Annotated in this window: 41 protein-coding genes, 1 tRNA gene, 1 other RNA gene and 2 pseudogenes (1 of these 45 running past the window's edge); 23 read left to right on the top strand and 22 right to left on the bottom strand. The window is 37.6% G+C overall.

The window, feature by feature from the left end; all coding sequences use genetic code 11:
• The 3 genes from BGC7_RS17000 to BGC7_RS16990 form a co-directional block, all read left to right on the top strand.
• Nucleotides 1-1,373: the 3' portion of a sugar-binding domain-containing protein gene (locus tag BGC7_RS17000; protein WP_050702805.1), read on the top strand. It extends 1,360 nt beyond the left edge of the window; the window shows 1,373 of its 2,733 coding nt (coding positions 1,361-2,733); its start codon lies off the left edge, out of view; it ends in the stop codon at nt 1,371-1,373.
• A 72-nt stretch (nt 1,374-1,445) separates the two neighbouring features.
• On the top strand, nt 1,446-2,216 hold the full coding sequence (locus tag BGC7_RS16995; protein WP_050702804.1) for a hypothetical protein: 771 nt from the start codon (nt 1,446-1,448) through the stop codon (nt 2,214-2,216).
• Between the two features lie 40 nt (nt 2,217-2,256).
• Nucleotides 2,257-4,461, top strand: a complete 2,205-nt coding sequence (locus BGC7_RS16990) for a glycoside hydrolase family 3 N-terminal domain-containing protein (RefSeq protein ID WP_050702803.1) — start codon at nt 2,257-2,259, stop codon at nt 4,459-4,461.
• Nucleotides 4,462-4,638: 177 nt separating this feature from the next.
• On the opposite strand, the gene BGC7_RS16985 is transcribed toward BGC7_RS16990, so the two are convergent.
• Nucleotides 4,639-4,711: transfer RNA gene (locus BGC7_RS16985), tRNA-Lys, on the bottom strand.
• A gap of 143 nt (nt 4,712-4,854) precedes the next feature.
• Here BGC7_RS16985 and queC point away from each other — a divergent pair.
• Together queC and queF are read left to right on the top strand one after the other, a co-directional pair.
• Complete coding sequence (queC, locus tag BGC7_RS16980; protein ID WP_050702802.1) at nt 4,855-5,517, top strand: 7-cyano-7-deazaguanine synthase QueC; 663 nt, start codon at nt 4,855-4,857, stop codon at nt 5,515-5,517.
• A 1-nt stretch (nt 5,518) separates the two neighbouring features.
• The gene (queF, locus tag BGC7_RS16975; protein WP_050702801.1) at nt 5,519-5,986 is read left to right on the top strand and encodes a preQ(1) synthase; all 468 of its coding nucleotides are present in this window, start codon (nt 5,519-5,521) and stop codon (nt 5,984-5,986) included.
• A gap of 6 nt (nt 5,987-5,992) precedes the next feature.
• On the opposite strand, the gene BGC7_RS16970 is transcribed toward queF, so the two are convergent.
• Both BGC7_RS16970 and BGC7_RS16965 read right to left on the bottom strand, forming a co-directional pair.
• Nucleotides 5,993-7,366: an MATE family efflux transporter gene (locus BGC7_RS16970; protein ID WP_050702800.1), complete on the bottom strand. Its 1,374-nt coding sequence runs from the start codon at nt 7,364-7,366 to the stop codon at nt 5,993-5,995.
• A 21-nt stretch (nt 7,367-7,387) separates the two neighbouring features.
• On the bottom strand, nt 7,388-8,701 hold the full coding sequence (locus BGC7_RS16965) for a YihY/virulence factor BrkB family protein (protein WP_050702799.1): 1,314 nt from the start codon (nt 8,699-8,701) through the stop codon (nt 7,388-7,390).
• A 246-nt stretch (nt 8,702-8,947) separates the two neighbouring features.
• On the opposite strand from BGC7_RS16965, the gene BGC7_RS16960 reads away from it, so the two are divergent.
• Together BGC7_RS16960 and BGC7_RS18235 are read left to right on the top strand one after the other, a co-directional pair.
• The gene (locus BGC7_RS16960) at nt 8,948-9,511 is read left to right on the top strand and encodes a hypothetical protein (RefSeq protein ID WP_050702798.1); all 564 of its coding nucleotides are present in this window, start codon (nt 8,948-8,950) and stop codon (nt 9,509-9,511) included.
• Between the two features lie 65 nt (nt 9,512-9,576).
• Nucleotides 9,577-10,056: an energy transducer TonB gene (locus BGC7_RS18235; protein WP_255351487.1), complete on the top strand. Its 480-nt coding sequence runs from the start codon at nt 9,577-9,579 to the stop codon at nt 10,054-10,056.
• Here BGC7_RS18235 and rnpB read toward each other — a convergent pair.
• The 19 genes from rnpB to BGC7_RS16865 form a co-directional block, all read right to left on the bottom strand.
• An RNA gene (gene rnpB, locus BGC7_RS17090) (RNase P RNA component class A) lies at nt 10,057-10,412 on the bottom strand.
• A gap of 70 nt (nt 10,413-10,482) precedes the next feature.
• Complete coding sequence (locus BGC7_RS16950) at nt 10,483-11,019, bottom strand: GNAT family N-acetyltransferase (protein ID WP_050702796.1); 537 nt, start codon at nt 11,017-11,019, stop codon at nt 10,483-10,485.
• A 25-nt stretch (nt 11,020-11,044) separates the two neighbouring features.
• Entirely contained in the window at nt 11,045-11,479 is a 435-nt protein-coding gene (locus BGC7_RS16945) for an acyl-CoA thioesterase (RefSeq protein WP_050702795.1), read from the bottom strand.
• 1 nt (nt 11,480) lies between these two features.
• Entirely contained in the window at nt 11,481-11,774 is a 294-nt protein-coding gene (locus tag BGC7_RS16940) for a DciA family protein (RefSeq protein WP_050702794.1), read from the bottom strand.
• Nucleotides 11,771-12,877: a DNA replication/repair protein RecF gene (locus BGC7_RS16935; RefSeq protein ID WP_050702793.1), complete on the bottom strand. Its 1,107-nt coding sequence runs from the start codon at nt 12,875-12,877 to the stop codon at nt 11,771-11,773. Before BGC7_RS16935 ends, BGC7_RS16940 begins: the two co-directional genes overlap by 4 nt.
• Before the next feature lie 83 nt (nt 12,878-12,960).
• Nucleotides 12,961-14,307 carry a sensor histidine kinase gene (locus tag BGC7_RS16930; RefSeq protein ID WP_050702792.1) on the bottom strand — a complete coding sequence of 449 codons (1,347 nt, stop codon included), beginning with the start codon at nt 14,305-14,307 and terminating at the stop codon, nt 12,961-12,963.
• Nucleotides 14,308-14,411: 104 nt separating this feature from the next.
• The gene (locus BGC7_RS16925; RefSeq protein WP_050702791.1) at nt 14,412-15,095 is read right to left on the bottom strand and encodes a response regulator transcription factor; all 684 of its coding nucleotides are present in this window, start codon (nt 15,093-15,095) and stop codon (nt 14,412-14,414) included.
• A gap of 59 nt (nt 15,096-15,154) precedes the next feature.
• A complete protein-coding gene (locus BGC7_RS16920) occupies nt 15,155-18,250 on the bottom strand; it encodes an efflux RND transporter permease subunit (RefSeq protein ID WP_050702790.1) in 3,096 nt (1,031 codons plus the stop codon).
• Between the two features lie 3 nt (nt 18,251-18,253).
• A complete protein-coding gene (locus tag BGC7_RS16915) occupies nt 18,254-19,336 on the bottom strand; it encodes an efflux RND transporter periplasmic adaptor subunit (protein WP_050702789.1) in 1,083 nt (360 codons plus the stop codon).
• Between the two features lie 4 nt (nt 19,337-19,340).
• Nucleotides 19,341-20,636 carry a TolC family protein gene (locus BGC7_RS16910; protein ID WP_242034439.1) on the bottom strand — a complete coding sequence of 432 codons (1,296 nt, stop codon included), beginning with the start codon at nt 20,634-20,636 and terminating at the stop codon, nt 19,341-19,343.
• A 197-nt stretch (nt 20,637-20,833) separates the two neighbouring features.
• Nucleotides 20,834-22,618: a sugar-binding protein gene (locus tag BGC7_RS16905; protein ID WP_050702787.1), complete on the bottom strand. Its 1,785-nt coding sequence runs from the start codon at nt 22,616-22,618 to the stop codon at nt 20,834-20,836.
• A gap of 245 nt (nt 22,619-22,863) precedes the next feature.
• Nucleotides 22,864-24,003, bottom strand: a complete 1,140-nt coding sequence (locus tag BGC7_RS16900) for an Ig-like domain-containing protein (protein WP_050702786.1) — start codon at nt 24,001-24,003, stop codon at nt 22,864-22,866.
• Nucleotides 24,004-24,341: 338 nt separating this feature from the next.
• Nucleotides 24,342-26,180, bottom strand: a complete 1,839-nt coding sequence (locus BGC7_RS16895; protein ID WP_050702785.1) for a RagB/SusD family nutrient uptake outer membrane protein — start codon at nt 26,178-26,180, stop codon at nt 24,342-24,344.
• A gap of 11 nt (nt 26,181-26,191) precedes the next feature.
• Complete coding sequence (locus BGC7_RS16890; protein ID WP_050702784.1) at nt 26,192-29,623, bottom strand: TonB-dependent receptor; 3,432 nt, start codon at nt 29,621-29,623, stop codon at nt 26,192-26,194.
• Between the two features lie 291 nt (nt 29,624-29,914).
• Nucleotides 29,915-30,760, bottom strand: coding sequence for an SGNH/GDSL hydrolase family protein (locus BGC7_RS16885; RefSeq protein WP_050702783.1), 846 nt, complete (start codon nt 30,758-30,760; stop codon nt 29,915-29,917).
• A gap of 208 nt (nt 30,761-30,968) precedes the next feature.
• Entirely contained in the window at nt 30,969-32,189 is a 1,221-nt protein-coding gene (locus BGC7_RS16880; protein ID WP_050702782.1) for a glycoside hydrolase family 88/105 protein, read from the bottom strand.
• Between the two features lie 276 nt (nt 32,190-32,465).
• Nucleotides 32,466-33,665, bottom strand: a complete 1,200-nt coding sequence (locus BGC7_RS16875; protein ID WP_050702781.1) for a FecR family protein — start codon at nt 33,663-33,665, stop codon at nt 32,466-32,468.
• Between the two features lie 57 nt (nt 33,666-33,722).
• The gene (locus tag BGC7_RS16870; protein WP_050702780.1) at nt 33,723-34,283 is read right to left on the bottom strand and encodes an RNA polymerase sigma factor; all 561 of its coding nucleotides are present in this window, start codon (nt 34,281-34,283) and stop codon (nt 33,723-33,725) included.
• Nucleotides 34,284-34,347: 64 nt separating this feature from the next.
• Nucleotides 34,348-38,370: a hybrid sensor histidine kinase/response regulator transcription factor gene (locus BGC7_RS16865; RefSeq protein WP_050702779.1), complete on the bottom strand. Its 4,023-nt coding sequence runs from the start codon at nt 38,368-38,370 to the stop codon at nt 34,348-34,350.
• 244 nt (nt 38,371-38,614) lie between these two features.
• On the opposite strand from BGC7_RS16865, the gene BGC7_RS16860 reads away from it, so the two are divergent.
• From BGC7_RS16860 to BGC7_RS16785, 16 genes and pseudogenes are all read left to right on the top strand, one after another.
• Complete coding sequence (locus BGC7_RS16860) at nt 38,615-41,335, top strand: glycosyl hydrolase 2 galactose-binding domain-containing protein (RefSeq protein WP_050702778.1); 2,721 nt, start codon at nt 38,615-38,617, stop codon at nt 41,333-41,335.
• Between the two features lie 162 nt (nt 41,336-41,497).
• Nucleotides 41,498-42,916, top strand: coding sequence for a Gfo/Idh/MocA family oxidoreductase (locus BGC7_RS16855; RefSeq protein WP_050702777.1), 1,419 nt, complete (start codon nt 41,498-41,500; stop codon nt 42,914-42,916).
• A gap of 104 nt (nt 42,917-43,020) precedes the next feature.
• Nucleotides 43,021-43,662, top strand: a pseudogene (locus BGC7_RS16850) (DUF1080 domain-containing protein); the annotation flags it as partial.
• Between the two features lie 20 nt (nt 43,663-43,682).
• Nucleotides 43,683-45,542, top strand: coding sequence for an FAD-dependent oxidoreductase (locus BGC7_RS16845; protein WP_050702775.1), 1,860 nt, complete (start codon nt 43,683-43,685; stop codon nt 45,540-45,542).
• Nucleotides 45,543-45,582: 40 nt separating this feature from the next.
• Nucleotides 45,583-46,944, top strand: coding sequence for a family 43 glycosylhydrolase (locus tag BGC7_RS16840; RefSeq protein ID WP_050702774.1), 1,362 nt, complete (start codon nt 45,583-45,585; stop codon nt 46,942-46,944).
• Nucleotides 46,945-46,970: 26 nt separating this feature from the next.
• Nucleotides 46,971-47,945, top strand: coding sequence for a family 43 glycosylhydrolase (locus BGC7_RS16835; RefSeq protein ID WP_050702773.1), 975 nt, complete (start codon nt 46,971-46,973; stop codon nt 47,943-47,945).
• Nucleotides 47,946-47,972: 27 nt separating this feature from the next.
• Nucleotides 47,973-49,784, top strand: a complete 1,812-nt coding sequence (locus BGC7_RS16830) for a glycoside hydrolase family 2 protein (RefSeq protein ID WP_050702772.1) — start codon at nt 47,973-47,975, stop codon at nt 49,782-49,784.
• Between the two features lie 17 nt (nt 49,785-49,801).
• On the top strand, nt 49,802-50,914 hold the full coding sequence (locus BGC7_RS16825) for a glycoside hydrolase family 43 protein (protein WP_050702771.1): 1,113 nt from the start codon (nt 49,802-49,804) through the stop codon (nt 50,912-50,914).
• Nucleotides 50,915-51,331: 417 nt separating this feature from the next.
• Entirely contained in the window at nt 51,332-52,567 is a 1,236-nt protein-coding gene (locus BGC7_RS16820) for a site-specific integrase (RefSeq protein WP_050702770.1), read from the top strand.
• A gap of 51 nt (nt 52,568-52,618) precedes the next feature.
• Nucleotides 52,619-53,239: a DUF6088 family protein gene (locus BGC7_RS16815; protein ID WP_050702769.1), complete on the top strand. Its 621-nt coding sequence runs from the start codon at nt 52,619-52,621 to the stop codon at nt 53,237-53,239.
• A complete protein-coding gene (locus tag BGC7_RS16810) occupies nt 53,223-54,239 on the top strand; it encodes a nucleotidyl transferase AbiEii/AbiGii toxin family protein (RefSeq protein ID WP_185112993.1) in 1,017 nt (338 codons plus the stop codon). The genes BGC7_RS16815 and BGC7_RS16810 overlap by 17 nt, the downstream gene beginning before the upstream one ends.
• A gap of 11 nt (nt 54,240-54,250) precedes the next feature.
• Nucleotides 54,251-55,723, top strand: a complete 1,473-nt coding sequence (locus tag BGC7_RS16805; RefSeq protein WP_050702767.1) for a hypothetical protein — start codon at nt 54,251-54,253, stop codon at nt 55,721-55,723.
• A 241-nt stretch (nt 55,724-55,964) separates the two neighbouring features.
• A complete protein-coding gene (locus BGC7_RS16800) occupies nt 55,965-56,366 on the top strand; it encodes a helix-turn-helix domain-containing protein (RefSeq protein ID WP_050702766.1) in 402 nt (133 codons plus the stop codon).
• The gene (locus BGC7_RS16795) at nt 56,344-56,775 is read left to right on the top strand and encodes a DUF3408 domain-containing protein (protein WP_050702765.1); all 432 of its coding nucleotides are present in this window, start codon (nt 56,344-56,346) and stop codon (nt 56,773-56,775) included. The genes BGC7_RS16800 and BGC7_RS16795 overlap by 23 nt, the downstream gene beginning before the upstream one ends.
• Before the next feature lie 200 nt (nt 56,776-56,975).
• Nucleotides 56,976-57,356, top strand: coding sequence for a plasmid mobilization protein (gene mobC / locus BGC7_RS16790; protein ID WP_050702764.1), 381 nt, complete (start codon nt 56,976-56,978; stop codon nt 57,354-57,356).
• Nucleotides 57,322-57,654, top strand: a pseudogene (locus tag BGC7_RS16785) (relaxase/mobilization nuclease domain-containing protein); the annotation flags it as partial. The gene mobC and the pseudogene BGC7_RS16785, both read left to right, overlap by 35 nt.
• Nucleotides 57,655-57,671 lie beyond the last annotated feature (17 nt).

Raw genomic sequence — 57,671 nt, 5'->3', positions numbered from 1 at the left:
TTTTTAGTGGCTCTACTGCTCGTACCAGAGTTAAATCTGATCAATACTATGTATCTCAACAGACAAACAAAGGTCCTGTAAAAGTATATGAAGGGCTACCATATACCGATTGGGACAGAAATAAAGAATCTGATATAGATGTCCCAGTCATTTCTCACGAAGCAGGGCAACGCTGTATTTATCCTGATTTTCGCGAAATAGAGAAGTATGCAAACAGCCCGGTAGAGGCTCGCAACTTTGAAGTATTCCGAGAAATGCTCGATCAGAATGGAATGCTCGATCAGGCACACGACTTTTTCCGTGCATCGGGAGCACTCACTGTGTTAGAATACAAAGCCGTGACAGAAACCTTACTACGTTCATCTAAATCGGCAGGTTTTCAGCTATTGAGTATAAACGATTTTCCCGGGCAGGGATATGCTCCGGTTGGTATCCTCGATCCTTTCTGGGACTCGAAAGGACTGGTTACTCCGGAGAAATTCAGAGAATCATGTGCGCCCACAGTAGCTTTGCTTCGTTACGCAAAAAGCTCGTATTTTAACAATGAAACATTTACGGGAAAAGCAGAAGTATATAATTTCAGTTCGTCGGCACTAAAGAATGCTAAAATAAAATGGGCACTTACAGATAACACCGGAAAAATTCTTAGAAAAGGGAATCTGAAAACGCAGACAATCGGGAACGATGATGTATTTCCTGTTGGAGAATTTTCTTTCGATCTGAAAGGAATGTCTACACCTCAGATGCTGACAGTACATTTATCAATCAACGATAAAATAAAAAACAACTGGAATATATGGGTATATCCTAAAAATGAAACACTAATGGTTTCGACTGATGAAGTATTATATACAAACGTATATGACGATAAAGCAAAACAACAATTAGCCAAAGGAAAGAAGGTAGTCCTTTGCCCGATGCCTAACAATGTGAAAGGCCGTAAATCGAAATTCCACAACCACTTCTGGAATCCAATCATGTTTGCATGGGCACCAATGACTATAGGATGTCTTATCCACGACAAAGAGCCTGTATTCAACGATTTTGTAACTTCATACCATACCGACTGGCAATGGTGGGATATACTCGAAAATGCTAAAGTAATAGAAATGCAAGACACACCTAAGGAACTTAGACCATTTATTCAGGTGATAGACTCTTACGACAATAATCAGAAATTGGGCATAGGCTTCGAAGCAAATGTGAACGGTGGAAAATTATTAGTTTTATCTGTAGATACACAGAAGAAAATGGATGAACGTCCGGCAACAAGGCAACTACTAGAGAGCGTTGACAAATATGTAAAAAGTGACAAATTCAACCCTCAGATAAAAGTTGAAGAATCGTTCATTCAATCATTCTTGACAAAATAATACAAAAAGGTGACAATAGAAAACATTATAAAATCTGTAACTTTTGTCACCCTGTTTTAACATTTAAGAATTATGAAGAAAGTATATTTATTTTTAGCTGTATTTCTTTGTATCAACGTGGTAATATACGGACAAGAGATACAAATGACCGAAACAGCTTCTTTAGAACAGGTATATGAAGATATTACAGAATCAGAAACTCTGCTTCCGTTCAATGATCTCAATATAGAATTTGGCTATGTTCTTTATAAGGCGGAGATAAATATAGAAGAAGAAAATACAGAATTAGAAATAGAGAATGTACGAGACTATGCTGTCGTATTTCTTGAAGGAAAACTACAAGGCGTACTTACAGATAACAAAAAGAAAATAACTATAAACATAGCCCCGGGGAAATATGTACTTGAACTTTATGTCGAAAACATAGGACGCATAACTTACGGTCCCGAGATACTAGACAATTCAAAAGGTTTGTTCGGAAGTATAACTATAGATGGAGAAGATGTCTCCAACTGGGAAATAATTCCTTTAAACATAAAAGAGTGTGATATGAACAAGCTACAATTCACAACAGAACAAGCAGATGAAAGGCCTTCTTTTCATAAAGGATTCTTAGAAGTGACTAATCCTAAGGACACCTATCTAGACATATCAGGGTGGGGAATGGGCGAAGTTTGGATCAATGGCGTCTACTTAGGATCATATTGGGAAGAAGAAAAACAACAATCAATACAAGTCTCTGAAAGTATTTTGAAACAAGGAAGTAATGAAGTGATTGTATTCGAATTGAAAAATAATAAGCAACGATTGATGAAATTATCCAATCAACCCTTGTTTAAATAATCAAAGGAAATATCTTTGAAAGATAATCAACAATAAGAAAATGAGAAATAGAAAAATTATTTTAGGATTGCTACTAGCAGTCTCATGTATACTAGGTGCTCAAAATAAAAAAAGCATGCCTATTTACAAAGATGCAAAAAGATCTGTCGAAGAAAGAGTAAATGACCTTGTGTCGCAAATGACAGTGGAAGAAAAAGTTCTTCAGCTAAATCAATACACATTGGGCAGAAACGACAATGCAAATAATATGGCAGATCCGGTAAACGACATTCCGCCCGGAATAGGCTCACTTATTTACTTTAGCAGCAACCCTGAACTACGCAATAGAGTGCAAAAAAGAGCGATGAAAGAAACCCGTCTAGGCATACCAGTAATATTTGGTTATGACGTAATTCATGGCTACAGAACAGTTTATCCAATATCTTTAGCTCAAGCATGTTCATGGAATACTGACCTTGTAGAAAAAGCATGTGCTGTTGCCGCACAAGAGGCTCGTATGTCGGGTGTCGACTGGACTTTTTCTCCGATGATAGATGTAGCTCGTGATCCTCGTTGGGGCAGAGTAGCCGAAGGATATGGCGAAGACCCTTATACAAATGCTGTGTTTGGAGTAGCCTCAGTAAAAGGTTATCAGGGGAATGACCTTTCCAATCCTCAAAATGTGGCTGCCTGTCTGAAACATTATATTGGCTATGGTGCTTCTGAGGCCGGACGAGACTATGTATATACAGAAATATCCCAACAAACCCTATGGGATACCTATATGCACCCATACGAGGAGGGAGTAAAAGCCGGAGCTGCCACGCTAATGAGTTCTTTCAACGACATTAGTGGGACTCCCGGTTCAGCCAACCATTATACTCTCACTGAAATATTAAAAGAGCGTTGGGGACATGATGGTTTTGTTGTATCCGACTGGGGATCAATAGAACAGCTACGTCCTCAAGGAGTTGCCAAAGATAAAAAAGAAGCGGCACTAAAAGCATTCAATGCCGGAGTAGAAATGGACATGATGAACAGGTCTTACGACAATCACTTAGCAGAGCTTGTAAAAGAGGGAAAAGTATCTGAAGAAAAGCTGAACGATGCGGTAAAACGTGTTTTAAGGATAAAATTCAGATTAGGACTATTCGATAAGCCGTATACACCTAATGGTGCGGAGAAGGATCGTTTTCTATTACCCAAAAGTCTTGAGATTGCAGAGAAGCTAGCAGAAGAGTCTATTGTACTGCTAAAGAATGACAATAAGACTTTACCTCTTACTAATATCTCAAAGATAGCTGTTGTAGGACCAATGGCTAAAAGTAAATGGCACCTGTTAGGTTCATGGAGAGCACAAGGACAATCAGATGATGCTATCTCTCTATTTGAAGGGTTAGAAAATGAATTCAAAAATAAGGCTCAATTATCATATGCATCCGGTTGCGATTTTGAAGGAGATGATAAATCTGGTTTTGAAGAAGCAAAGTCCATAGCAAAAAATGCAGATGCAATCATTCTTTGTTTAGGAGAGAAAGCTCAATGGAGTGGCGAAAATGCATCCAGATCAACAATTACTCTACCTCAGATACAAGAAGAACTGGTAGCCGAACTAAAGAAGCTAGGGAAGCCTGTCATACTATTACTATCAAGCGGACGACCTTTGGAACTAAATAGATTAGATAAGCTTAGCAATGCGATGTTACAGATTTGGCAACCGGGTATTGCGGGAGCAAATCCTATTGCAGGCATTGTTTCGGGACGTATAAATCCATCAGGAAAACTGTCTATTACTTTCCCTTACTCGACAGGGCAAATACCAATCTATTACAACCACAGACAGAGTGCCCGTCCACATCAAGGCAAATATCAGGATATACCAAGCACTCCTCTCTACGAATTTGCGCATGGCCTGAGCTATACCTCCTATGAATATGGTGAATTACAACCATCAGCTCTTAAGATAAAAAAAGGAAACAAATTATCCGTGAGTATTGCTGTTACAAATACAGGAAATATGGATGGATTAGAGACTGTACATTGGTTTATTAGCGATCCGGTATCAACTATCTCCCGTCCGGTCAAAGAACTTAAGCACTTTGAAAAACAGATGATAGAAAAAGGTCAGACAAAAACCTTTACATTCAATATTGATCCGATCAGAGATTTAGGCTTCGTAAACGGAAAAGGAGAAAAATTTCTTGAGGCTGGTGAATATTACATCATTGTAAAGGATAAAAAGATAAAAGTAGAAGTTCAGGATTAGGAACTATTTAGAACAGATCTGTAATCGTAACGAAAAATACACAAAAGCCTCTTAATATTAATACATTAAGAGGCTTCTATATGCCCGTATTCATAAGCTCTACTACTTACGTGTACTCACATGAAAAAGAAAACGTTGCAATCGGTTTGATTACAACGTCTTACAAAAGCCTAAAAGTGACCCCGGAGGGGCTCGAACCCTCGACCCATTGATTAAGAGTCAATTGCTCTACCAGCTGAGCTACGGAGTCTTTTTTGATGATGCAAAAGTAAAACAATTATTCTTTTTAAGAAACTTTTTCGGCAATAAACTCTTAAAATAACTACATTTGTACCCGAAAGAAAAGCATCTTTCCGTGTATCTTAGAATTAACCACGTAAAAAACAAAGATTTATGAACAAAAAAGAATCCGCTTTAGTTTTGTTCTCCGGAGGACAAGACTCTACAACATGCCTATATTGGGCATTGAAAAACTTTTCATCGGTACGTACACTCTGTTTCACATACGGTCAGAGACATTCGAAGGAGGTAGAAATAGCACAGTCAATAGCACAAGAAGCGAATGTGCCGTTTCAACTATTGGATGCGTCTATCATCAGCCAGCTATCAGTCAACTCCCTTACCAGCGATATTGTAATGGACCAAGAGAAGCCCGCCGACTCATATCCCAACACCTTCGTTCCCGGACGCAACCTGCTGTTTCTTACTTTTGCTGCGGTCATAGCACGTTCGCATGGTATACGCCACATTGTAACCGGAGTATCGGAAGCAGACTATAGCGGCTATCCCGATTGCAGAGACACATTTATTCTGTCGGCAAATGCATCTATCAATCTGGCTATGGACGAGCATTTCCAGATCCATACACCACTAATGTGGAGAGATAAGACTGCTGTATGGCAGCTTGCGGATGAACTAGGAGTATTCGACATAGTACGAACACAAACCTTGACCTGCTACAATGGCATCATTGCCGATGGATGTGGACATTGCCCCGCATGTAAGCTACGTAATCAAGGCTTAGACAATTATCTATCAATAAAAGACAAAGACTAATATGACAATAGAAGGATTGAGCCACTTAGGTGGTAAAACAGAATACAAAGACGACTATGCACCCGAGGTACTGGAAGCTTTCGAAAACAAACATCAGGGAAATGACTATTGGGTAACATTCAATTGCCCCGAGTTTACCAGTCTATGCCCTATTACAGGACAGCCGGATTTTGCAACCATCCACATCAACTATCTGCCGGATGTAAAGATGGTAGAAAGCAAGGCCTTGAAATTGTATCTGTTCAGCTTTCGCAATCATGGAGCTTTCCACGAAGACTGTGTAAACATCATAATGAAAGACCTTATCAAACTCATGAATCCCAGATACATTGAGGTTGTCGGCATATTTACTCCCCGCGGAGGGATCAGCATTTACCCATTTTGCAACTATGGACGCAAGGGTACCGAATATGAAAGCATGGCAAAAGAAAGGTTATTAAGACATACTCCTCAACATACTTATAAATAAGGCTACCTACCCTATTTTAGGCTTTCTTCTTCTGATACGCCTATAAACTACTGCAAACCAAGTTGGCAGTATTATTCCCTTACAAATAGTGGATATTGCAATAGCCCACCATACTCCCGTTATTCCCATCTGCGAAGCTAGATAATACGCTAGTGGTATGCGCAGAGCATTGAATGTTATACTAATAACAGCAGGCTCAATAGTTCGCCCTATACCATTAAACATACCCTGAGTAGTTAGCTCAAACATCATAAATATCTGGACTAAGCCCATTACGAATAAATACTCGGCTCCAGCCCTCATCGCATTTTCTTCGGGTACAATAATACCGAATATTTGAGCTCCGAACAAGATAAAACAGATACTGACAGCCACACCCAAGGTAAGCATTACCCGTATAGTGTAGATATAAGCTTTCCTACCTCTTTCTATTTTATTCGCCGCATAGTTCTGAGCGACAAAGGCACTCAATGCTGTAGAAAACCCCTGAGAAGTATTCCACGTAACTGCCTCAATCTGCCCCCCTGTAGTTTGAGCCATCATCCCCAAATGTCCTCCGTGAATAGATGCCACGCGAGCCAGATTCATATTTATAATAGCATATAAGGAATTCATAACAGAAACGGGAGTTCCCAAAAAGAATATACGCTTGAGGTACATTAACTTCGGTTTTATAAAGAAAGGAAAATACCCTAATATCTTATTTCCATGCCGTATCTGATAATAAAACAAGGCAAAAACGAATAGTTGCGAAACTACAGTACCGATAGCAGCACCGTGTAGTCCCATTCCCATAGCAAACATGAGTATAGGATCAAGTATCATATTGAGTACCAGTCCTGCTGCATTGTTCCGGAAAGGGATTATACTTCGCCCTGCTCCGTTATATATACCTGTGAAATTATAGGACAGGAATTGGAATGGCAGGCTGATAGTCAAAATACGCAGATACAATACAGCATCGGCTGTAATATCGGCTTCCAACTTGAAAAATGAGAGTATTGGATAAGCAAATATAGCCAATAAGGAAACCCACAGAACACTCAACACAATAGAGGTTGTGGTAGAATGAGATGCGTATATAGCAGCTCGCTTCATTTTCTTTGCCCCTATAGATTGCCCAACAGCGACTTCCGAACCAATCATAGCCAGATATGCCACAGACGCCGTCAACCAAAGTAACATTCCTATTGCACCTATTGCAGCTTCCGACTTTGTTGCTATTTCGGGATGTGAAACAGTACCCAAACGACCTACCCACGACATTGCCATCAGAGTATATGCCATTTGCAGAAAACTCGTTCCCATAAGAGGCAAAGCCAAACGAATAAGGGTAGAAAAGATTTTCCCTTCTGTAAGATTTAAAATTCCTGATTTCATTTATACAACAAATTCATAGGATTATAAATCTTTCAACAGTCTGGTTTCGGACTGTGCCACTCCTTTTAACCGAAGAATAGCATTCCATTCGTTACAAAACTCAATGTCGGTATCAATGGCAAAATCTTCGGATCCATATACATCTATTTTCTCAAATAGCGATCCTACAGAAATATGATTTATATCCATAGCAGGGATATATGCGGGCACAAGATGATCATCGGAAGGAGTTTCTACAATCATTCCTATTTGTTGCAGATAAAACAAAGTATCTCCTGTCAGCCTTGTAGGAATCTTATAATGCTCCGACAGTTCGTCGGCAGTATATGGAGTAGATCCTTTTTCAAAACGCTTAACAATCAAAGTCATTATCAGAAGAATAATAAAATCCTTATAACGGCGACTAATGTTAGACGTTTCGTGTTCGAAGCTGTACTTATTTACATTCTGATAGGCAAAAGTTAGTTGCACACCAAACAGGACAAAGAACCAAGTTAGTTGCAACCACAGTAACAATAACGGCAATGCAGCAAAACTACCATAAATAGCGTTATATTTCGAAATCCATATCTGTCCGCTTATATAAAGAGTCTGAAACACTTGAAAACATATTCCGGTAAAGACACCTCCAAGCAAGGCACTTGTAAATTTAACCTTTGTATTTGGGATATATATATTAAGGATAACGAACAACAACATTGTTACCAGAAAAGGAAGTAATTTTATAAAAGGAGTAATTACCAATCCAATCACATGCTGTTCTTCGGCTGTCGTATTCAATATAAGAGTAAGCCCTGCATTACAGACAAGAAAAACAGGAGCTATAATAATCAGAGCCAAATAGTCCGTAAACATACGGAAGTAGGTACGACCTTTCTTTATTTGCCATATTTGATTGAAATTGTCTTCGATATTCGAAAGCAGATTTATAACTGTGTATAGTAATAATACAATACCTATACCAAGGAAAACCCCTCCCTGTGCATATTCTATCGACTTGTCGATAAAAGCAGTTGCTTTATTCAATATCTCCTCTTGCCCCGAAAAGTATGTAAACAGCTGGCTTTTAACAATATTCTGAAAACCAAAACCCCTTGCTATCGCAAACAAGACAGCAAGCATAGGCACAATAGACAATAGTGTACTGTAAGTCAAAGCTGAAGCACGGGTAAATAACTGTCCCCCGTCAATATTTCGAATAGCAAGAATAAAAGCTTTTATTATATCATAAAGACTGTTCTTTTTCGAAGAATGATCTTGTTTGTTTACTCGCCAGATACCATAGGAGAGAAAACGAATAAGCTTTGTCGCAAATTGTTTTATTTTCTCAATCATATATTTGAAACAAAATATTGGCAAAGATAGTTTGTTCTTTTATAGAAAACTCATTTTTATCACAATGTTTAATATTCATTTTAACTAAAACCTGACAAACTTGTATACATTTACGCTTGTTTTCATATATACAACTTTTCTGTCCTGGCATTCATTAGCATAGATAGTTCTGTATAGATAATTATTTATCTGACTATTTCATATACTGTTATTTTTATGTAAGTTTGAATAACAAATCAATATACTATGAAAGAATTCAAATTTTGGGCAATTCCCTATTCTCTCAAACAAATCATGCTGATTACTATGCCTGTGGGTATTATAATGGTATTATTTATTTTCTTCACTGATATTTCTTACATTACCTCTCATTTTATATATTTCTTTTTGGCTATCTTTATTTGGACATTATTTCTCTTTACTTTTTTTGTACGTAGAGTGAAAATCACCTTTAATCACGACAATGAAATATCCATTTTCTACTACGGAAAGGAAATATATAAAACAAAAGCAGAAGGTCTGGAATATCTAATTGGAGACGATATTATCGATTCTAAATGCCAATCAGATATCAAACTCTCTTTTTTTGATAAGAAATTCACATTTACCACCGGCCACACACGAGGTTTGCAGGCATCAAAAATAGATGAACCCATTGCTCTTCTACGTTATATGACTGCAACCTTCGAACTGAAGAAAGAACCTTTCCGAGACAGATTATTTTTAGATAAAGAATATATCTATAGAAACCCCTCTTTCAATCCGAGCCTGATAAAAGAACAGAAATCCTACATCAAAAATGAAAAATAACATCGAATATGGCATATATACAAAATACAGACTGATACGATAAAAATGAAAAGAAGGGGCTCTCGGTGCGTCCGATAGTCTATATCATACTATTGATTATAATCCCCAGTATTCTTTTATTATACTACAACTACAAAGACTTTATCTTTTCTTCTTCTGCACCTGAAAAAGAAAATATAGAAAAAGAAAATAGCAGAGAAAAAGCTATAATAAGCGAGGACAATGAAAAACCATTTATGACTGTAGAGCAAATGCCTTCATTTCCGGGAGGAGAGGCTGAAATGCATAAATATATTGCAAGTAACCTGAAATATCCGGAAAAAGCTAAGGAAGAAGGAATACAAGGCAGAGTGACAGTACGCTTTGTGGTATCGAAACAAGGAGATATAACCAATACGGTAATTCTAAGGGGAATAGATCCCGAGTGTGATAAAGAAGTAGTGCGTATGCTAAAATCAATGCCGAGATGGATACCCGGAAGCCAAGACGGAAAAACTGTTCCCGTATATTATACTATCCCCATCATATTTAAACTGAATAACTAAAAAAACAGTAAGCCTGTAAGCCGGGTTCTGTGTCCTGTAGAAACAGGTGTTTGTCATTTATCTACGCCAGCCGTCACCGACAGACTCTAGCAACCTACCCCCCGACATCGGGCGAGCAGCCCTACATACGCCGGTATACATGGTCTTACAACTCGCAAGTAGTACGGCTCTGTATATTGCTATACAGACCGGTGAGCTCTTACCTCACCTTTTCACCCTTACCCTAAGGCGGTCATTTTCTGTTACCTTAAACTCTGCCCTCACGAACAGCTTCCCATTAAGAAGTACGATGCTCTGTGTTGCCCGGACTTTCCTCTTTCTGCCTTACGGCAGCCAGCGACAAACCGGCCTACTGTTATTGGATTGCAAAGATAGAGATAAAAAAACAGATGTGACTTATAAGACTAAAAATTATACGGCTTAATCTCAATCGGCATTCATTACCACCTGTACCAGATCGGAGTAAAATCGATTATACATATTCTCACTCAATACCTCACTTAAACTAAGAACCAGCAATTCGTGGGAATCATAGCCCTGCCTGTATGCAGGATGGTGATGGTGATAAGGGTTTACTTTGTATCCTAGCTTCTTGTAGAAACAAAGCCTTCTTTTAGATACCTCATCGACCAATGGATCAATTTCGAGCAAGAGTATTTTACGATTATTTTGTGCGAACTTACTAAGAGTAAAACTTCCTATATTCTGTCCCCTCAGCTCAGAGTTCACGGCTAAATGCTCTATGTAGATATAGTCATCGAACTCCCAATAGGATATAAAAGAGGCTAGTTTATCGCCCTTTACCAATGCTACAAGGCAATAGCTATTATTTTTGAAAGCAGCCGATTGTTGTTCCTGACTTCGCTGCTCAAAAACAGGAAATGAGGACTTATATACAGAAAGAAACTGTTTATAATATTTGTCCTCTTCGCCTTTTATTCTACAGAAAGAGTAGCCTTCCATATATTAATAAAAACAATGTAGAATCTTAGAAATCTAAACCTTCGTATTCCGATATAACTACCCTCCATGAATCGGGTATAGGCATAGAAGACTGTGTATGAGCATTGAATGTTACAAAAACAGATTCGCAACGACACTTTATTTCTCCTGTCTTTATATTGCGTATCTGCTGTAAAAAAACACCACTCTTTTCGCCCAGTTTTATCACTTTTGTGTCTACGGCTATATTCTCCTTGTAATAAACAGGAGAAAGAAAATCGGTTTCGAGATGAGCCAATACAATAAGTCCATCAGTCCAACTAACGGCAGAAGGCTTTATTTTTTCAAAGTAGCTGGTTTTCCCCAAATCGAAATAACTAAAATATAGATTATTATTGATATGCCCCAAAGCATCTACATCACTAAATCGTATCTGAATAGGCAATGAAGCCCTAAAGGTCTCTGATTTTACTTCTTTCATTTTATCTGAATACAATATCGTTTACAACATGCATACCCGCATGTTCGTTCAATTTAGAAATAAGTCTGTCTTTAGCCATTTGCAATTCTGCCCGCAGAGCAGCCGAACTAAGAGAGACATATAATATATTATTTCGTAAATAAATATTTGTAGTATAAGAGCTGATCATAGAGCCCAACAATGTTTGCCAACCGGTAACAGCTCTGCTTTCAGCAATCTTTCTCCTAAAAAAAGGGTTTTCTTCGAAATATTGCCTCAAAGCCTCCCCCAGACTTTCCGTATTTCGCTTTCTCATAAATCGGGATTCTTTAAAACAACTTCACCCTGTTCAACTTCGTACAGAAGATAATTGCTGTTGGTATGCGACAGTATTTCATCCAGATGTTCACGATTGGTATCTGTGACAAATATCTGACCAAAATCTTTATCTAACACAAGTTTAATTATCTGTTCTACACGAGACGAATCCAATTTATCGAAAATATCGTCAAGTAACAAAATAGGTGTAGTGTCTGTAGCTTTGCGCAAAAAGTCGAATTGTGCGAGCTTTAGAGCAACTACATAGGTCTTATTTTGCCCTTGTGATCCGACACGCTTTATCGAATAACCATCCATACACATATCAAGATCGTCTTTATGGATTCCCACACTGGTATAACCTATTATACGATCACGTTCTTTTCTTTGTTTCAGCAACGCAAGAAAATCTCCTTTTTCGAAGTGCGAATCGTATGTGAGTTCTACCTTCTCATTCGACAGGCAAATGAAATCATAGAATTTTTGAAAAGTAGGAATAAATTTATCTATAAAGTCTTTTCTTTTTCTGTATATCACAGAACCTTCTTCTGCCAATTGCTGATCCCAAAGATCGAACAGGGTATCATCCGAAAAACCGTCTTGTTTCAAAAGTGCATTTCTTTGCTGTAAGGCTTTGTTGTAACGAATCAGAGCATGAAGGTATTCTTTATCGAACTGAGACAGGAATATATCCATAAACCGACGACGCTCGTCACTTCCTCCGCTTATAAGGCTTGTGTCTGATGGCGATACCATTATCAGGGGTAATACCCCGATATGGTCAGACAAGCGCTCATATTCCTTTTTGTTTTTCTTAAACTGCTTTTTCTGTTTTCGCCTAAAACTACAGAAAAATTCTTCCTGTTTATTATCGAACTGATACCAGCCCTGAATAACAGAAAACTCTGCTTGATGATTGATATTCTGAGAATCGACCGGATTATTATGGCTTTTGCAGAACGACAAATAAAAAATAGCATCCAAAAGATTGGTCTTTCCCATACCATTACTACCCAAGAAACAATTGATCTTAGGAGACAGGCTCAATTCGGCTTGTTCTATATTTTTATAATTCAGTATGGATAATCGCTCTAAAATCATGCTAGTATTATTGAAGATACAAAATTACATTTTTTTATGCAGTCATGGCTGTTTAATAATACTTATTTATCTGATGATACTTTTCATCCGAAGATCAAAGACACTTTTGTTCCCATATCGATCTTCGATTCTATACGATAGTTTATCTTATTTTTTTCTAAAATCCGTAAAGCTATAGATAAACCGATGCCATTACCTTGCATCTGTCCGGAATTGTCGGCACGAAAAAAAGGCTTACTTATGTTTTCCATCTGGTCGTTTGGTATACCAATTCCTCTATCGGTTATCGATAAACCTAACTTACCCGACTCTTTATAAATTTTTATATCCACAGTTTTTCCAAGAGAGTATTTAACGGCATTCTCAATCAAGTTAAACAAAGCCATCAGTAACTGTGTGCGATCTGTAGTCACCGACATAAGTTGCTCATCTTCGGGCAATATATCTACATCCACCAAGACCTTGGAGTTAGAGTAACGTACAGTTATTTTATTTATAATTTCCCAAATCAGATCGTCGAGCCTCATTTGCGAAACGGTATCTGTATCTTTTCGCAGATCGGAAATAATAATTAAGGTATTCAGTATTTCTTCCAGTTGATATATCTGCTGAATCAGCCTCTCTGATAGATCTTTATATTCTTCGGGGCTTCTGTCCTTTATAGAAAAAACTTCCAGATTTCCCAATATAGAAGCCAACGGAGTTTTAAATTCGTGAGAAACATAACTTACAAAATTCTTTTGGATGACAAATGTTTCTGAAATTTTGCCCAGAAGTTCATTGAAAGTAGCCGTAAGGTCTCGAAGTTCATCTTTGGTCGCAGGTAAGTCTATCTGTACATCAAGATTATTTGTCGATATATTCTTCACCTGCTCTATCACATTACTAAAGGGACGATAAGCTATATGCGATACCCATCGACTAAAAATAATAATAGCAAATAATCCGATAAAAAAGGAAGCAGTAAGAATACCTAGCAACAAATTGATCTGCTCTTCGAGCACACTTTTTTTCTCTTTTGCCACAACGACAAAATCACCCTGATTGTCCCGATAGAAAATACCATAACAAAAATATTCATTGACTGAAAATGAAAGATTTTCCTGCTTCCTTATTTTTTCCAGAATTTCGGGAGCAATCTCATCTCCCAGTGCACCATATGCAATGGTATTGTCTTCTGCATAAATCTGATAGCCGGAATCGGGGACAAGCTCTTTAAATTGTTTTTTTACTTTTTCAAATTCAGAAATATTCAGTTCATCTTCTTCGAGATAGAAAAAAGCGGAAATATAGGCAGTTTTTTCAAGTCCTTTATAAACAGACTTCTCAGTATTATTATAATACAAGCCATATATAAGCAAAGATATAATAGCAAAGATGACTCCAAAAACAAGAGAACAAAACAAACTTAAACGAGTCTGAACTTTCATACATAAACACTTTTTATAAAGAAATAGGAAGTATTTAGAAACATCTCTGATAAAGGAAATGACTTACCGTTTTTATACTTAACAAAACAGCAAAATATTATATCTCAGTCGTGAGTGCGGATCAGATAGCCCCGTCCTTTTACGGTATCTATAAGTTTCGCAGTCCCTTCTACATCTATTTTGTTACGAAGATAAGATATATATACATCTACCACATTGGTATTGGTATCATAATTTATACCCCAGACAGTGTCTAATATCTGAGTACGAGCCAAAACCCTGTTCTTATTTTCCATAAGAAGTTTGAGGAGCTTAAATTCCTGTAAAGTGAGTTTTATTTCTCTACCTCCTCTCTCCACTTTATGTTTATCTATATAAAGGACAAGATCTTCACATTTAAGAATATCGGAAGTATCGTCATATCTTAGTTTCGCCCTACGTGTCAAAGCATTGATACGGGCAATAAGTTCTTTGAAATGAAAAGGCTTAGACAGATAGTCATCTGCACCATAATCCAACGCTTTTACTTTATCGTCAGGCTCTCCTAATGCACTTATCACCAGAATAGGTGTATATATTTTCTTGAAACGGGCGTATTGTAACAATTCTATTCCGTCAATGTCGGGTAACATTATATCCAGCAAAATCAAGTCCCATTCTTTTTGTGCAATCCTGCTACGGGCATCGACGCCATTGTCGGAAAGAACGACAGAGTAGCCGTTCTCCTCCAACCCTTTGACTATAAATTCACTGATACGGGCATTGTCCTCTACCAATAGTAATTCCATAACGCATAAGTTTTAGAATTATAAAAGTAATCATTTTAGTTTCAAGTTAGTCGAAGCATCTATTCTTTTAGCCGTTTATCTCTTCTGTATGCAAAATAGAACACCTGAGGTAAAACGGTAAATGACAATATCATACATATAAGTATTCCCCCTACTATCATTATGGCCAAAGGTCTTTGTATCTCCGATCCCATCCCGGTAGACAGTGCCGCAGGAAACAGCCCCATCGACCCCATAAGAGCTATCATCAGTACCGGGCGAATACGGCTCGTGACAGCATCATTTATAGCAAGACGTAAGTTTCGGGTGTTTTGCATACGCTCCTTCATCAATACAATCAAGAGAATACTGTCTATTGCCGTTATTCCGAATAAAATAATGAACCCGATACCAGCAGAAATACCAAACACAGTACCTGTTGCCCACAATGAAATAAAGCCACCAATGAAAGCATATGGCATAGCACTAGCCGCAATAAGGGTATCTTTCACAGTTCCAAAATTGAGATACAAAAGGAACATTATGAGCAAGACGACTACCGGAATAATAATCATCAGGCGGGCTGTAGCACGTTGCTGACTTTCGAACTCTCCAGCCCACACCATTTTATTTTCTGTCTTCAACTCTACTCTTTCACTTACTCGTTTCTGAGCCTCAGCAATAGCGGAGCCCAAATCTCTGTCGCGGATGCTAAACCCTACCCCGACATAGCGACTACTACCTTCACGGTAAATAAAAGTGGGGCCGGTAATAAATGTTATATCGGCAATTTCTTTCAAAGGAACGTATTTACCATCCATTGTAGGGATTAGTATATTGCCAATTTTGTCTTCGTTATCCCTATATTCTTTCTGAAAACGCAGCTGAACATCGAAGGTACGTTCACCTTCATAAAACTTAGTTGCAGCCTTTCCTCCTATCGCCATCTCTACCACAGCCTGAGCATCTGCCATCGACACTGCATAGTTGGCCATCCTCGATTCTTCGAGTTTTATCTGTAGTTCGGGCAATCCAATGCTTCTGAATACATTCACATCTTCTATACCCTGTACATCTTTTATTGCCGCTGCTGTCTGATCGGCAAGAGTTTCCAGTTGGTGAAGGTCGTTCCCAAAAAGTTTTATAACAAGAGAACTTTTCACTCCGGCAACATATTCTTCTACATTATCCTGAATAGGTTGACTAAAGGCAAGAATTACTCCCGGATATATATCCAGCGAATCATTTATTTCTTTTATCAAATCGTCTTTTTTCAACTTTCGCGTCCATTCCTTTTCAGGTTTTAGCTGAGCATGAAACTCTATATTAAAGAATCCTGTGGCATCGGTACCGTCATTAGGGCGCCCTGTCTGCGACAGTATAAATTGGATTTCATCAAACTCACGTAGCTTTTGTTTCATCTGCTTTGTAATCTTCACCGACTCATCCAGATTGATACTATTTGGCAATGTTGCCCGAATATAGATTGCACCCTCATTCATACTTGGGATAAATTCTGTACCCCAAAAACAAAAGCGTACAACACAGATCAGCAAGAGCAGACAAAAAGCAAGAATTGTTCCTTTTCTGTATCGTGAACTAAACGAGAATATCTTATACAATCTTGTAGTAAAGAATCTACTGATAAAGTTAGTTTTCTCTTTGACCGGCTTTGTCAACAGCATCTTACACATTACAGGCACATAGGTAAGAGACAATATCAATGAGCCCAACAAAGCATATCCGAGTGTAAAAGCCAGAGGCGAAAACATTTTACCTTCTACTTTCTGAAAAGAAAAAATAGGAAAAAGCGCTACCACAAGGATAATCTGGGCAAAGAAAATATGAGAAGCCACACTACCCGCACTTTTCTTTATAAGCCCGCTTTTTGCGACCTGATTAAAACGAATACCGAGTTGCCCCGATCGCCGTTCCATAGCCACAAAAATAATTTCGACTATAACCAAAGTTCCTTCGAGCAGCAACCCAAAGTCCAAAGCTCCCATTGATATCAGATTAGCAGGCAACCCCTGAATCCGTAACATTATAATAGCAAACAAAAACGATAGTGGAATCACAGTGGCTACAATAAGAGTAGTACGCCAGTTGAAAAGAAAAATGAAAACGACAATGGAAACTAAAATAATTCCTTCCAGCAAATTCTTAATAACCGTATGCACTGTGGAGTCCACTAAGGTTGTGCGATCAAGGAATGGCTCTATTTTTACATCTTGAGGCAGTATTCGCTCATTGAGTTCTGTTATCTTCTCTTTGAGATGCCCTATTACTTCTCCGGGATTTTGCCCCCGAAGCATAATCACTATTCCCTGTACAATATCATCTTCATCATCGAGCCCAACCTGTCCCAGACGAGGCTTTGAAGAAACACTGACTGAGGCTACCTGCTTTACTCTTATCGGGGTTCCTCCTTTTACTTCTATAAGTATATTTTCAATATCCTCTACACTTTCCAACAACCCTATACCTCTGACAACGTATGCCTGACTTCCTTTTTGAATAATATCGCCTCCTACATTGATATTACTCTTTGATACAGCTTCATAGACTTCTAATGGAGACAGACTAAAATTGTTGAGTTCTGCCGGATTCACTTTTATCTCAAATATTTTTTCTTCGCCTCCAAAGCTGGCTATACTAGCAACTCCCGGAACAGAAAGCAGTTCTCTCTCGACAACCCATTCATTTATAGCAGCTACCTCTCTGATGGGTAAGTCACTCCTCAAAACATAACGATAAATCTCACCTGTAGCTCCCGAAGGCGGCTCGATAGAAGGATCTGCACCTTCTGGCAAATCAAGATCCTGCATCCTGTTTGAAGAATATTGCTGAGCAAAAAAATCATCTACTCCATCTTCGAAAATAACTGTAACAACAGAAAGCCCAAACAGCGAAGTAGACCGTACGTCTGTCTTTCGGGGAATGGTGTTCATTTCTCTCATAATAGGGAGAGTAACAAACTTCTCTACTTCCTCAGCACTTCGCCCCGACCATTGAGTTATTATTCGTACACGGGTATTAGTTACATCGGGATAGGCTTCGATAGGCGTATTGATGTAACAGGCAATACCCGCCACGAAAAGTAATATAGTAAGAAAAAGAACAAGTACATGATTGCGTAGTGCAAACGCTATTATTTTTTCTACAAACTTATGCATAGTTTAGTCCTCCTTAAGCCCTGAGAAAATTAACAACTGATTTTTCACCACTACATTATCCCCCTCTGCCAGACCCGAAGCTATGTATGTAACCTTCTTATTGTGTCCTACAAGGGCAACTTCTTTTACTTTAAATTGACTATCCTCGTTTTCTACTACAACAAAGTAACGATCGTCGTCGAAAATCAGAGCATCGGTAGGTATAGAGATAAATCTATTATGAACTTCATTTTTCAATTTTATGACCACAGACATCTCCGGCTTCAGTTTCAAGTCTTTATTAGATAGTACAATGCGAGCTTTTAGTACTTTTTCTTCCGGATCAAACACCTGAGACAACGTATTGACTTTACCTACAAACTCTTCGCCCGGATAGGAGAGAGAACTTATGGAGACATCCATTCCTTCTCTTACAAATAACAGGTTACTTGCATACACATTGGCTGTCACCCAAACTGTATTCAGATCGGCAACAGTAAATAGCGGCTCGCTATCTGTAGACACCGTGCTACCTGACGACACATTCTTATTTACAATATACCCACTCATAGGTGATTTTATAGAAAATCTGCCGTTACCTCTATTTGTTCCGTGCACACTTATATCGCTCTGAACTTTATCATATACAGCCTTTGCTTGATTCAGTTTCGCCTGTGATTCGAGCAAATCTTTTTCAGACAACAGGTTGTCTTCATACATTGACTGAGTTGTCAGGAGTTCACGCTGTGCGATTTTCACATCCGATTCTGCTGAAACAGCTTCCGCCTGAAGAGTACTAAGATCGGAACTCCTGAGATCAAGCAACACCTGCCCTTTTTGTACTTTATCACCCAAAGAGAAATATGTACGATCGGCAACACCGTTTACAAGTGATACATAATTGATTACTTTGTCGGGATCATATTCGACTTTCCCGGTAAGAACCAATTCCTCGTTATGGTTACTAATCTCAGCTTTCACCGTTTTTACGTTTTTCAGAAAAGCCTCATTTATATTATTTTTCTCAGAGACAGAAGCCTTATTATCACTGCCCGAACAGGACACCAGCAGGCCAATACAAGCCATATATAACAATTTGTTTATCATAATTCTATTTTATTTCTGTTCCTATTGTATATTGTAACTCTTCAAACAGAGTATAAATCTTTTTTTTAGCTGTAAGCATCGTTTGCTTATTTGTTTTGTATGCATCGAGAAAGTCAATGTATTCGAGCATACTTACATTTCTGCTTAATAAGTTTTTATAATACATTCCTAATATATTATCTAATTCGGGCAACAGGCTATCACCATTGAGTTTCTCATAAAATTTATAAGCAAAGGCATAATTACGATACGCAGCAGCCACCTCATGCTCAATAACATTTTGTTGTTGTTGAACTAAATATTGGCTTTGGTCGCGGCTGATTTTGGCAGCCTTAACATTTCCTTGATTCCGGTTAAAGAAAGGAAGATCCATGCTTACACCAAAACCTATAAAATTACCCCACACACCACCATGACGATCATAACTGGCACTAAATGTTAGGTCGGGAATTCGCAAAGACTTTTCATAAGCTAAAGACTTTTCATGAAATTGTGTTTGTAGTTTATAGGCTTTCATATCAGGACGTGATCTATTTGCGATTTCAAGCAAATGCACAAAAGATAAATCTTCGGGATTTTTAGTAGACAAAGGGCTTTCGTCTATCTCTATACGAATAAGAGGATCTGCATTTAATAGGACTTTTAAGGTTCTTTGTTCATCATTCAGATCGGTATAAGTATCGTTTATTTCACTTTCTAATTCCAGAAACGAAGATTGGAGTCTGAGCAATTCACTCTTTGCAACATTACCTTGTTCTACCGATTTTTTATACGAATTTATAACCTGTTCCATAGAAGAACTTTGGTTCTTCAAAATATTAAGATAAGATTGTAGATATTGTATTTCGAAAATAGATTTTCTCAATTCTGTTTTTAAACTTCGAAGGACATCTTCAAATTCCTGAGTAGCAATTTCTTTAGATACTTTCTCTCTATTAATTAGTTTACCCCTCTTGTTTGCGGTTTGCACCAGTTGACTGAGTTCGATACTAAACTCAGTATTTCTTGCAAAAGAACCAAACAACGGAGGTATGACCTCTTTTTCTCCTTCGCGCTGAGACCGTGTACTCCATAAATTTACATCTCCTATCGATAAAGAGGGATTGTCCCACAACCGGGCTTGCAGAATAGCAGCATCGGCGATATCAATATTGAACCGAGAAGCAATCAGTTCTAAATTGTTCTTCAGAAATAAAGCCTCTATCTGCTCCGCATTTAATCTGAGTACTTGTTCTTCCTGAGCTCTTGTATCTAAATAACTTAATAATATTAACAGCAAAAACACATATTTTTTCATCATATCAGGATCAAAATATTTTGCTGCAAATATATTTTCTAAAGATTAAAAGCCTCTTTGAGCAAGATTAGATGAAGATTAGAGAAAGATTAGAAATACATTAGAAAGCTACTCCTTAAGCTAAAAGAAAAAGCCGGAGGCTCAAAAAAATGAGATCGTCCGGCCTATCAGTTCAGATACAGAATTAACACATCGTAGTTTTACAATCCATTAATTGGTATCCAATTCACTGTACTTGCCACAGAAGTATCGCTGACAGCATCTTCACCTCCCTGGCTATCGAATATGGAAAAGTTGACAAGAATTTCTCCCGACTTAACGTTAAGTTTCGAACGGGGGATAGCTATTTCGACAATATACCCATAGTCTTCATCATAGCTATTAAAAACAGTACCTTGAAATGCAGCACCTACAGAGAGATTAAGATTAGCTCCTGTCCAGCTTCCACTATAGACATCAGAGCTTCTTAGTCCATCATGTGATACTCTTATCCGGCAAGCTTCATTAGTCAGTTTACCGTTTTCAGTAACAGGGCTTATATATATGGTTGCATAGTCGTCTTTTGATATCGATTTATCAAGGACTTCGACAAGAAAATATACATTGTCATTATCAAACGTACATCTAAGAGTCCCTTGTGCCTGCGATTTGTCTCCGACAAAAAGTGCATGGTCAGTATTATTCCATTCAGAGTTGTCGCCATCTACCTTAATGTTCCGGCGTGCAGCCGTTATACGATGATTGAGTATAAATGGTGCCAACATAATTATCCCATCGGCAGTATTAGGCATTGCTCCCAAAAGCTGATGTTCATCTATACGTTCCAACGTTCCCCAAAAGCCTTTCCCCGGGAAAGGAGCATAAGACTTATCTGCGAAATTACGTGATTTTGCATCTCCCATCTTCATATAATAAGTAGATGATTTATTGTACGAAACAACTGTTTCACCGGAAGGAAATTGTACTAAATATGGAGCACTACCTTCGAAAGCCGAATCATGACGATCTATCGGCCCTTCTTCATTTACCTTAAGATACTCCCATTCTCCATCTTCGCCCGAATAAGCAAACGATATATTGTAAGAACCAATATTAGCTTCCAAAGCCGCAGCCAATTCGTTACTGCCATTGAGTTTTATAACAGATGGCATTTGATTATTAAAATATGTATTTCCGTTTTTCACATGTTTTGTACGTATCACATAGAAAGGAACACTTCCAAAGCCGGGAGTCCACGTTTTACCATTATCTTTGGAAACTATCATTGCTGTTCCCGTATCGGTACCTTCAATATTGGTACGGCTACTATCTGTAAAATAGCAGTGTATTTCACCCGAAGGTAATTGCAGCAAGTATGGCTCCCAGTTCACTCCCTGATATATAGAAATCGGCGTACTCCATCTGGCGCCATTATCGGTGCTACGGCTCATTACCAGTCCGGCATCAAGAGGCAAATCTTTATATCCTTCATTAGCCCGATATGAAGCTACGACCAGAATATCTCCATTAGAAAGCACTAACCCATCGCTATTAGAAAAACGACGTTCGTTAGCATTGCCTTTACTATCGGTAATACTATAGTTAGAAAATATCTTGCCCTTAGCACTCCACAGCTTAAGATCTTGGCTATATGCATAGTAGCAGCTAGCTCCAATCTGATTATTGTGGAAGAACATTATATAATTACCATTAGCCATTTTTTTAATCCGTGGATAATGAGGTTTATCCACCCCCAAAGCACTTTTACCCAGACTAATATAGCTTCTATAATTCATCTTTAATGACGAACGGGATGTAACATCGGCATGCGAATTGAGTGTCGTTGTACCCTGATTGAGTTTGTCGATAGGTGTAATTTTGAGAGTTGGCTGTTCGGGATTTCCATTATCACCACCTCCGGCACCGTCTTCATCTTTGTCTCCGCAAGCCATAAGACTACAACATATTATAGTCAACAGAGCTGTTGTCCTGAAAAAACTCTTCATAAAATTCTATTTTTTATACGGTTATTCATACGTGTATTTAAAGTTATTTCTGCAGTGTTTTATTACCCCTCTCCTCTTACAATCAAAATACTATCAGCAACAGATCGACAATCTATGTTACAAATTACTAGAATTATCTTCTCTCATAATAACTCGTGATGCATCTTACTTTATTTTACAATAAAACCAAACAATCGACTTTCATGCACCACGAGCTATAATTAAGTAATCAACCCACCGACTTACTATTTTTTCAAGCCAATATAGATTTCCGCGAACTGAACTGAACCTCTGGTACCTGCCGAATTGAAGCAAGCATCTTTTGAACAGAAGAATTTCAGGTATCTATACTTCGTCTTAGGAATAGATAGATTAGGAGTTTCCATAACCTCAGCCTTGGCGGCATCAGGTATAACAACATTAGTAGCAATAGGCGTAAAGTTGATACCATCATCACTACCCGATATCTCCTCGATCATATAATATCTAAGAAGGACATCTGTTCCATTTCTATGGTAAATTCTAAAATAATTGACATCACGAGACTCTTTCATGTCTACAATGAAGTAAATATTACCTCCCTGAGCAGCAGGTGGAACGGTTATAGTAGTGTGTGTCTTACCCGGTTTTACAAGCCCCATCCATGTAGCTAAATCGCCATCTAAAGGGCTGGTAAGAGAATTAGGAGATTCATTGAAAAGTGGATTTTGAGAAGCTGTTAATGTCCATCCCTCTCGAGGATAATCGCCTTCAAATTCTTTTACTGTTATATTAAACTCTCCTTTAATAGTCGGCACATCGTTGGAAGAAACGGTTACTTTCGTTGTTCCTATTTTAAGAGCTTTAATGATTCCTTTTTCATCGACCTGTACAGTCGCAGGATCAGCTGAAGTATAAGACAGGCTTTTGTCTACTGCATTATCAGGTAATACAGTCACTTCAATAGAAAGATCTCTCTTAACTCCGGCCATTATTTCAATATCAGGAGCTGCAATCTGGATTTCAGTTACTTCTATAACTGCTTTTTCTGTAACAGTTAAAGTAAATTCATCCGACTTTCCATCCACAGTTACTGTAATAGTTGTAGTACCTACCGAATTAGTTTTTACTAAGCCTCTGGCATCAACTATTGCAACTTCTGAATCTGACGAGGAAAATGTCTGCATCTTATCAGTTGCATTTTCCGGGAAAACAGTTAATCGGTCTGCAACTTTCAACAACTCGTAGCCAATCTCTATCTCCACCCCCATTTTAAGGTCTTCGTTCCATTCTACTCTCTCTACTTTAACATTATCATATTTAGGTATATTATCATCGCATCCCGTAAACAATGTTCCAATAAATAAGGATACTATAAAGAGGAATATTAGTCTATTTTTTTTCATAATATTATAATCAAATTTTATGGAATTAAAACTATTGATGTAAATCAGTAATTCGAGTAATACAATATTATTTTGCCAGAGAATATCTCATTAGCAGTATGTAGTCGGTAGATAAAGACCCAGAACAAGCCTTACATCTTGCTCACGTGCTTACTTGTAAAATCTTATAGAATAACAAGAAAGCTCTAGTCTTCACATTTTACCCCTGTTCAAAAAACTTTGTCTTTTTCCATCTACCAACTACAAACAAACTAATGAATTAAAAAAACAGTATAAATAAGTATTTTATTACCGATTTGCATCATTTAGTAAATCAAGTCTAATTTAAATCGCCTTATTTACCATCCGGGATTCTGAACCAGAAGTTTACTTTTTTGTATTGCCATATATGGTATAGGATCAAAATAATTTTTCCTTCTAAAGCTACGAGTCTGAATCTTAGTTCTTGTATGAAAAGTTGTTTTATTTCCATCCATATTCATACCGGTAAAGTCTCCTCCCTGCCCTCCTTGTCCGGGACTATTCTCTGCAATCATCCATCTTCTTACATCAAAATAGCGCTGTCCTTCTGTAGCCAGCTCAATTCGTCTTTCTCTGCGAATGGCTTCTCTTTGCATTTGTTGATTGCCTTTTATTGCAGGATTAAGATCTTCCAGTTTAGCCAACCCCGCACGTTCTCGTATACGGTTCACATATTCCAATACATTTGCGTCTGATGGATCTACTTCGTTCAAAGCTTCCGCATATAACAGATAGAGATCTGCCAAACGGAAAATAATAGAAGGTCTGAATTTAGTTTTTACTCCCGGAGAATTCATATGTACAGTCCTGTTTACTCTCTTATACAACAAGTAACCTGTTTTAGGAGATCCTTCTACCCGATTGTCGGCATTACCTCCTTTATAAAACTGAACCTCATTATTACTTACATGCCACTTCTTGCCCGAAAAAGTCACTGTGCTATAAAATCTTGGCTCACGATCAACGTACATTTTAGAGACTTCTAAACCATTATAAGCAGCAAAACCTGTCTCACTATACAGAGTCGATTTAGGGAGAAAGGAAGTACTTTTTATAGGCAAACCATCCTTCATATAAAAATCGTCGACAAGTTCTTGCACAAGAGCGATATCGCCTAATCCTTTGCTCTCACTACGTGGTGTAGTAAAAGTATCGTAATTATTTCCATCTGCACCTCCCCACGAGGTTACAGAACTTGCCCAGATCATTTCTTTATTATAAATCTGGAAAACCTCATAAATAGACAAATCGGGATCAATTGTTCCATCTTTCTTCAGAGCCTTATAAAGCTCATACCTATTACCTTCTTCTGCATAATCGATAAAAGCCTTGCAAGCATCAAGTGCTTTTTGCTTCTTACTATCATCTTTAGCCGGAAATAAATGTTTGCCATCTTTATTTTGCAATTGTAAGGCTTCTGTATATTCTCCATTGTAAAGAGGACTAGCAGCATACATCCACAGTTTTGCAAGAACAGCTAAAGCGACTCCCTTTGTAGGTACTGCTCTGAAATCTTCATTATCGTGATATGGTTCTTGCTCCATTCCTTGCATAGCTTCTCTTAATTCGCTATCGATGAAATTAATCACTTCATCCAAAGAGCCACGAGGAATATCCAAATCGTCCTCTAGTGTGAGAGATCTGGTAACGATAGGTATAGGGCCATTTAATTCCATCAGGTAGAAATGATATAATGCTCTCATAAAACGCACATTAGCCTTGTAACGATCTACTTCGGCCTGAGTTAATACAGCTGCATTAGCTCCACCCTCTTTTTCTATAGCTTTAGCCTTTTCTAAGAATATATTTGCTTGTCTTATGCTCTCATATAGCTCAACCCATCTTTCCGAATTGTTATTAGAGGCATTCCAGTCGTTATATCTCCCTGTATTATTAGCCCATCTGTTATAAACCTCATCCGTATAGGCACTCCATATACCTCCCATACCATTTGGATGACAAAAACGAGAATAATCAGGTCGCTTGTTAAAAACATTCGCATACCATCTCTTGGTATAGTCTACATTTTCAAAGACCTGATTGATATCAGTGAGTCCTCCTGCCTGTTCGTCTGATACGTCTAAATAGTCCGAACAGGAATTTAAAGAACCGAAAAGCAAGCCTATTATCAATATTTTTATAAATTTGATTTTCATACTATTCTTTTTTAAAAGTTTATTTCAACACCAAATGTAAATGTGCGAGGTAGCGGATAACTATTACCTCCATTCGCGTTGCCAAGCTCAGGATCCCAATACTTCACATCATCCCATACACATATATTGTATCCTTGTACATATACTCTGGCTCCATCTATCAGTAGTTTTTTAGTATGTTTTTTGGGTATATCATATCCAAATTCAAGATTCTTGAAACGAAGGAAACGTCCATTTCTCAACCACCATGTACTCGGTTCCTTGTTCACATTATTGGCATAGCCAACATGTAGCCTTGGCATCAGTACATCCTGACGTGGATTGTCGGCGGTCCATCTATTCAAGAATTCTTTACGATAATTCGATTTTTCCACTCCCCAGTTGAAAGGCCAAAATGTATTATTACCACTAGCCAAAAGAATAGAGGAATTTCCTGTTCCCTGGAAAAAAGCACTTACATAGAAACCTTTGTATTCGACATTAAATCCAAATCCATAATTTATTTCCGGATTGTATGGGTATCCTACCCCTCTGACTTTATCGAAATTATCGATTGTTCCGTCATTATTCATATCTCGGTATTTGATATCTCCAGGTCCTATTTTTCCATCCAGAGTAACTTTTGGCATTCCAGGCTTCAACTCATAGATATATGTGCCATTATCCTTTTGTGTTTTTATGAAATCGTCTTCAGTATAAAGCCTTTCTGCAATATACAAATATTGATCACCAACCCTAGAACCGGTAGCTGCCATCCATGGGTATTCAGGAACTAATTCATCATACTCTATAATTTTATTACGTGCAAAAGTAAATGTACCTCTCATACTCACCTTTACAGGACCAAAATCTCTACGAACATTCAGACTTGCATCAGTACCCCAATTATCTACAATTCCATAGTTTGCCCATGGATTGGAATGGAAGCCGGCTACACCGGGGATAGTGTTTCTTTGCATCAAGATATTCTCTCTTCGGTTGTTGAAATAGTCTGCTGTCAACTCAATCTTGTTGTTAAAGAAACCCAAATCAACTCCGACATTCCTCTTTTGCTCTATTTCCCACTGAATATTATTATTGACAAATCTTACATCTTTTATCCCTTTACCAAGTCCATTAGTACCACCATTGGAGCCTATTCCCTGATCGAATCCGTCAGCGCCTTCATTAAATGTAGCTCTATATAAGAAACGATCGGAGCTGCCTATATCATCATTTCCGGCTTTTCCGTACGAAGCCCGTATTTTCACTTTATCCATAACTTTGCTCAATGCTGTGGGATAAAATGATTCGTTTGATATGTAATAGCTTAATCCTACAGCAGGGAAGAATCCGAATTTTTTTCCACTTGCAAAAATTTCACTTCCTGTATATCCAAAGCTACCTTCTATAAAATATTTATTGTCATACGAATATGTTGCACGCCCTACAGCACTTTGTTTTCTGTATGGCAGAACAGTACCGCTCACTTGTCTTTCTTTCTGCATATACAAAAACATACCTCCTACAGTGTGCTTTTCATTGAATGTGCGGAGATAGTTGAAAGCACCTTCTATATATATTTTACGTATAGACTCATTGCCTGTTTCTGCGGCATTTTGCAGTTCAGGTGATCCGGACACAGAAGTCTGAAATATTAGATTCCCTTCTTCATCTCGTCCGGTAGCAAAAAACAGGCTTGGCCAGAAATCTCTCAATGTAGAATAATTTCCATCATAGTCTAATCCGACTTTTCCATTAAACTTGAGGCCTGGAGTAATGAAGCTAAGATCCTGATTGACCCCGACATTCGATTGTATCATTGTTCCCCATTCTTTCCTATACCCTTGATTCATTAGCATATTATATGGATTTCGGTTGTTACTATCGCTCTGCGTGAGATAAGTAGCAAGAGTACCATCACTATATATAGCAGGAAAAAGGTGAGGCGGAGTATGGAGCATAAATCTGAAAATATCGCCGGGAGAACGATTTGAAGTAGTACGACTTACATATTGTCCACTCAAGTCGATATTCAGAGTAGTAGATTTACTCACTCTCAGATCGATGTTACTTCTCAGATTATAACGTTCAAATCCAAAGTTTCCTTTATATTTATTCATTGGATTTTGTTTGAAGATACCATCTTGTTGAAAATAAGCCATCGACACAAAATATTTTGCGTTTTCGGCACCTCCTCTAAAGTTCAGAGTATATCGTTGGTTGTGAGTATTCTTTGCCAACAGTTCATCCATCCATTTGCTATTCGGATACAGATCGTTATCTACTCTGTTACGGTATTTTTCTATTTCTTCCGGATATTTGTAAGGACTCTCACCATCGTTAAAATTTGCCTCATTTACCAGCTCCAGATAGTCCCATGAATCAACAAAGTCCGGCAACCGGGTAGGTTTAGATACCGAATATTCTCCACGAAAAGATATCTTTGGTTTAGATATGTTACCACGCTTAGAGGTTATTAGGATAACGCCGTTAGCGCCTTCGGCCCCGTATACGGCTGTAGCCGCAGCATCCTTGAGCAGGGAGAAAGTCTCTATTTCGTCCGGTTCAATATTGCTTATAGCCCGTGGTATTCCATCAACTAAGACCAATGGCTTTGTTCCTCCTTTGAATGTACTGATACCACGTATCCAAAATTCGGCATCATCCCGTCCGGGTTCCCCCGAACGCTGAATACTTATCAATCCGGCAAGTTGTCCACCCAAATTATTGGTGAGGTTACTGGTAGGGGCTGACAATTCTTTGGAAGTAACTGTACTTACAGAACTTACTACACTTGCCTTATTCTGTTGTCCGTAGCCAACAATAACAACCTCTTCAAGCATTTGTTCGTCCTCTTGGAGGGTTATGTTTATTACACCTTTGTTTCCTACCCGAACTTCCTGTTTAAGAAACCCCACATAATTAAATACAAGCTCATCAGTTTCGAGAGCATCAATAACGTACAACCCTTCGATATTGGAAACAGTACCATTAGTGGTATTCTTAACAGATACCGTAACGCCAATCAATGGATCGCCATTTGAGTCACTAACCGTACCCGTTATGCGTTTCTTCTTATTTTGTTTTACTTCTTCAGGTGCTTTTTTTGAGATATACACCTGTCTGTCTTTTATAAGGTAACCAGTATCCGTCGCTGTAAAAATCTGGTCGAGAACCTCATTCACTTTCTTTCCTTTGACATTTACTGAAACCTTCCTATTCAGGTCGACATCTTTATCAAAATAGAAAAAAACGAATTCGCTGTTCCTTTCGATTTCTTTGAAAACCTCTTTTATGGTCTTATCTCTGAGGTTTAGCGTAAGGTTAGTACTTTGCGAATAGCTACTAACCGCCTGACAGACTCCAATACAGGTAAATAATAATATGGCCGTTATTTTCATAATACGTAATAAACGAATATTGATGGTGTCTTTGACACCATAATTCTCAAATTTTCTCATACATTTGTAAATGGTTTTTAATGAGTTAAAAATATCGGTTAACTTTCTGAAACCAGACTGGACGGCATGTAGGAGTATCGTCCAGTCGTGTTTTAGTCTCTCTTTACTATTGTTTATGAGTTATTCATAGGCTGATTATTTTTGTTATAATTATTACTCATGTTATCGTTTTATGTTACTTGTATAAGTTAAATTATTCTCTTTAAAATATTAATAATGAACTAGTTATCAGTTTCTCTACCAAAGCATTTTGTATATTTCCATCATAAACAGAAACGTGAATGGGCGTGTCTACTCTTTATTGGCCTCTTTCAGTTTCTTTATTATATAAGTTCCATGCACGACCTTTCCTGCTTCGTTAGGATGTAGCCCATCACGAAGAAATCGCTCTTGGTTTTCCTGTGTAATTTCGCATTCTGCATAACAATTAAAATAAGGTACCGACATTCCTTCACAGATCGTCCTTATTACTTCTATTTTTTTCAAGTTGTCGGTATTTTTTCCATCACTTTTGGCCTGTATAGGAAACGAAATATATAGTTTAGCCTTAGGAAACTTTACCTGCAATGTACCTATACTCCATTTTATGGCTCCTGCCATTGTATACAGATCAAGATTGTCTAAATTCGTTTCTTGCAACGCCAATTCGGCATTTCCCATTACAGCTACGCTGCTCAGGTCATTTGTTCCATAGGATAGAATTATAAAGTCCGGTGTCAAGGATTTTTTTTCACTCAAATATTTTTGGATATGCACTATGGCGCAATTATTGATGCGTTTCTGATATTCCAAATCATCCGGATTTGCAGTATTACTATTGCTTATTCCTGCAAAATCAGGATCGTTGTAGTTTTGCGTTCTTATTGTATTACCATTGCTATTTCTTCTTTCCCGTTTGCTCCAGATAGCACCGCCTACAGCTCCATTGTACAAATTACCAAATTGCAATCTACTATAGGCCTGATAAGCCCAGCTATTTTCGGCAGCTGTTATACTATTCCCAAAGGTTACCAGATTTTTATCCTTGAAAACAGACTTTACCGACCCCTCTTTTTTCAAATCTTCTTTAGTTTCATCACTAGAACATGTGAGAAGAAGAAATGCAGGAAAGAATAAGAAGAAGAATATATTTTTCATAATACGTTGATTTAGGAATATGATATTGAGAATTAGAATTAGATTTAAAGAAAGAAGAATACAATAAGAACCGAAAGAAACGGATTGGGCAGACTTGAGAGACATCCTCCCAATCCGTTCTTAGAATCCAACACATTATTCGACAGATAAATATATCTTTAGAATTATTATTCTCTTTACTACTTTACTCGTATAATACAATATTACTTTATTTTCTTTTTACCTCATCGGTAGCTAAAGCATAAGCACACCACATAAGAGCAGCTTGCCCATGCAGATCGCCAACCAATCTTTTACGATTAATGTAATGGTTATAATCGTTTTTAGTCCCTGTACCTTCACATACATTTCTTAGATTGTAATCTTCATTCAGATATGTTAAGAGAGCTAACCATGCTTTGCGTGCAGCAGCACCATATGTTTTTTTGTCGAGCCAGCCATTCTTCACTCCAACAATCATGGCATATGTAAACATAGCTGTCGCAGATGTTTCTCGCCACGAATTAGGATCGTCAATAAGTTGTCCCCACATTCCATCTCGTCCCTGATAACGCAACAAGGTCTTCATCATCTTCTTATAGGCCTCTTCTATCTTTGCTCTATTTGGGTTATCTTTAGGTATTATCCTCAGATTCTGAGCCATCCCTACAGCCATCCAACCATCTCCTCTTCCCCAAAAGAAAGGTGCGTCAGGAGCATGATAAAACAATCCGTTATCTCTTTGTATTTCATTCAGATACATCACCATCTCACGAGACGACCTGTCGATATATTTTCTATCGCCTGTGATTAGATATGCCTGATCCTGAAGAGCAGTTATCATAAACATATCATCGATCCAAAGGCGGGTTTGCCATGAATAGTCCTGGTCTTGCCATTTCTTTTCCGTTGCGCTAGCATTAGCCGGTAATGTCCATTGACCATCGGCATACTTCATACCTAAGTCGAGATATTTTTGTTCTTTTCTTTTTTTGTATATTTCCAATAGCACTGCTCCAAACACATAAAAATCAACCACATTACCTACATTGGGGCGCATGCTTGGTTGCAAAATCTTGTCGGTAGTGAAAAGAGGCTCAAATCTGTCGACTAATCGGTTGTACAGATTTTCTTCTTTTACAGATTGAGTAAACCACAAAGCTCCTAACCATGCACATACGTCCGGGTAGGTAACAAGGGTAACTTTTTTATCTGAACTAACATTTCCCCAAAATGAATGTGGGGTTTGCAGGTATCTTTCAGTTAATTTTATACCTATTTCCTTAGGATCGCATCCTTCTGGAAATTTTTTCAAATCATAATTTTCCTGTTCTGTTTTTGAAGTATTGTTCTCATCTAATGGATTCTCGGAAGAACATCCATATAAATCAGACACAATAAATAGAGAAAAAAGTGTTTGAGTAATTAATAATAAAATTCTTTTTTTCATAAACTAAAAATAATTTTTGATTTAATAAACATAATTTATATCATACAAGTAAGATCTCAGTTATGGAAAGGGACACAGCTTCGCCATCTGAATTAATATCGTAATTAATTAACACAGTCAGAATACTGATATAAAAAGGGTTATCTTTTAGATCTTGGAAAGGCTAAAATAGTGAAGAGAACTTCTCCTCCTTTTGTTACTTTACATTCATGCTATAGCCTTTATTGTATTTCTTTTCATAGTATTCTTCGATTAGGTTTGTTAATATTATTGAGGCTAATAAATTTGATAATTATTATTATCAGATGTATATTTCATGGAAGAAATCGTACTCAAATTATTCAAAATATCGTTCAAGCTTTCTTTTAAATCAAGCTTACCGGAACATTCCAGTTTACTAATTTCGGGACTACACTTTATTGACTTGCCATAATATTTGGAAAGACGCTTCATTATCACACCTAGTTGTTCATTTTCAAATATATACAATCCATTAATCCACGAAGTATAGTATTCTACATTGACTTGTTTTTTTATAGATTTGCCATTATCGAGCAGATACATTTCGTTCGGTTTTAAGAATACAGCCGGACTATTAGTATTGGATGATAATATTTTTACTGCTCCCGAAGCTAAAACAACATTATTTATTTCATTTTCGTATGTAGAAACATTAAATTTTGTGCCTAGAACCTGAATGTCGAATTTATCTGTCTTTACAATAAATGGACGGTCTGTATCTTTTTTTACGTCTAGATACGCTTCCCCATTAACATAAATTTCTCTCTTTCCTTTTTCTCCAAATTCTATAGGATAGGTAACCACTGTCCCCGCATTCACCCATATTTTAGTACCATCCGACAAAGTCAGCCTCGATCTTTTTCCATAAGGAACAATTAGCTGGTTAAACTCCGAAGATTCTTCTTTAGAGATCTCCTCTGTTGCCAGTTTTATATCATCAGAGTCATATGTAATAGCTGGTTCTGATTCTTCTGCTATAATCATTTTCTTATCCGAAATAATGAGTTTAACGGTAGTGTCTCTCAGATCGACTGTTTTATTTTTTTCTATATATGAAAGAATTTCTTCGTTGGCTATAGGTAACTGTTCGGCTCTTGGAAATAAAAGTATGGCAGCAACAACACATGCGGCGACACCTACAGCAGCTCCCATCCAATATTTCAGACTACTCTTTCTTCTCTGACGGGTTGCATGGTTTATAACCATTATATTATCTAAAAGCTGATCCATTTCCAGCTCGGACAACATCTTGTTTTGATCATCCTTTATGGCTAGGAGAATTTCCTTTGCCTGAATAAATTCATGTATATTCGCCGGATCACTTTCTGTAAAATCAAACCAGAAAATATCAGATTCTTCTGTTGGCTCTTTAATTGATTGTATAAAGAAAGAGTCCAAAAGAAAATCTTCTGCTGTATATGTTGAGTATTTCTCTCTATGATCTGAATTAAACATATTAAGCTGGTTTTATATATATAACTTCGGTTTATATTTTTAATACTCACTAAAAAATTATTTTTTTAGGTGTTCTCTAATTTTCTTCAGAGAACGGGATAGAATATTCTGCAACGATTGATAATTTAAATCCATCAAAGTGCATATTTCTTCGGTACTAAGACATTCTATATAACGATAACGGACAGCCTCCCTTTGTCTGTCGGTTAGTAGAGACATCACAAAGGTTACTTTATCCTCGGTGGCTATACTATCTTCTTTTTCGATAAGAATATCTTCTACATTTCTTTCAGAAAGGGTTTCTACATTTGTACATTCGGGCTGCATATCGGCATATACTTTTTCTTTAGCAGTAGCAGTCAGTAACTGGTTGCGCATCGAAGTCAACAGATAGTATTTTATATTGTCGGTATCTCCCAAATTGGAACGATATTTATATAGCTTGGTAAAAACATCCTGAATACAGTCCTTGATAATCTCTTTATTCTGAGTAAACTGAAGTCCCTGATAATATAAACTCTGGGTGTACTTCTTATAAATGAGAATATAAGCTTCGTCATTACCATTCCTGAAACTATTCCATAATAAAACGGGATCGTCAGCTTCATCTTTTTTCATAATAACTTATTTTACAAGTTCTCAAATTCATAATGTGTTATTCATATGTATAATTAATAAAAGATTATATACTATGATCTTCTCTATATTCTTTCGGAGATCGATCAAAGCGTTTTGTAAATTCTTTATAAAAGTGTGATCTTGTCGTAAAACCTGCACTAAACATTATTTCCTGAATAGTCAGAGTAGTGCTTAATATTAATTTAGCAGCATATACTATGCGCTGATCTTTTATAAAGTCTTTGGGAGAAAGTAATTCCAAATCCTTAAATTTACGGTAAAGAGTTCTGATACTTACCTGCAAACCATCGGCCAAGTCTTCGGGACTAAATTCTGCATTACTTATATTTTTCTCTACAATCTGCACCGCCTTCTGAATAAAATCACGGTCTTCTTTAGCCAATAACTGACCGTTAACTAAGTCGAACGCACTTGCTGAACTATTATAATAATCCTGTAGTTTTTTCTTTTTATCTATCAACTGCCTTATTTGTGCTTTCAGATAGAGAATATCAAAGGGCTTGGAGATATAAGCATCTGCACCGGAGTCTATTCCTTCTATTCTGCTGTCTATCGAAGATTTTGCTGAAAGGATAATAAGAGGTATGTGCATCGTGTACGGATTGCCTTTTATCAGCCTTGTGAGAGATACACCGTCTTGTTTTGGCATCATCACATCGGTTATCACAAGATCCGGCATCATATTCTGAAGCTTATTGTAACCTTCTTCTCCATCTCTTGCTATTTGTATATTATAGTCTTCGGAGAGAATATCCTCCAACAACCAAAGCACATCGTCATTATCATCAATAATCAATATAGTATGACGGCTACCCGAATTATGTAAAAGACTTTTCACCTCTTCTCTTTCCCTATCGGCAATGATTAGTTTATCTCTATCATTGGTTTCATTAGCAACATTAATATTATCTGACCCCATGAATGGAAGTTTTACTATAAATCTGGCGTATTCTCCCTCTTCACTTTCTACCTCTATGGTTCCTTGCAGTAAGTCTACCATCATTTTACAAATGGCTAAACCTAGCCCATTTCTTGACGAAAGGCCTTTCAGCGAGTTTGATTCTACATTGTCCAATACAGAGTATCGGTTAAAAATATATGGTATATCATCTTTTCTTATGCCTCTACCCGTATTGTATACCCTAAAGATCAATTCTTCATTCTCTACACTAACAGCGACACCTATTGTCCCATTTTCGACTGTATATTTGAAGGCATTGGAGATTAAGTTGTTTAGAATCTTAGTAATGCAACTCCTATCAGAATTCCAGACTGTTGCAGGAGGAATATTCAGGCTAAAATTAATATGATTTTCTTCTGCCAAATCAGTGAATGATTCTGCTATTTCTGTAAAAATATCGTTTATATCACAAGCCTCAATCTTACATATTTTATTTCCGCTCTCCATCCGGCGAAAATCGATTATTTCCTGAATGAGATCGTTTAGTCTTTCGGCATTAGTCTTAATAATCTGAGCATATCGTTTTATAAAAGAATCGCTCCCTGCATAGTTTAGCAAACGTTCGCTAGGTGTGTAGATCAATGTTAGAGGAGTACAAAACTCATGTGTTATATTGGTAAAGAAATGTAACTTTCCTTCATACATCTCTTCCTTATATTTCTGATCAAGTTGTTGTTCTATTTTAACTTTCTTTCTTTCATATTTCTTTTTCAGATATAGAAAAGATATTATTAATAGAAGTATGAATCCGATAGCATATATAATTTTAGCATATATACTTAAATACCAAGGGGGCACTATCACAATATTAAGGCTGGCAATCTGAACTTTTCCTCCCGACAAATCATCATATTTTACGATCAGGGTGTATTTTCCCGGTGGAATATTCGTAAACTGTGCTTCACGATTATTAGAATTCATCCAAACTTCATTAAAATAATCTAACTTGTAAGAATATTTACCACTGGCTCCATTGATAAAATCGTTTGCAACAAAGGAAATAGTAAAGAAGTTCTGATCATGTTTCAGTTTCAAGTACCTCTCGTCTGCTCCATGTTCGAGAAAATTATCAATATTATATTCCTCATTGAAGACACGAAGCTTTGAGAAATTTATCGAAAGAAAATTATCTTTCTTTATCTGCTCTTTGTAGTCTATCCATACAATTCCATCCACCCCACCAAAGAAATATCGGGACAACTGCTCATCTTTGTGATAGGCATTATCACTGAACTCCATCACTTTCAGTCCTGTTCGCTGATTGAAGCTACGAAAAGTCTCTTTAATTGGATCGAAAAGAACAATTCCGGCGTTGCTGCTTAACCACAATCTACCATCAGAATTTTCCAGTATTCCATGAATTGTATTGTTTGGCAAACCATCATTTACATTAAAATTCCTATAGTCGAATATTCCATCAGGCAGCACTTTCAGATCATTTATTCCATAGCTCGAGCCAAACCACCTGTTCCCTCTTTTGTCTATATATATACTTAACACATCATCCATTGGTGCAATACCATTCTTTTCGAATGTAATGAGCTTGTATTCTCCGCTATTACAATTCAATCTGATAGCTCCGTTACCCCGCATCGCCAACCACATTATAGAATCATTTTCGGGGCATATGGAATAAATTTGATTAAAGATCTGTTTGTTTTTTATATCAAATTCATACCTACGAATATTTCTTATTTCCAGTACATTTTTATTTCTAAAAATATTTACCTTAAACAGATAATTTAAAGAAGCAACCCAAAGAACAGAATCGGAAGTTTCCAATAAGCTATGTACCTCTGCAAAGCGAATAGCTCCTTGATTTTTCAGGATATGTATTTTCTTATCGTTATACGAATAATAGTTCAGATTGGGACCACTAGAGCCTATCCAAAGAATATCATTTCGACAACTCTTTTCGAAAGCAAAAACGGCATTATTGCTCAAGCCATTATCTATAGTAAGATGCTTAACATTTTGCCGATCATATTCTGTTGCGCTACCATAATTTTCTATTTTAATAATACCATTTCCTTTGGTTCCTAACCACAGAGAATTATCCTGATCGCTATAAATAGCGCGGACTGGTCTTTGTTTTTTTACAGGCAGTTCTTCCAGATTGATTCCCTTGAAGGTGAATTCCTGTTTTGTACAAGCGTACACACCTTGTCCATCAGTACCAACCCATAGTATATCTTGCACTTTATCTTTCAACAACGAAAAAACACCGCAATTTATGGGCATTTTCTCCATCTCATATTTTTTCTTGTAATCGAGTCTAATCAATCCATTTGTTCTGAATCCGATAAGAATATCATTGTCATCGAAAATAACAGAAGTAATATCGCCATATTCAGCAATAAGCGATTTTATATTTCTTATAAAAGTTTTCTTTCCGGACTCAATAAAAAATAAATCGCCGATTCTATCAACAATAAATAAATGATTATCATTATTAAAAATATAGCTGACAGATTCTGTATGATCAAGTTTTCCTATATTCACTAATTGAGGCTTTAAGCAGTCTGTCCAATCGAGACGATACTGCTTAATTACTCCATTATTGGTAATCAGTAGTTCATCCTTCGAATTAATAATAAGGCTTACCCAGCTTTTATATTCCTTAGATCCTGGAAAAAGAATTTCTTTAAACTGCTTTGCTTCAAAATCATAATAATAAAACAATCCGGACTGGGTAAGTACAAAAATATTACCATCGCTATCCGAAGCTATTACAGAGTCTTCTTTAAATTCATTGAAATAGGCTTCTACTTTGTCCTCTTTTTTCGAATACTTATTTAACCCCCATCTGGTCATAATCCATAAATAGCCGTCTTTCGATTCCACTATTCTTCTTATTACATTCCCTGAAAGGCTGTTCTTATCGTTAATGTCAGGTTTGTAGATTTTCAGATCAATCCCATTGTATTTGTTAAGACCATCATAAGTACCTATCCATAGATAACGCTCCTTATCCTCAAATAAACATATAACAGCACTGTTAGACAGCCCATCCCTGCTGCTAATTTGCCGGATATTATATGCTTTCAGATAAGATGAAACACTAACAAATAAAAACAGTAATAGAATTGGTCGGAGGTGCTTCATTTGCTACTTTGATTTAAAAGGCTTTTACAAAGATATATTTTTATTAAAGTAATAAAACCCTCGGGAAGCTAATTAATATGCGCTTCCAACCTACATATGTACTCATTTTTGCCAAAAATGTCCTCAATCCAGCAATCACACTCAAGAGACCTCATTTGGCAAAAATGAGGATAACGATTAACTCTTGTCAATCTAATTTTATTCCACAGAATAGAAACCAAATACGATATAACATGTCAATATTATGAAAAATTTATTATTTATCTTACTTTTTATTATTACTATTTTTTCTTCAGCACAAAATGTGCACAAAGAACGTCATTACAATCACACGTTAACTTCAACCGACGGACATAATGGAAAATTTGTCTGGAAAATGAAAAAGGCAAATGAATTGAACGTACGCAGCGAGGATATTTCTACAGACAAAATAGACGACTCGGATTGGATGCCCGCAGTTGTACCCGGTACAGTCTTAAATTCTCTTGTTTATAATAAAAAATACCCTGAACCATACTATGGTATAAATAATAAGTTGGAATCGGAACTAATACCCGACCTTTTTCATTCCGGCAGAGACTTTTACACCTATTGGTTTCGTACCGAATTTAATCTCGACAGAGAACAATTTAAAAACAAGAAGGTATGGCTACAAGTGGATGGCATCAACTACAGAGCCGAAGTATGGCTTAATGGGAGTATGGTTGGTAATATAGCAGGAATGTTTCAACAAAGACAAATAGACATCTCAGACAAGGTAGTCTTCGATAAAGAAAATATCCTGTCGGTAAAAGTTTATCCTATAGATGTGCCGGGAACCATCAAACCCAAAGGAGGGAAATCTTTCGGTGCAACCGGAGAGTTTCAAAATGGAGGAAATGGCGAAATCGGTAAAAATGTAACGCAGCTTATGACAGTAGGCTGGGATTTTACTTTTCTCGATGGTATCAGAGACAGGAATACAGGCATATGGAAAGACATCTCAATTTTCGCAACAGGAAGGACGAAACTGAATCATCCCTTCGTAAAATCAGAATTATCCAAACCCGGCTATAACTCTTCTCGTCAAACCATTTCGGTAGAAGTTGCATACCCGAACTACCTTCAGCAAAACCGTCGCCAAAAGGTAAAAGTAATTGGAGAAATAAAAAGTGAGGGAATCCTATTCGAAAAAGAAATATCCCTATTCAGAGAAGAAGTTCAAGAGGTTATCTTTACTCCCGAAGAGTTTCCTCAACTTGTAATAAACAATCCTCGCTTATGGTGGCCGGTAAATAAAGGAAGTCAAGAGTTGTACGATCTTGTCTTCAAAACTGAAATAAACGGAGAGATAACCGATTCTATATCTACCCGATTCGGAATAAGAGAAATAACCTCTTCTACAAATACACCTGACAAATCCCGCACATTTTACATCAATGGCAAACCAATTTTCATAAGAGGTACAAACTGGTTACCTGAAAACATGTTGCGAACTTCAGATGAGCGAACTTATGCCGAATTAAAATATTCTGCACAATCGGGAATAAATCTCATCCGATTTTGGGGCGGTGGCATTACTGAATCCGATTATTTTTTCCAACTATGCGATGAGCTGGGAATACTTGTATGGCAAGAATTTTGGATGACAGGGGATACAAAACATCCTGTAGATAGAGATATGTATCTTTCAAACTTAACATCAACCGTAAAACGAATACGCAATCATCCAAGTCTGGCATATTACGTTTCATCCAACGAGAGTTCTGAAATGCCTCACGCAAAAGAATTAATAAATAAACTTGACGGTACACGCGGCTACCAAATGGAATCGGAATGTGACGGTATACATGATGGCAGCCCTTACAAGCAAGTAAATATAATGACACATTATGAAAACACAGCATCGGATAGAGGAAGCCGTGTCGACGGCTTCAATCCGGAATACGGAGCGCCTTGCCTCCCGACAGTAGAATGTCTTCGTGAAATGATGGACGAAAAAGACCTGTGGCCAATAAACAAAGAAGTATGGGACTATTCGGATGGTAATGGTTTTCATCTGATGTCTACTATGTATACCGATATGACTAATGAATATGGAATATCTAATAGCATAGACGAATTTGCTGAAAAAGCTCAATTCGTAGGAGCGTTAAACTATAAAAGTATCTGGGAAGTTTGGAACTACAATAAGTTACATTATGGAGACCGCTATACCTCAGGTGTTCTCTATTGGTATCACAATTCTCCTATACGACAAGTCTGCGGGCGTATGTGGGATTGGTCTCTCGAGCCTACGGCTGCTCTATATGCCGCACAAAACGCTTGTGAACCGTTACATCCTCAGTTCGACTATTTGAAAAATACTGTATCTGTTGTAAATGACTATTATAAATCATTCAATAATTATAAAGTAACAGCCGATGTATACGACCTTAATATGAAAAAGATTTTCACGAAGGAAGCAATAGTTAACCTTCCCGAAGACGGTGTTATAAATGATGTATTCAATATTGATTTTTCTTCGGCGACAACTTCTATCCAATTTATAAAGCTCAGACTATTCGACAATAAGAATAAGCAGGTAGGAAGCAATTTTTATTGGCGATCGAACAATAAGTATGAAGGACGTAAAACAATTACCGGACCAGCAACAGCAGGTTTTCAGGATATTAAAGATCTGGCAAAAGCTAAAATCAATGTAAAATATACTACTTCTGTAGAAAATGGAAAACATATTATCAATCTCGATCTGAAAAATACAAGTAAGTCTCTCTCCTTTTTCACTCAAGTACAATGGCTTGATTATGAAGGAAAACCCATAAGACCTTCCTTTTACACAAACAATTTTTTATGCCTATTACCGAGTGAAGGTGAACATATAAAAATTGAGACCGACATAAAAAAACTCACAAAAAGTGAGTATAAACTTATAATTAGAGGGTTTAATATAGAAAAGCAGGAGTTCAAAGTTAAAATAAAATAAAGAATGGAAAATATCTAACACCTATTAATTAAATCTTTACCAGCATTTTGAGAATAAATCATTTCCATTTCCAGCTTTCTTAATCATTAAGATGTAAGGGGAAATACAACCATCCGAAACTACAACCATTAGTCAAATCGGAATTTAACAATTATAAAACATATGCAAACACGAAGGAATTTTCTAAAGACGGCAGCGTTAGCCTCCGCCGGTCTGGCCGTAAGCGGCGTCAATGCGATGTCCGGCCAAAGCTATAACAGAATTGTCGGTTCGTCACGAAAGATCAACATCGCCTATGTCGGCATCGGCAACAGAGGAGAACAGATCATCGGTGATTTTGAGAAAACAGGTATGGTAAATGTGGTAGCCCTGTGTGATATAGACATGGGAGCAAAACATACCCAAAAAGTAATGGCCAAATACCCGAAGGCAAAACAGTTTCAGGATTTCCGCCAAATGTTTGACAAAATGGGCAATCAGATAGAAGCTGTGGCCATAGCCACGCCCGACCATTCGCATTTCCCTATCTGTATGATGGCTATGGCTTATGGTAAGCACGTATTTGTAGAGAAACCGATGGCCCGTACTTTTCTCGAGGCCGACCTGATGATGCAGGCAGCCCGTAAATACTCCAAAGTAGTGACACAGGTGGGTAATCAGGGGCACTCCGAAGCCAACTACTTCCAGTTCAAGGCATGGCAGGATGCAGGTATCATCAAAGACATAACAGCCGTTGCTGCGCATATGAACAATCCCCGCCGCTGGCATACATGGGATGTGAACATGTATAAATATCCCGATGCAGAGCCTATACCTCCGACATTGGACTGGATCAACTGGAATTGTGCTGTTCCTTACCACGAATACAACAAAGTATATCATTACGGAGAATGGCGCAGTTGGTTCGACTATGGTATGGGAGCTATGGGAGACTGGGGTGCCCATATACTGGACACGGTACATGAATTTCTGGAACTGGGACTTCCATACGAAATCAACCCTGTGAAGCTGACAGGGCATAACGACTTTTTCTATCCGATGTCTTCGACCATCCTGTTCAAATTCGGTCCCAGAGGAGAGATGCCGGCTTGCGATGTGACATGGTACGATGGGGTGGACAACCTGCCTCCATTGCCGGAAGGTTACGGAGAGTCTGCCATAGATCCGAATATACCTGCATCGAGTGTGGGAGAGATAAAGAAACAAAAGATCAATCCCGGCAAGATCATCTATGGTAAGGAGCTGACCTTCAAAGGAGCTTCACATGGCAGTACACTGTCTATTATACCCGAATCGAAAGCGAAGGAAATGGCTTCCAGACTACCCGAAGTACCCAAAAGCCCGTCCAATCATTTTGAGAACTTCCTGCTGGCCTGTCAGGGACTAGAGAAGACACGTTCACCATTCGAGATACACGGGCCACTTAGTCAGGTATTTTCTCTTGGTGTTATAGCTCAGCGCCTGAACAGGAAGCTTTATTTCGACAGCCGTACAAACCAGATAACCAACGACAAGTTTGCCAATGCAATGCTCTCCGGGTTACCGCCAAGAAAAGGTTGGGAAGATTTCTATATAGTGTAATAATAAATCAAAATAAACAACAAATGAAAAAATATATATCAGTGCTCATCATATGCCTGTTTTCATTATCAATATATGCACAGGACAATACGCTAACAGAACAAGAGAAAAGAGAAGGCTGGCAACTCTTGTGGGATGGAAAAACCAGTAACGGGTGGCGTGGAGCTAAACTAAATTCTTTTCCTGCTAAAGGCTGGGTTATAAATAATGGAATACTTAAAGTAATGAAGAGCGGAGGAGGAGAATCTGCGAATGGAGGAGATATAGTAACTACCCGCAAATACAAGAATTTTATTATCAAAGTAGACTTCAAAATAACGGAAGGTGCTAATAGCGGAATTAAATACTTTGTAGACACGGAGACAAACAAAGGAGCCGGTTCTTCTATCGGATGCGAATTTCAGATATTGGATGACGATAAGCATCCCGATGCAAAACTAGGAGTGAAAGGTAACCGTAAGCTAGGCGCTTTATACGATCTGATACCTGCCCCGGACAACAAGCCTTTCAAAAAAGGTGAGTTTAATACGGCTATGGTTATTGTGAAAGATAATAAAGTAGAACACTGGCTCAACGGAGTAAAACTGATAGAATACGAACGCAACAATCAGATGTGGAATGCACTGGTTGCATACAGTAAATATCGCAACTGGGCAAACTTTGGTAATGTAACAGAAGGGAATATTCTTCTACAGGATCATGGTGATGAAGTATGGTTTAAGAATGTAAAAATCAAAGAACTGTAAAGACAAGTCTTTTACTATAGATGAAAAAGATTGTAATCTTACTTCTCCTTTTATCAGTTATCAGCCATAGTTCTTACGCATCCGATTATGATTTAGTGATAGTCGGAGGCAATCCGGCAGGTATTACTGCAGCTATAGCCGCAGCCAGAGAAGGCAAAAACTGTGTGATTCTGGAAAGAACAGAACATATTGGAGGCTTACCGGTCAACGGATTAGGAGCAACTGACATTGGAACACGAGGAGCAACTACCGGACTATTCGAACAGTTTGTTGCTTTAAATAAAGCATACTATATCGAAAAATATGGAGCACAGTCAGTACAGGTTCAGGATTGTAGCGATGGTTATCATTTCGAACCTCATGTGGCAGCCAAAACTTTCGAGAGAATGCTTCGTCAAACAAAGAGTGGTAAGATTACAATACTGAAACTACGTCAATTTGATTCTGAGCCTCGCTATGTAACTAAGCAAGGGAATCGAATACACTCTATACGCATATTGAATAGAGAAACAGGAGAAGAAGAATTTTACACAGGTAAAATATTTATAGATGCCACATACGAAGGTGATCTAGGTGCGGCGGCAGGTATCCCATTTAAACTTGGGCGAGAGGGAGCAGAAGAATACAGCGAGCCTTGTGCCGGAAAAATATACCGATGGTGGAAACATGGACCTGATGCAGAAGGTACAACCTATCAGGGAGACAATGCAATACAGGCATATAATTACCGTCTTTGCCTTACCAATGAGGCAAACATCCGCAAGCTGATTTCAAAACCTGACAATTATAATAGACTTGAGTATATTTCTCTCATTGATGATGTGTTTACTGGCCGCAATACAGATATCCGTTTTAAGGAGATGGATGAGGCAAAAATAGAGGAAAACAGAAAAAAAGTTTCAAGAGGAGAACGTTCCTCCGCCTTAGGAGATATATGGGGAATAGCAAAGTTAAGCAGTATGACTAAACTTCCGAATGGAAAAACAGATGCCAACAATCAACATCTCGCTCTTATATCAACAGACCTTCCAGAAGAAAACTGGCCGTGGCCTACTTCAGGATGGGAATGGAGAGATCGTTTTGCAGAGAGACTCAAATCGTACACTTTAGGACTACTATGGTTTGCACAAAATGATGATGCTTTACCGGCTCATTTCCGAGAAGCGTGTAAACAATGGGGATTGGCCAAAGATGAATACCCTGACAATGACGGATTTCCCCGACAAGTTTATGTACGCGAAGGCAGACGTCTGGAAGGAATACACTTTTTTACAGCCAATGATGCTCTACCTTCAGCAAAAGGAGGACGTCCTCCGATCCATCTATCATCCATTACCGCTAGTCATTATGCACTGGATTCTCATGCTGTACGCAAGCGTGAGCCGGAAAGAATACATCTCGATGGTTTTTTCAGTTATCCATCAGCAGTATATACTGTTCCATATGGAGTTATGGTTCCCCAAACAATAGATAATCTATTGTTTCCCGTAGCAGTTTCAGGTAGTCATGTCGGTTTTTCTACTCTACGTATGGAACCTTGTTGGATGGCACTGGGCGAAGCTGCCGGAATTGCCGCTTCAATCGCAATAGACAACTCCGGGAATGTTCGGAATATTTCTCCATTTAGTTTACAAGAAAAGCTTTTGTCCAATGGGGCAACACTTATATATTTCAAGGATCTGAAGAATACTGATCCGGATTTTTCTTTAGTGCAAAAATTAGCTTTAAAAGGATTCTTCCCAAACTGGGATGCTCGACTAGATAAACCATTAGACAATATAACTGCTGCATTGTGGAAAAAACTCTCAGGGAAAGAGATTGATAATATAGGAAAAACCCGACGAGAAGTTATTCACACTCTTTTCAAGAATCTTCGATAATATCTTTTAAACAATTATACATAACCATTAATTTAATAATATGAAACACTTACATTTAATTATTATTTTTCTCCTATGTTTAAGTTGTGGAGACAGCTCTGGTGAGACAGAAAATAAAGAAAAGCCGTATTTAAGTATAAATACACAAGAGAAATTAGTGGCTAATCCATCCGGATTTTTCAACCTTTATATCACGTCAAATACGTCTTGGAAAATAGAGACAAACGCTTCGTGGCTAAGACCTGAAAAGAAAGATGGTACAGGAAATGCTACTATAAAGATAGTATATGATGAAAACTCAACGAACAAGCGTACCGGCATTATAACATTAAGCAGCAATGGTTTAAAATCTGTAGAACTAACCATTACGCAAAGCGAACTTACCTTTACAAACCCAATAGCAGGAATACCCGATCCTTGGATCATTAAACACAAGGAATATTATTATATCTGTAAAGCCCAAGGAGATGGGATCAATATTTCCAGATCCGGTAAGCTTTCTGAAATAACAGCAACTAAAAGTGTATGGAAAGCTCCGGTAGACAAAGGAAACGAAAAGCCATGGAATGTTACACATGTTTGGGCTCCTGAGCTCCACCGTGTAGATGGGAGATGGTATATATATTATGCAGCAGGGCGTCCAAAGTCCGAGTTGGGATATTATCAACAGAGAAGCGGGGTGCTGAGAGCTAAGACTGACGACCCGATGGGTGAATGGGAAGATATGGGAATGCTATATACAGGAGATAATTATCAAGAAGGAACAAAACCTACTATAGCCAATACATATTATGCTATAGACCTTGGCGTATTCAACCTTAACAAGCAACTCTATGCTGTATGGTCTGGATATCCGGAAGGCACCTCCGAACAAATACTTTATATTGCAAAAATGTCTAATCCTTATACTATTAGCAGCAAAAGGCACATAATATCAAGAGCCGATCAATATTGGGAGCTAGTCGCTTCCTCAACAAAGATAAATGAAGGTCCGGCATTTCTAAAAAATAAAGAGAAGAATAAATTTTTTGTCGTATATTCATGCAATGGATCATGGACGAAGAACTATCGCTTAGGCTATGTAATGCTAAGTGATACCCTGAAAGATCCTACGGTAAGAACAAACTGGACTAAATCTTCGGCTTCGGTATTTACCCGATGCGACGAGACTTCTAGTGTAAATGGAGTTAATGGTGTAGGACATTGTAGTTTCACAAAATCGCCGGACGAGACAGAGGATTGGATTGTATACCATGTAAAAAATCGCAATGACGCAACTTATGAATCTGGAAGATCAACATTTATGCAAAGTTTCAAATGGAAGTCTGACGGCACTCCCGACTTCGGTACTCCTGTAGGCTGGGGAGAGAAAGTTGCGATACCCTCCGGAGAAAGTCATTAATTATAAAACATAATAATTACATATTAATGTCCAAATTTGTTTTCATTTATCTAATATCAATATTCAGTTTAGGAATGAGTGGCTGCCGAACTAAGGCAGTATATTCAAATCCGGTAATCAATTATAGTTTACCCGATCCTTCAATTATACAAGCTCCTGACGGTTACTTCTACTTATATGCCACAGAAGACATACCCAATATACCTATTCATAAATCGAAAAATCTAATCGACTGGGAACTGACAGGAACCGTCTTCTCTAAACAAACCCGCCCTACATTCGAACCTCGCGGAGGACTATGGGCGCCGGACATTAACATTATCAACGGCAAGTATATACTCTATTATTCTATGTCAGTTTGGGGTAAAGAGTGGACATGCGGTATAGGGGTAGCAGTAGCCGATACGCCTAGCGGACCTTTTACTGACAAAAGGATGTTATTCAGAAGTAATACCATAGGAGTACAGAATTCGATAGACCCTTTCTACATAGAGGATAATGGGAGAAAATATCTATTTTGGGGAAGTTTCAGAGGAATATACGGAATAGAATTAGAAGACGACGGGCTTGCACTCAAGAAAGGTAGTGAAAAAGTACAGATTGCAGGAACAGCGTATGAAGGAACATACATCCACAAACACGATGGTTTTTACTATCTGTTTGCCTCCATAGGTTCTTGTTGTGAGGGAGTAAATAGTACCTACACAACGGTTGTGGGACGTTCTAAAGATCTGTTTGGCCCTTATGTAAATAAAAAAGGTGAATCTATGATGAACAATCATCACGAAATACTTATTAGTGCAAACGAACGCTTTGTAGGCACAGGACATAATTCCGAAATTGTTCAAGATAAGAAAGGGCAAGACTGGCTTTTCTATCATGCGATTGATAAAGACAATCCTCATGGAAGAGTCTTGATGCTGAACAAAGTAAAATGGAAAAACGAGTGGCCTGTCGTAAACTATTCTTCACAGTCACGCATAGAAAAGCCTTATTTCTAAATTCTATATATTAAACATATATCAAAAATGGGACGATTATTTTTACTAATTACATTATGCCTGTTAACCATAACAGGGCATTCTCAGTGGTCTCCTGCCGGAGAAAAACTAAAAACGACATGGGCATCGACAATAGATGTAAACAATGTCTTGCCTGAATATCCCCGACCAATTATGGAACGCTCCGATTGGTTAAATCTGAACGGGTTATGGGATTATGCCATTGTTCCTATAGGCAAGTATCAACAGAACCAATCTGATGGAAAGATACTTGTGCCTTTTGCTGTAGAGTCTAGCTTATCCGGTGTTCAAAAAACATTGGGAAAAGATAATGAGTTATGGTATAGTCGCGAGTTTACTATCCCGACAGCATGGCACAATGGCAAAACATTGTTACATTTCGGAGCAGTAGACTGGAAGGCTGAAATTTGGGTAAATGATATTAAAGTAGGTAGCCACACAGGAGGGTATACCCCTTTCTCTTTCGATATTTCCGCAGCTTTGATGAAAAAAAGCAACAAACTCGTTGTAAAAGTGTGGGATCCGACCGATGCAGGGTATCAACCCAGAGGGAAACAGGTGAATAAGCCTCATGGGATTTGGTACACACCGGTTTCGGGTATATGGCAAACAGTATGGCTCGAGTCTGTTCCTAAACACTATATCACTAACCTAAAAACGATACCTGATATTGATAAAGGAATTATCAGTGTTTGGGCTGATACAGACAATAGTAGCTCTGCGGATATAATTGAAGTTTCGGTACTTGATAATGGAAAAGTTATAGCATCAGGAAAGTCTATAAGCGGTCAGGAGGTAGAAATAGCCATGAAAGACTATAAACTATGGTCACCCGATTCTCCTCACCTATACGATCTGAGAGTAATATTGTCCAGTGCAGGAAAGGTTATTGACGAAGTAAAAAGCTACACAGCCATGAGAAAGTATTCAACAAAACGAGATAAGAATGGCATTGTACGTCTCCAACTGAATAATAAAGACCTGTTTCAGTTCGGACCTTTAGATCAGGGCTGGTGGCCTGACGGGCTCTATACAGCCCCAACCGATGAAGCCTTGAAATATGATGTTGTCAAAACCAAAGATTTTGGCTACAACATGATTCGTAAACACGTGAAGGTTGAACCGGCACGCTGGTATACGCATTGCGACAAACTAGGCATTATCGTATGGCAGGATATGCCAAATGGAGACAGATCTCCCGAATGGCAAATGCGAAACTATTTTACAGGAGCAGAAATAACACGTTCTACAGAATCGGAAGCTAATTTCAGAGAAGAATGGAAAGAAATAATGGACTATCTGTATTCATATCCCTGTATTGGTGTTTGGGTACCTTTCAATGAAGCATGGGGGCAATTTAAAACACAGGACATAGTTGGCTGGACAAAAGCTTATGATCCCACACGCCTTGTCAATCCGGCTAGTGGAGGTAATCACTATACATGTGGAGATATGCTCGACCTACATAATTATCCGGGCCCCGACATGTTTCTTTACGATGCACAGCGGGCAACTGTACTGGGAGAATATGGAGGTATAGGATTGCCACTGAAAGATCATCTCTGGCAACCTGACAAAAACTGGGGATATGTACAGTTTAAAAACTCGAAAGAAGTTACGGACGAATATGTCAAATATGCCGAAGCTTTGAAAAAACTTATTACAGCCGGATTTTCAGCAGCCGTTTATACCCAGACCACAGATGTAGAAGTAGAGATTAACGGATTAATGACTTACGACAGAAAAGTTATCAAGTTGGATGAAGCTCGTCTGAAGCGGATCAATCAGGAGATATGTAATGCTTTAAATGAAAAATAAATACAACACATATTAAAATGAAGATCTTTTATCTGATAGTAATTACAGCCTTCTCTTTATTCTTGTCTTGTAGCGAAAACAAAAAGACTGAGAATAAATCGGCTATAGAAATTGAAAATCCTTTGCCCGTAGAGTTTGGAGATCCTTTTGTATTAAAAGCCTCTGACGGGAAATTTTACATGTATGGTACTTCCGAAAATATTAACGGATTTAAAGTATATTCATCCGATAATCTTAAAGATTGGACAGACAAGGGTATTGTATACGAAGGTGCAACGCCAGAATCGTGGGCGCTCAATTGCTTTTGGGCTCCTGAAGTGTACGAAAGGAATGGTAAATATTACATTTGGTATAGTGCCAATTGGAAGCATAATCCAACAAATGAAGGTGAAAACTTTCGTATAGGCGTAGCTGTAGCAGATAGCCCTACAGGGCCATTTGTAGAGATGAACGGAAAACCTATTTTTGATCCGGGGTATCCAATAATAGATGCCAACCTGTATTTCGATGACGAAACAGGTAAAGTGTATCTGTATTACTCTCGTTGTTGTTACAAAAATCCGGTAGAAAGTGAAGTTGCCGATTGGGCAAAAAAGCAAGGATGGTACAACGAGATAGAAGAAAGTTGGATTTATGGTATAGAAATAAAGCCTGACTTTACAGACATTATTGGCGAACCAATACTGTTATTACGCCCACCTCTCAAAATGAGTGATAAACAAGCAGAATGGGAAAGTCGTTCTGTAACATCGCACGAAGTGAATCGTCGCTGGACAGAAGGCTCATATATTTTCAAAAAAGGAGATACATTTTATATGATGTACTCTGCCAATTTCTTTGGAGGAGCAAATTATGCAGTAGGCTACGCAACTTCCAAGAACCCATTAGGGCCATTTGTTAAGGCTGAAAATAATCCTGTGCTTGAAAAGAATGTAGAAAAAGGAGGAGATGTTACAGGCACAGGACATTGCATGGTGCTCACTCTCGATAATGGACAGATGCTTTGTGTATATCATGCACGTACTGAAAAAACCGGAAAAAATCGAGTCGTATTCATTGATAAGATGGAAGTCTCTGACAATGGACAATTAGTTGTTGATGGGCCAACCACAAGCAGAATAAAACTCTAAAGGAATCTAAATTTCACAGAAAGAATAGAAGGATAAAAGGTTGAAACTTTTATCCTTCTATATTTTTTCACAGAATACAACTCACAGTGGTGACGCTCTAATTATCCTGTATTTATCTATCGCATTTAGGAGGTATCGGAAAGTATTCTGAAATAGAAAAAGCACCTACATATCTGTAGGTGCTTTCTCTTTTGTCGGGATACCAGGATTCGAACCTGGGACCCCCTGCTCCCAAAGCATAATTTTTTCATTTTCTTCTGTTTTCAATACTTTTCACTTGTTGCATATTATATTGACATACAGTGATTATATTATTTTTTAACATTATCTAATAGTTGTTTATTTTCAAATATTTCGTATACTTGTGTGCAAATTGTGTGCACATAAAGATTTGCACACAGAATACTTGAAAGGCTTATGGATGCTTATGTTTTAAATGGAATTAGTATCGCATTATTTCTTGATAATCGGCGAGAAATCAAGACAGGGAACTATCCTGTAAAGATTCGGATAACATACAAACGAGACCGGAAATATTATTCGACCGGAAAGAGTTTGTGTGTACAAGATTGGGAGAAAATTGAAAAAACTAAGAATTCAGAGTTACTGAATGTAAAAAAAGACCTGCAAATTTCATTTGAGAAAGTTAGGAATGCAGTTCAAACTTTAGAGAGCGAAGGGCGTTTTTCTTTCGATGCTTTAAACATGTATTTAGGAAAATGTACAGGTGAAACACTAAATATGGCATTCAAAGCAAAAATAGATACATTGATAGAGTCTGGCTCAATAGGTAATTCAGATGTATATACTTCGGCATTTAGATATTTAGAAAAATATGCAGGAAGCAAAGTGACCTTTGATTCCGTAACAATCGATTGGTTGAAGCGATATGAAAAAGCAATGGTTGAAGATGGGAAAAGTTATACTACTATTTCAATCTATATCAGATGTATCAGAGCATTATTCAATGATGCTAAAACAATTGGAGTAGTCAAAGAAGCTCAGTATCCTTTTGGTAGAGGAAAATATGAAGTTCCTTCAGGTAAAGGACGAAAGCTAGCATTAAGTTTACAGCAGATAAAACAGATTATAAATTTTATAGATGGTTTTGAGGCGACAGAACGCTATCGTGATTTATGGTTTTTTTCTTATTTGTGTAATGGTATCAATGTAAATGATATGCTAAAGCTTAAATATTCTAATATAGATGGCGATGAAATTCATTTTTATCGAGCTAAGACAATTCATACATCTAAAGAGAAAAAAGAGATAGAGGCTTTGTTAACACCAGAGATGAAACAAATAATAGAGAAGTGGGGAAATCCGGATAAAAGTCCCAATAATTACATATTCCCTTTTCTTACAGGAGAAGAAACACCTTTACAGCAGAAGCGGACAATACAAGATGTGACTCATCGAATTAATAAACGCTTAAAGAAAATAGGTGAGGCTATTGGCATATCGGGATTAAGTACTTATTCAGCCAGACATTCTTTTGCCAGTGTATTGAAAAGGAGTGGAGCTAATATTGCATATATTTCTGAAAGTTTGGGACATAGTGATTTAAAGACGACTGAGACCTATCTTGCTTCATTTGAAAAAGAAGAAAGGATTAAAAATGCTGCATTTCTTACTAATTTTGGAGAGGATTAATAAAGTTTGTCACAAAAATCTTATACTTTTGTGACATAATGAAGATAAAAGATGCAATCAATTCATCAACAGGTATTAGATATAATCCAAAATTTCAAACGAGGAAGAATTTTCTTCCCTGAAGAGTTTGATCATTTAGGAAATAATGACTCTGTTCGAAAAGCTCTTTCTCGTATAGGCAAAGAGGGGACTATTATTCGAATATCAAGAGGAGTCTACTTATATCCTATTATTGACAAGGAATTAGGCATATTATATCCATCTGTAGATAATGTAGCTCAGGCTATTTCGCAAAGGGATAAGTCTAGAATAATTCCGACAGGATTATTTGCATTAAATAGCTTAGGGCTTTCAACACAAGTGCCGATGAATGTTATTTACCTGACAGATGGGATTCCTCGTAAAATAAAGGTTGCAAAACAAACTATTACATTTAAACAAACTGCACCTGTAAACTTTTCCTTTAAAGGAAGAATAACTCCGCTTGTCGTTTCTGCATTAAAAGAAATAGGGAAAGATAAAGTAAGAACTGAAGAGTTGGAGCAGATTAGAAAAATGTTGAAACTAGAATCAAAAGAAGTTGTAATATCGGATGCCTACATTGCCCCCCGTTGGATTACAGATGTTATTTTATCACTCATAAACACCTCAGATAATGAATCGCTGGCTTAATGTCGAAGAAGAAAGAAGAGTAAATATAATTAAGGATATAGAAAGTAAAACATATTTATCTTCTGCTTCTATCGAAAAAGATTGGTGGGTAACTATGGTATTGAAAGCCTTGTTCTCAACTCCATTTGCAAGTAGCCTATCGTTCAAGGGTGGCACATCATTAAGTAAATGTTGGAATCTTATACAACGATTCTCAGAAGACGTAGACATTGCAGTTGATAGAGAATACTTAGGCTTTGGTGGAGAATTATCAAAAACCCAAATTAGTGATAAACTTAGACGAGCATCATGTACTTTCACTAGAGATATATTGACTACAGAACTGTCAACGCAGTTAGCTAACTTGGGTATAGATAAATCTTTATTTTCAATTACTGTTAATATAACAACTGTAACCACAACAACAACAGATCCTGAAATTATAGAAATCCACTACAAGTCGGTATTTTCTGAGGCTGACTATATTCAGAATAAAGTATTAGTTGAGGTTAGTGGCAGATCAATGAATGAGCCAAAAGAGAAAATAGGAATAAATTCGATTATATCACAAACTTATCCCCAAGTTAGTTTTGCAGAGGAAAACTTTGAAATAGAAGCAGTATCTCCTAAGCGTACATTTTTGGAAAAGGCATGTTTGTTGCATGAAGAATTTCAAAAGATATCTGATGACATTCGTGTAGATAGAATGTCTCGGCATATTTACGATTTAGGAAAATTGATGGATACAGAGATAGCGAAAGATGCTTTAGATGATACGGAATTATATAAGGCTGTAATAGAGCATCGCAAGAAGTTTATTGGATTGAAAGACTTTGATTATGAGACTTTACTACCACAAACAATTTCTTTTGTTCCTCCAAGCGAGGTGTTATCGAAGTGGAGAGATGACTATAGTAAAATGCAATCATCTATGATTTATGGAGATTCATTATCTTTTGATAAGCTGATTGAGAAAATAAAAGACTTGAACAATAGTTTTAGGAAAGTTAGTTTGGATTAAAACTTACGATTATGGATACTATCAAAGACACTCTTTATTACATAGAACAATACAATAGTCTGATTAAATATCAGCTAAAATCCAATAAAGAAGCCTATGCCGGTGAAAGAAAAATAGACTTATTCCTTGAAAGTACCCTGCCGGATTTCGATCAACTTAAATCCGAAGTCCAACATAATCTATCAAGAAGAGAAGCATACCCCGAAGACTTTATCTGTTCAATCAACCGTCTGTTATTCCTGAGCGAAGCCAACAGTGACTTGCTAGTCGAATATAACCCCATTATCAAGCAACTATACAACGAATACCCAATAACCAAACAACTCGAAGAACTATCCTTCAACACCTATCAGTTCATAAGAGATGAAGTCTTCAAAAATCGGGATGAGTTTGAAAGACCAATTATTTATAAAGGCTTTGAAGATGTAATGACAAACTTGCCGGAGTCCTATTTCAAAGACAATAATTATATTCTTTGGAGGCTCTATCACTTTATACCAATTGTAACTACTCCCTATACAAAACAATTACTCAGAGATTTTAATAACGGTAAACGGATCGTTTCAGAAAATGAAACAGGTAAACTCACTCACCAATACAAGGCTGAATATATAAATAAAGCCATAGAGCTATCTACTGATTTTTGTGACCGTAACTTCGTTTCCGATTATCTGCTTGGAAAACCAAGTATCGACAAAAGACACATAACAGGGTATATCTTATCCGATATGCTCGAAAAACTAAATCTATCCGACTATGCCCGGTATTTTGAGTTTAACTACTCCAAATATTCTTTTACATACGATTGGAAGTTTGAGAAGAATTCAATAAACGATTATACCGATCTAACGGCTTTACCTCAATTCGAACACTTAATCCTATTATTAAGCAGTATATTTTTTGTTCGGGAATTAGATAAAGCAGAAAAACCAATTGTTGAAACCGGAGCTGAAATAATTTCGGAACCTGATACAGAAGAAACAGAAAGAACAGAAACTATTGTTGAAGAGGAAATTGACGAGCCAACCACAATTGATGAGCCTATAGAAAATATAGAGATTGAAAACAATCAATCAGTTGATGGCAAAGTGCAAATAGAATCGAATGGCATAATATACAAAGAAAAATTACGTCCGGATTGTATAACGAAACTATCCACCCTGATACAAGTACATGAAGAATTTAATAATACCCTGTGGGAAGACATATCCGTGTTAGGATTTCTGAACGTTTTTGCAACTACAATACAAAAAGTAGAAGCATTTGAGATCAAAGACAAGACCCAGTTTTATTATCTGCTCAAACGAATATGGAAACACAGAACCGATGTATCAACCTATAGGTATGAAAAAGAATGGCTGATTCCCTTTCTTAATGCCTATGACTTATCACATTCCTCTTATTCCAATCAATTTATAGAGAAAGACGGAGTATATAATCACCACAGATTTATAAAAGCAGTAGCCGACATCTTCCCCGAATAAGAAAACCAACAAACGATAATTCATATTGATTCACAGAGCCGAAAGATACCTTTCGGCTCTTTTTTATGTGTATATATTTGATAAACAAAGGTGTAGAATGTGAATAAAATAATGTAAGAATACCTATCCCAGTTAGATAATTCATAAAACTCTTCATATAAAGCCGATTTAACTTTGCTTGCAGACTCGGACGAGTAAAGCAAGGACGCTTGCAAGTAATCAATTATTAAAATCGGACTATATGAAAGAATTTATTTTAACAACCCCCGAACAATTGGAAGAGATTGTTCACAAAGCAGTAAAGAATGCCTTCCCATCAGAACAGGAAACAAAGCCGCAAAAAATTCCCGATAACTGCTGTGTAGAACAAGCTTTAGCTTTTCTTTCCGAAAATGGCTATAAGCTTAGCAAATCGAGGCTTTATAAGATGACAGCCAATAAGCAACTCCCATTCCGTTATTTCGGTCGTAGGATTGTATTCTCACGTACTGAACTGCTCAAATGGATAGATGGACAAACAACTCCCTCTTCAAATTCGGATCAGACACTTTTGGCTATAGCTGAAAGTGCCAGAAAGAAATCTACTAATAAAACATCAAAACAACTAAATAAACAATACGATGAGTCAAAATTCAAAAAATAAAAAAGTAGAGAATTTCAATGTAGATGATTATATCAATCCTCAAAAAGGATTAAGTAATTCTACTGCACCCATTGAACAGCCTCTGGACAGTGAGACAACTGTAAACACTCAGCCTACTGATAATGCAGTGTCAGAAAAAGAAAGTTTGCTACTTCAGTCAACAAAGAAGGCTGTATCCTCTAAGCAACGTAAAGCCGGTTTATCCGACTATCAACAAACCTTTCTTTCAGTTCCGAAGATTACCGATCGCAAAACCGTATTTATCAGCAATGAACTTCGGGAGAAGATAGTCGGTATAGTCCGTAAACTGGGTACAGAAAAATCAAGCGTTTCAGGCTTTGTCGAGAATCTGGTAACTCAACACTTAGAAGAATACAAGGAAGACGTCGAAAGTTGGAAGAAGTTGTAAGTAAATCAAGTAAAGTAAGCATACCGATTGGGATGTAAGCCACCCTTTGCCGTGTTAGCGAAGCAAGGTTATGGAAATGTATACATTTCCTACCTTGCCCCGGCTTCCGCCAGGGGAAAACCGCTCCCGTTGGTCGCAGTTTTGAGAGAGGATACATACAGGAAAAGTTGAAGTTTATATTCATTTTAATGGTAAGAATCATGCAAAATAAAATCGAAAATTCAGTGTCAAAAAATAAAGTTTCTGCCCGCCTGAAAGAGAAAGTCGTCAGTGTCAGGGTAACAACAATAGAATATCTCGCCCTGAAAAAAAGGGCAAGGGATGCAGGGGTAAGCCTGAGCCGCTTTGTACGTTCAGCGTTATTGTCGGCTAAGGTCGTGCAACGGATCAGCAAAGACGATGCCGATACGCTCCGAAAGTTAGCGGGAGAAGCCAATAACCTGAACCAACTGGCACGTGCCGCCAACAAGGACGGCTTTATGAGTGTTGCCGTTGACCTGACGAAATTGAAGGGGATCATAGTAGAAATCATTAACAGTCTGTCCGATGATTGGAAAAATCTCAAAGGGAGCCGCTTTTAAGGGCTGTATCCGTTATGTGACTGGCAAGCAAGACACAAAGCTGCTGGCTGCCGACGGAGTGCTCCTGCAAAACAGGAACAATATTATACAAAGCTTCATTACCCAGTCCATGATGAAGCCGGATATAAAGCAACCAGTAGGGCATATCTCGTTAAGTTATTCCCCTGATGATGAAAAGAAGCTGACCGACGGGGCTATGGTAACATTGGCTAAGGAGTATATGCGGGAAATGAATATAACGGATACGCAATACATTATCGTGCGCCATTTCGACAACGGGAATCCCCATGTGCATGTGCGCCCATAAGGGTATAT

Source organism: Dysgonomonas sp. BGC7 (assembly GCF_001261735.1).
Taxonomy (GTDB): domain Bacteria; phylum Bacteroidota; class Bacteroidia; order Bacteroidales; family Dysgonomonadaceae; genus Dysgonomonas.
The sequence above is the reverse complement of the archived record's forward strand: the minus strand, read 5'-3'. Positions and strand labels throughout refer to the sequence as shown.

What these genes read in the sequence shown, in the direction of transcription:
- BGC7_RS16820 (WP_050702770.1), top strand. Translation starts at nt 51,332, where the DNA reads ATGGATGCTTATGTTTTAAATGGAATTAGTATCGCATTATTTCTTGAT.
- BGC7_RS16810 (WP_185112993.1), top strand. Translation starts at nt 53,223, where the DNA reads ATGAATCGCTGGCTTAATGTCGAAGAAGAAAGAAGAGTAAATATAATT.
- BGC7_RS16840 (WP_050702774.1), top strand. Translation starts at nt 45,583, where the DNA reads ATGAAACACTTACATTTAATTATTATTTTTCTCCTATGTTTAAGTTGT.
- BGC7_RS16950 (WP_050702796.1), bottom strand. Translation starts at nt 11,019, where the DNA reads ATGGAAGGCTACTCTTTCTGTAGAATAAAAGGCGAAGAGGACAAATAT.
- BGC7_RS16860 (WP_050702778.1), top strand. Translation starts at nt 38,615, where the DNA reads ATGAAAAATTTATTATTTATCTTACTTTTTATTATTACTATTTTTTCT.
- BGC7_RS16830 (WP_050702772.1), top strand. Translation starts at nt 47,973, where the DNA reads ATGGGACGATTATTTTTACTAATTACATTATGCCTGTTAACCATAACA.
- BGC7_RS16905 (WP_050702787.1), bottom strand. Translation starts at nt 22,618, where the DNA reads ATGAAGAGTTTTTTCAGGACAACAGCTCTGTTGACTATAATATGTTGT.
- BGC7_RS16935 (WP_050702793.1), bottom strand. Translation starts at nt 12,877, where the DNA reads ATGATTTTAGAGCGATTATCCATACTGAATTATAAAAATATAGAACAA.
- BGC7_RS16930 (WP_050702792.1), bottom strand. Translation starts at nt 14,307, where the DNA reads ATGAAAGTTCAGACTCGTTTAAGTTTGTTTTGTTCTCTTGTTTTTGGA.
- BGC7_RS16920 (WP_050702790.1), bottom strand. Translation starts at nt 18,250, where the DNA reads ATGCATAAGTTTGTAGAAAAAATAATAGCGTTTGCACTACGCAATCAT.
- BGC7_RS16800 (WP_050702766.1), top strand. Translation starts at nt 55,965, where the DNA reads ATGAAAGAATTTATTTTAACAACCCCCGAACAATTGGAAGAGATTGTT.
- BGC7_RS16895 (WP_050702785.1), bottom strand. Translation starts at nt 26,180, where the DNA reads ATGAAAATCAAATTTATAAAAATATTGATAATAGGCTTGCTTTTCGGT.
- BGC7_RS16845 (WP_050702775.1), top strand. Translation starts at nt 43,683, where the DNA reads ATGAAAAAGATTGTAATCTTACTTCTCCTTTTATCAGTTATCAGCCAT.
- BGC7_RS16870 (WP_050702780.1), bottom strand. Translation starts at nt 34,283, where the DNA reads ATGAAAAAAGATGAAGCTGACGATCCCGTTTTATTATGGAATAGTTTC.
- BGC7_RS16915 (WP_050702789.1), bottom strand. Translation starts at nt 19,336, where the DNA reads ATGATAAACAAATTGTTATATATGGCTTGTATTGGCCTGCTGGTGTCC.
- BGC7_RS16875 (WP_050702781.1), bottom strand. Translation starts at nt 33,665, where the DNA reads ATGTTTAATTCAGATCATAGAGAGAAATACTCAACATATACAGCAGAA.
- BGC7_RS16965 (WP_050702799.1), bottom strand. Translation starts at nt 8,701, where the DNA reads ATGATTGAGAAAATAAAACAATTTGCGACAAAGCTTATTCGTTTTCTC.
- queF (WP_050702801.1), top strand. Translation starts at nt 5,519, where the DNA reads ATGACAATAGAAGGATTGAGCCACTTAGGTGGTAAAACAGAATACAAA.
- BGC7_RS16995 (WP_050702804.1), top strand. Translation starts at nt 1,446, where the DNA reads ATGAAGAAAGTATATTTATTTTTAGCTGTATTTCTTTGTATCAACGTG.
- BGC7_RS16885 (WP_050702783.1), bottom strand. Translation starts at nt 30,760, where the DNA reads ATGAAAAATATATTCTTCTTCTTATTCTTTCCTGCATTTCTTCTTCTC.
- BGC7_RS16970 (WP_050702800.1), bottom strand. Translation starts at nt 7,366, where the DNA reads ATGAAATCAGGAATTTTAAATCTTACAGAAGGGAAAATCTTTTCTACC.
- BGC7_RS16925 (WP_050702791.1), bottom strand. Translation starts at nt 15,095, where the DNA reads ATGGAATTACTATTGGTAGAGGACAATGCCCGTATCAGTGAATTTATA.
- BGC7_RS16865 (WP_050702779.1), bottom strand. Translation starts at nt 38,370, where the DNA reads ATGAAGCACCTCCGACCAATTCTATTACTGTTTTTATTTGTTAGTGTT.
- BGC7_RS16900 (WP_050702786.1), bottom strand. Translation starts at nt 24,003, where the DNA reads ATGAAAAAAAATAGACTAATATTCCTCTTTATAGTATCCTTATTTATT.
- BGC7_RS16815 (WP_050702769.1), top strand. Translation starts at nt 52,619, where the DNA reads ATGCAATCAATTCATCAACAGGTATTAGATATAATCCAAAATTTCAAA.
- mobC (WP_050702764.1), top strand. Translation starts at nt 56,976, where the DNA reads ATGCAAAATAAAATCGAAAATTCAGTGTCAAAAAATAAAGTTTCTGCC.
- queC (WP_050702802.1), top strand. Translation starts at nt 4,855, where the DNA reads ATGAACAAAAAAGAATCCGCTTTAGTTTTGTTCTCCGGAGGACAAGAC.
- BGC7_RS16855 (WP_050702777.1), top strand. Translation starts at nt 41,498, where the DNA reads ATGCAAACACGAAGGAATTTTCTAAAGACGGCAGCGTTAGCCTCCGCC.
- BGC7_RS16835 (WP_050702773.1), top strand. Translation starts at nt 46,971, where the DNA reads ATGTCCAAATTTGTTTTCATTTATCTAATATCAATATTCAGTTTAGGA.
- BGC7_RS16990 (WP_050702803.1), top strand. Translation starts at nt 2,257, where the DNA reads ATGAGAAATAGAAAAATTATTTTAGGATTGCTACTAGCAGTCTCATGT.
- BGC7_RS16910 (WP_242034439.1), bottom strand. Translation starts at nt 20,636, where the DNA reads ATGATGAAAAAATATGTGTTTTTGCTGTTAATATTATTAAGTTATTTA.
- BGC7_RS16945 (WP_050702795.1), bottom strand. Translation starts at nt 11,479, where the DNA reads ATGAAAGAAGTAAAATCAGAGACCTTTAGGGCTTCATTGCCTATTCAG.
- BGC7_RS16805 (WP_050702767.1), top strand. Translation starts at nt 54,251, where the DNA reads ATGGATACTATCAAAGACACTCTTTATTACATAGAACAATACAATAGT.
- BGC7_RS16890 (WP_050702784.1), bottom strand. Translation starts at nt 29,623, where the DNA reads ATGAGAAAATTTGAGAATTATGGTGTCAAAGACACCATCAATATTCGT.
- BGC7_RS16940 (WP_050702794.1), bottom strand. Translation starts at nt 11,774, where the DNA reads ATGAGAAAGCGAAATACGGAAAGTCTGGGGGAGGCTTTGAGGCAATAT.
- BGC7_RS16880 (WP_050702782.1), bottom strand. Translation starts at nt 32,189, where the DNA reads ATGAAAAAAAGAATTTTATTATTAATTACTCAAACACTTTTTTCTCTA.
- BGC7_RS16795 (WP_050702765.1), top strand. Translation starts at nt 56,344, where the DNA reads ATGAGTCAAAATTCAAAAAATAAAAAAGTAGAGAATTTCAATGTAGAT.
- BGC7_RS16825 (WP_050702771.1), top strand. Translation starts at nt 49,802, where the DNA reads ATGAAGATCTTTTATCTGATAGTAATTACAGCCTTCTCTTTATTCTTG.
- BGC7_RS16960 (WP_050702798.1), top strand. Translation starts at nt 8,948, where the DNA reads ATGAAAGAATTCAAATTTTGGGCAATTCCCTATTCTCTCAAACAAATC.